Here is a 57,671-nt window from a genome sequence, read left to right on the forward strand (position 1 = left end):
AGGGCTGGAGGCTGTCTACCACCGACTGCAGGAGCTCCGACACATTGAATGACTGAATGTTCGTGGGTTCCTGGCCCGCTTCCAGCCGGGCCAGATCCATCAGTTGGGTAACCATGGTGCGGACAACGGTGAGGTTGCGGTTCAGCATCTCGATCATGTCGTCCCGCATCTGGGTAGAATCTCCTTCCAGTTTCAACAGAAAGGCAGCTCCCTGAATAACTCCGAAACTGGAGCGCAGGTCATGGGCCGACTGGCGCAGCAGATCCCCGCGTTCCTGGGTCAGTTCGTTAATCTGGTCGAGGGTTTTTTGCAGGGTCTCGGCGCGGCTGTTGGCGGCAATGCGCTGCAGGTCGCTGTATTGTGCCACACTGGCATCCATGGTCAGTCCGCTGAACCAGGCCATCTGCTCGTAGGCAGTCGCTGATAGCGATATGCCCTGAGGAGGGTACAGTTCCCAGAACAGACGTAGCTCCGCCAACAGTACCTGGTGCAGCAGTTTCATCTCCCTGAGCAGTTCGTGCAGGGAATAGCCCTTTTGCCAGCGATGCAGGCCATGCTCGGCCGCCAGTTGGCTGATATCTGCCTCTTCGTTCTCCCGACGCAGGTGCTGCTCCAGCACATTGAGCATAAACGGCACTTTGTTGTTAAACTCTTCGCGGCTGAGAGCGGGCGTATGCTGTAAAGCAGGGTCTTTTTCGCAGACAGTGCGCCAATTGTTCAGCAGGGCGTCACGCCGGGCGGCCAGAAAATCCGCTAAACTGGCTAAAGGAGCCAACAGGTCATCGTCCGACAATTGCATAGATAGGTGCTGGTAAGAATGGTCGTGAAGATACCAGCACTACCCTTGGGGTGTGCTGAACATCTTCCGCCAGCAATTGCTGACTGATGCTAAAACCTGACTAAGGGTCTGATAGTTTGCCGGTTTGGTCAGGAATCCTTCCGCGCCTAACTGGTTTGCTTTATCGCGGTCAGCAACATCACTGGACGTAGTAAGCACCACGACCGGGATCTGGCTCCATGCCGGATGTGATTTCAGCACAGCGAGCGTTTCAAACCCGTCCAGCAGCGGCATGTTCAGATCCAGCAGGATTAACGTAGGTGGGGGCACGGTGGGGTGAGCCGTCAGAAAGTCTATCAGCTCCTGACCGTTGTAGAAGATTTTCAGAACGCAGTTGAGGTGTGGGTTAATAGCCTGCTGCGCTAAAAAGCAGTCGTCGTCATCATCATCAACAAGGTAGACAATCTGTTCCATTTATGTACGTGTTACGGTGTTACTGAACAAAGATACTAATTTTATAAATCTATAGGATTGGTGTATTAGTAGAAAGAATTGCATCGCCGGTGTATACGTTAGCTGGATCAGCCTGTTTAAAGCCAATAAAAAAGCCGATAAAAGAGAATACCCATGTGCATCAGGTCTGGTATTCTCCTTTATCGGCTTTAGCGGTTGCGGTACCTTTAATCCCTTACCTGGTAAAATCCGAGAATTTCTCTGGGTACCGAATTGACTCGTTCGGCTTCCCGCTTCCGCCAGTCATAATCGAGGTCATATGCTTTGTCGTTATACAGAATAAAGGCACCGTCGCCAAACGACAGACGTTGTAGCTCCCCACAGGGTTGTGGCGGCCGCTGTTGTCCCGGAGGCAGGCTGGGGAACCATAACCGGCACATACCCGGTGGCGGATAATGCCCTTTGGGTACACTGGCTAACTCGCGGGGCGTATTGCGGGGAAACCGGTTGCCTCGGCCGGGAAAGGTCCGGGCGTTACCACGGCCTCGTCCGGTAGCGTCTTTCCAGTCTTCTTTGGCCTCCTTACGATCGCGTTTCATTTCTTCCTTCGCTTCCTTGCGGTCGCGCTTCCAGTCTTCTTTATCCTCTTTCTTTGCGTTACCTTTCTGGGCCCATACCGCCGGCCCTATGGCGAGCAACATGGCCGTGAATAAGGCGAAAATCCGGTTTTTCATACGTTTGTCATTTACTAATAGCCTGTTAATCTGCCCGATGTTCGATGAGCAGCCACAAAATTTCATAGATAACGAATAAACTATTTCTTTCGTAAATAATCTAAAGAATAGTGTTACCGACCGGAACGGGCGTTGTTTGCCCGGTACCAATTTCGTTTACCCGGTAAGCCAGACGATATGAGAACGAAAAACAATGTACAACCTATCTGCGCAGCCGCATTGGCTGGCCTCCTGCTGACCGTATTCAGCGCTTCATGCACTTTGGCCCAATTAAGACCAAAGCCAAAAGCGAGTGGCAAAACGATTTCGACGGCGAGAGTCGGGGTGGTCAGCAGCCCACTGTTGGGATCGGTGAACCGCATGATGGATAAACTTAATGCCATGCGCTTTAGTGGAGACCCGGATTTTGATTATGTCCTGTTTATCCGGAATCATCACCTGGCCGAAATAGAGCTGTCGCAGGAAGCGGTGAAAACGCTGAAGAGCGATTCGCTGAAGCAGATGGCCACGATGCTGATCAGCCGAAAACAGACGGAGGTGGATAAACTGGAAGACGCTCTGAAGCAAATCCGGCCGAGCCGCGCCAATCAGGCCTTTGTACAGGCGCAAAACCAGAAACTGGCCGCCATGAAGCTGAATTTTCAGGCGGGTACCCTGGAGAAAAAGCTGACGGGTAGGGTCGACGATGATTACGCGATCATCATGCTGGAACACCAGCGCGACGCCGTCGATATGACGCAGGACTACCTGAAATATGGTCAGAACCAAACCCTGCGCGCCCTGGCCCAGCGGATACTGGCAAACGCGCAAACCGATACGGAACAGCTTAAAGCCCTAATGAAGCGGGTATAGCAGGTAGGCGCCTTGGCAAATGGCCCAGTCCCATACGACTCAGCCTATCTGCAAACTTCAAACGTCAAACTTTAAACCAATTCAAAATCTGTGTAACTTGCGGCATCAAATCGTCAGCAACCGAAAGAGCGGATACGCATGAACTTCCCTGAGGAACTCAAATACACACAGGACCACGAGTGGATTCGAATAGAGGCCGATGGTACGGCCGTAGTAGGCATTACCGATTTTGCACAGCACGAACTGGGCGATATTGTTTACCTGGATATTACCTCCGTCGGCCAGACCATTGCCAAAGGTGAGGTGTTTGGGACGGTTGAGGCCGTAAAAACCGTATCTGACCTGTTTATGCCCATCGATGGCGAAGTACTGGAGCTTAACCCGGAGGTAGAGTCGTCACCCCAACTGGTCAACGACGATCCCTATGGTCGTGGCTGGCTGGTGCGCGTTAAACCGGCCGATGGGGTTGACGAAGAAGGTCTGCTGACCGTTGACGCGTATAAAGACCTGGTGGGTCAGTAACCTGGCTTAGCATTACCATAAAGCTCCGACAGGGGCTTTTTTTTTAAGCAGCATCTAAATTCAGGCTTCATGCAGTTTCTTATACGCTCCGCCCGTATTGTTGACCCGCAGTCGTCTTTCAACGGACTGGTATGCGATATTATCGTGGAGAACGGCATCATCCGCCAGATTGGGACAAACCTCGACGCCGAAGAGGGAAAGACGCGGATCATTGAGGAGGCCAACGTACACGTGTCGCCCGGCTGGGTCGACCTGCGGGTGTCGGCCAAAGACCCCGGCTACGAACATAAAGAAGACCTAACCAGCGTATGTCAGGCCGCAGCGGCCGGGGGGTTCACCGATATTGCCGTGCTGCCCAACACCAAACCGGTGGTAGACTCGAAAGACACGCTGGGTTACCTCCGGCGTATGGCCGAAGGACAGCCGGTGGCCGTGCATCCGATTGCGGCCGTGACCAGGCAGACCGAAGGGGAGGACCTGACGGAGATGATCGATCTGCACCATGCCGGAGCCGTGGCCTTTTCAGACGGCGAGCATCCGCTGCAGAATCCCGACCTGCTGCTGAAAACACTTCAGTACCTTCAGCCCTTTGACGGCTTGCTGATGAACCGGCCCGAAGAAGCGATGCTTACCCGCTTCGGGCAAATGCACGAAGGGATCCAGAGTACGCTGCTTGGCCTGAAAGGCCTGCCCGCCCTGGCCGAAGAACTAATGATTGAGCGCGACCTGCGACTGCTCGAATACGTCTACCTCCAGAAAGACCTGCCGGCCACGACAGTCCTGCACTTCTCGACGCTCTCGTCGGCCCGCTCGGTAGAACTGATCCGGCAGGCCAAACAACAGGGTCTGCCCGTGAGCTGCGACGTAGCCGCCCACCAACTGGTCTTCGACGATTCGGCACTGGCCGGCTTTGATACCAACCTGAAAGTTAATCCCCCATTCCGTTCGCGGGCGGATGTGGATGCCCTGTGGCAGGGGCTCGCCGACGGCACCATCGACGCCATCGTGTCGGACCACAACCCGCACGACGAAGAGTGTAAGAACCTGGAGTTCGACGTGGCTGACTTTGGTATTACGGGTCTTGAAACAGTCTTTGCCGTCGTGGTGAGCCATAACCAGGGGTTGTCGCTGGAGCAGCTGGTCGATAAGCTGGCCATCCGGCCCCGGCAAATTCTGCGCCTGCCGCTGGTAAGCATCGCCGAAGGACAGGCTGCCAGCCTCACACTCTTCGACCCCGGCCGGAACTGGACATTTGAGGGCACGTTGTCGAAATCGAAAAATACTCCGTTTCTGGGACAAACATTCACCGGCTGGGTTGCAGGTATCCTGCACCAGGGCCAGTATTATACACATACATGAACCGAGTAACCAACTACTTTAACACCCCGCTGCTGAAGGTACCGCTGCTGGCTGGCCTGACTACCGGCGTGCTGGCGTTTCTGTACTTTCTGGCTCTGTACGCTCTGGGAGTTTATCCGCTGGGTAACCATAAGTCATTGGATTTCGGCATTCACATCATCATGATGATTGCTGCCGTCTGGTATTACCGCAAATACGTCGGCAACGGCTACCTGCACCTCTGGGAAGCTCTGGGAATCTGCTACATTCTGAATACGGTGGCTGCCATGGTAACGGGCTGGCTCATCTATTTTTTTGTGACGCAGGTTGACCCCAGCGTGTTTCAGGAATACCTGGCCAATTCCCGCCAGCTGCTGCTGAACGGGCAGGCTGATATCAGCAAAACGCTCGGTGCTGACCAGTTTGAGAATCTCCTGAAGGACGTCCGCAACACAAAACCGACTGACCTGATCGTCGACGAACTGTGGAAAAAGACAGCGCTGGCTGTATTGCCGGTCCTGATCATTTCGTTGCTGTTCCGGAGACAGGATTATAACGTATTACGGTAAACACTCTATCATTGTTTATAACTACTTTTTCCAAATACCTTATCTGAAAAATGGAAGAGAAACCCTCCACCGCCCGCATTGCCCTCAAATGGGGCCTGATCATCGGGATTGCCTCCATCCTGTTCAGCACCGTGCTGTACATCACCGAGCAGGTTGGTAATACGGCGCTCAGTCTCATTGCTTATGTCATCATCATTGTCGGACTGGTCATGGCCATGCGCGAATACCGGTCGCTGAACAACGACTATATGAGCTACGGCGAAGGCCTGGGCATCGGGGCGCTGACTGCCGGTGTGTCCGGTATCTTGTCCAGCCTGTATGGCGTATTATACACCAATGTGATTGATCCCGAATTCCAAAGCCGGATGGAAGACCAGATGCGCGTTCTGTACGAAGAGCGCGGTATGTCTGACGACCAGATCGACAAAGCAATGGAATTTGCCAATATGTTTCAGAGTCCGGGCCTGCTGTTCGTTTTCGGGGTGCTGGGTACCATTTTTATGGGGTTCATTTTTTCCTTGGTAATTGCCGCTATTCTGCGCCGAAACCGGCCGGTCTTTGAGTAATGGGAGCCATTTTTCGCAAAGAAATCAACCAGTTTTTCAGTTCACCCATTGCCTACATCATCATGGTGGTGTTTCTGACCGCCGTGGGGCTGATGCTCTGGGTCTTTCCGGACACCAGCCTGCCCGACTACGGTTATGCCGATATGGGTACCTTTTTTACCCTGACACCCTACGTCATGCTGTTTCTGGTGCCGGCCATCACCATGCGCTCCATTGCCGAAGAGGTGCGCACCGGCACGTTGGAATGGTTGCTGACCAAGCCCGTCAGCCGCTGGGGCGTGGTAGGGGGCAAGTTTCTCGCCAACTGGCTGCTGGTAGCCCTGACGCTGCTGCCGACGCTGGTCTACTATGTTACGCTGTATCAGTTAGGGAGTCCGCCCGGCAATATCGATTCGGCCTCGGTATTTGGCTCTTATATCGGGCTGCTGCTGCTGAGTGGAGTATTTGTGGCCATTGGACTATGGGCATCATCGGTCAACGACAATCAGGTAGTGGCATTTGTGCTTGGGGTATTCTGCTGTTTTCTGCTGTACGTTGGGCTGAGTTCGCTCACGGGTCTGGTGGGTGATGGCAGCCCGGCCTACTGGCTCTCCTACCTGGCGCTCGATGAACAATACCGCTCGCTTGGCCGCGGCCTCATCGATTCCCGCAACGTGATCTACCTGCTTAGCCTGATGGGCTTCTTTCTCTGGCTAACGACCAGCCGGCTCACCACCCGCTAACGTCCGCCGGTGGCCCCATATTGATTAACAGCTATCAACTTTGTTGCTATTTATGAAAAACGCTTCTTTTCGCTGGTGGGCGGCTGTGATCTGGACGATCATCGTTTTTATAGGGTGCTCTGTTCCCGGCCCCGAGTTACCGCCGATTACGGAGGAGTTTAACGATAAGTGGATGCACGTAGTAATTTTCCTGCCGGTTGGCTTTCTGTGGGTATGGGCCGGGTACAGACCGTTGGCAGTACTCCTCGGTGGGATAGGGTATGGCATTCTGATTGAACTATTTCAGGGCATTGCCCCCATCAACCGTTCCTGCGACTGGCGCGACGCTCTGGCCGACGCGCTTGGGGTAGTGGTTGGTGTTCTGCTGGCCTGGGTACTGATCAGGAATCGCAGGGAAAGTAGCACCGGGCAGTAGAAGGGAATCCAGTGCTGAGAATCAGGCGTCTGGCTGCTCCGACGTATAAGTAGATACGGTAACAATTTATCTGAGCAGTTTATACAGTAAGCGATAAAAACAGCGTAGCTAATCTGGCAATTTTTAGGGTAAATATTGCCAGTAACTGTTTGAGTAAAATTACTTTCTATACAATTTCATATGTATCCGTTTTTTTTTATTTGTAACCTGCTTTTTTCTGGTCCATTCAAAAAGATTAACACCTTTTTATAGACTTTCTTTAAATAGTACAATGAATTTTCGGTTTAAGCTTCTACCTTTGTCCCCGTTCTAATCTCTTTTTAATCTTTCAACCCCGGTAAAACTGGCAAAGAAAGAAAATATCCACCCATCTTCTGTGACTGACAAAGCGTAAGTATGCATTAATTGTACCCTTAAGTAACTATTCAGAAATATTTTAGCCCTTAAAAGAGAAGGTGTTCCTTTTACTATAGAGGGCAGTTGAATTCTGCATCTTCTACTATTGGGAGGCAACACCAGCTATAATTACTATTTGTTCGATATAGCTTAACGTGGTAAAATGATGGATTGTGATGAGATCGGGAAAGATTGTTTTCGGCCCAAAGTTGACGGTAAGTTTATTACAATTGGCAGGGAAAAGTTTTACATCAAAGGGGTTACCTACGGCACATTTCAGCCCGACGAACAAGGTAGCCAGTTCCCCTCGCCAACGGGTGTAGAAAATGATTTTTTGCTGATGGCCCGCCACGGCATCAATGCAGTAAGAACCTACACGGTACCTCCTCGTTACCTACTGGACCTCGCCTACACGTATGGGTTAAAGGTAATGGTTGGGCTTCCCTGGGAGCAACATATAGCGTTCCTGGATGAGGCCCAGCGGGTGAAGGATATCATCCACCGTGTTCAGCAGGGGGTTAACGCCTGCAACGGACACCCAGCTGTATTATGTTACACCATCGGTAACGAGATTCCGGCGCAAATTGTCCGCTGGTATGGTCCCGAACGCATTGAACAGTTTCTACACCAGCTTTACCAGGCCGTCAAAGCCGTTGATCCGGAAGGATTGGTAACGTACGTAAACTACCCTACTACCGAATATCTCGCGCTGCCGTTTCTGGACTTCGACTGCTTCAATGTTTATCTGGAGACGGAGGAAAAATTAAGCGTTTACCTCTCGCGGCTGCACAACCTGACGGGTGACCGGCCCCTGGTGCTGGCTGAAATTGGCCTGGACAGTATGCGCAATGGTGAGGAAAAGCAGGCGGAGGTACTCGACTGGCAGATACGCACCATCTTTGGTAAAGGCTGTGCCGGGACTTTTGTTTTTGCCTGGACCGATGAATGGTGGCGGGGCGGTTTTGAGATTGAGGATTGGGATTTTGGGTTGGTCAACCGACAGCGGCAACCCAAAAAAGCGCTGCATACCGTCACGAAAGCGTTTGCCGATGCGCCTTTTGCCACAAAAACCAAACTGCCGAAGATCTCTGTGGTGGTCTGTAGCTACAACGGAGCCGCTACCATCCGCGACTGCCTGAACGGCCTGATGCAGGTCGACTACCCTGATTTTGAAGTCATAGTCGTCAGTGACGGTTCTACCGACCAGACGGACGAAATTGCAAGTAAATACCCGTTCCGTCTGATTTCCACGCCCAACCGGGGGTTGAGCAATGCCCGCAACACGGGTATGCAGGCTGCTACCGGCGATATTGTGGCCTACCTTGACGATGATGCGTATCCGGACCCGCACTGGCTGCGCTACCTAGCATACAGCTACCTGACTACTAATCATGCCGGCATTGGTGGCCCCAATCTCCTGCCCGAGCATGATGGCCCTATTGCTACGAGTGTGTTTCATGCGCCGGGCGGCCCGGTTCACGTGCTGACAACTGATGAAATAGCCGAGCACATTCCTGGCTGCAATATGTCGTTCCGGCGGGATGTGCTGTTGGAAATTGGTGGGTTTGATCCTGTTTACCGGGCGGCCGGCGACGATGTGGACGTCTGCTGGCGCGTACAGCAGAAGGGGTATACCATTGGCTTTCACCCGTCGGCCACGGTCTGGCACCACCGGCGTAACTCCCTAAAAGCTTACTGGAAGCAACAGAAAGGGTATGGCCGGGCAGAAGCGCTCCTGGAAAAGAAGTGGCCCGAGAAGTATAATACCTTAGGCCACCTGAGTTGGGGCGGACGTATTTACGGTAACGGCGTTACACAACCGCTGGAACTGCGACGGCGAAAGATCTTCCACGGCATTTGGGGCAGTGCGCCGTTCCAATCGGTGTACCAGCCGGCCCCAAGTCTGGTAGCCTGCCTGCCGCTGATGCCGGAATGGTATCTGTTGACGGGCGTTTTAGGATTACTCTCAGTTCTTGGGCTCGTTTGGGCACCCTTATTGTGGGCCCTACCGGGTTTTGTCGCTACCCTGGCGATTGTACTCATCCAGGCAGGTGTGAGTGCGGCTAAAGCGCCGTATAAAGCACCGACCAGTGGTCAGCAGGGGCGTTTCTGGCTTCTGACAACCTGGCTGCACGTAATCCAGCCACTGGCGCGGTTATACGGTCGGTTTGCCTACGGACTGACACCCTGGCGGAAGCGGGGACCGGCCCGCTATCACTGGCGGCACCTGTTTGCGCGTACCTTCCATGCAACACGATGGTCCGAAACCTGGCGGGCTCAGGAGGATTGGCTGGCTGATATAGAACGCCATCTGAGATCGACCGATGTGCGGGTTCGTTCCGGTGGCGAGTTCGACGCCTGGGATCTGCAGGTTAGCGGCAGCTTTTTCTCCTCCGTCAGGGGGCTGCTCACGATTGAAGAACACGGAGCGGGCAAGCAGTTACTAAGGTTCCGATGTCGGGCCAGTTATTCGCTTCTTAGCAGTGTACTCTTCGTCTCAACGCTGGCTTTAACCATGCTCGCAGTCTGGTATCAGGCCTATGGTATTGGTGTCCTGTTTGGCGTGCTGAGTATTATGCTGATGGTCGGCTTCTTTACGGGTACCGCCAGAGCAATGGTGGCGTTTACCGATGCCTTTCAACAACCGGTGGCTGTATCGCCTGTTGTAGCAGAAACTCCGGCTGAAGTGACTGCCGGACCGGAAAAGGAGACAGCCCTGGTTGCGCTGTCGTACCCGGACGAAAACCCGGTTACGGTTCGTCCTCATAAAGTTACTCCGAGTGTCGTTTAGGTCTGTTTTGTGTTTTCTCTTCGCTTAATGAAAATCCTGTTTTGTTTGGTATACGGTCTGCTGATAACAGTAGAAGCAATGGCGCAGACGCCTGCAGGCGGAGTGCCGACTTCTCCTGTGGCTCCGTCTATGCCGCAGACATTCGGGAAAATGGCAGGTAGCGTGGTGGACTCCGTGAATGGTCAGCCGGTGCCGTTCAGTTCGGTTGCGCTGATGAATCCGGCCGGCAAACTGGTTATGGGGGCGGTGGCCGATGAGCAGGGCGCATTCCTACTGGGGCAGATCCCTTATGGTACTTATAAGCTGGTTATCACAAGCGTAGGGTATCAGCCGAAAACGCTATTTAATGTATCGCTAAGCGAGAGAGCTAATGCGCTAGACCTGAAAGGAATCCGGCTACGGCCCGACACCAAAATGCTGAAGGAGGTAACCGTAACCGGTCAGCGGGCTCTGATTGAAGACAAAGGTGACCGGCTGGTGTATAATGCCGAAAAAGACATTTCGAACGTGGGCGGGTCGGCAGCCGATGTGTTGCGGAAAGTGCCCATGCTAAGCGTGGATCTGAACGGCAACGTGCAGCTCCGGGGGAGTGGCAATTTCAGGATTTTTTTAAATGGAAAGCCTTCGGCGATGATGGCCCGTAACCAGGCCGATGCCCTGCGGCAGCTTCCCGGCAGTAATATCAAATCGGTGGAAGTGATTACCAGCCCCGGCGCCAAGTATGATGCCGAGGGTACGGCAGGTATCATCAACATTATTACAATAAAACGGTGGGAAGGATTCAATGGTAGCTCGTATGCATCGGTAGGTAATCTTTCCCGATCGATTGGCGGCAATGTAAATGTACAAGAGAAAAAGCTAGGTATTTCTGCTACTGGAGGGCTTTACCAGTACCGGTCCATCGGGTACAGTGAAGCCAACCGGACTACATTGGTAGATGGACAACCAGCCAATGATCTGTTTCAGCGTAGCAAATACGATAATACTGGTCTTGGCGGCAATATTGGTATAAATCTGGATTATGATCTAGACTCAACTACCCGCATCAATATGTGGCTGAGCGGTTGGGGAGGTAACTCTCCATTTAATAGCAGCCTGTATAGTCGACTCTCAACGAACAACGGGAGCACGCTTCAGGAGTTTAAGCGTGCTATTGACTTTAATGATTTCTACAGAAATGGCGAAGTCAATCTGGGATATACTAAGACATTCAAAAGGAGACAAATTGTATATACTACAATTCCGATACCTAATACGCAAGACCTACAGGCTGTAGGCCATTATGTCCCTCGAAAGGGACCAGATCCGGAGTTTTCTGTTTTGGCGCAGTACAGCCATACGCCGGATCGAAATTACTACACCTCGGATCAATTTACGTTGGATGACATAGCCACCTACCGGGAGCGTAGCACCAATTTAAGCAAATTTAACGAACTGACCTTTCAATCAGACTATACTTATCCGTTCCAGTTCAGGAGCTGGAAGGATACTACACAGGCTACACTGGAAGTAGGAGCTAAAGCTATAATGCGAGACATAGGTAGTGACTATACTTTGGATCAGGCGCTGGATGGATCGCTGAACTATGTATCCGACCCAACCCGCTCCAATAAATTTGACTACGCACAGCAGGTGTTGTCAGGGTATACTTCGCTGCGGTTAATCAGGGCAAATAACTGGGTTCTTATTACCGGAGCCCGTCTGGAACATACCTTTATAGGTGGCAACTTTGTTAGTACCAGCACTTCGGTTAACAGACAATACCAAAATTTTATACCCAATCTTTCGCTATCACGTAAGTTTAAAGACAAACATACCCTTAGGCTTAGCTACACGCAGCGGATAACCAGGCCTCAGGTTGGGTTCCTGAACCCTTATGTAAACTTCAGTAATCCGCAAAACCTGGTAACCGGAAATCCGGAATTAGACCCTGAACTCGCACATTCATCTGAACTGGCCTATAGCACATTTATAGGAAAGGGCATCTTTGTGAATACCGCCGTTTACCTCCGGCAAACGAACAATGCTATCGAGTACGTTAGTACGGTAAATGCTTCGGGTGTTTCTATATCTCGACCCCAGAATATTGCTCGCCGGAGTGTTTCCGGTCTCCAGATTAATACAAATGCTCAACCCGTTAAGAATATGACAGTTGCAGGTGGAGGAACTCTACAGCGGGTTAGTTCTTATAGTCCTGTTCTAAGGCAGGGAAACGAAGGCTGGATTTGGGATCTTTCTGCTACTATTTCTTATCGGTTCTTAAAGACCATAACCGTTCAGGCCAACGGGAATTATAGCTCCGGCCGTATCGCTCTACAGGGACGGTCTTCCGGTTGGTATGGATATGCGTTCTCGGCCCGAAAAGAGATCCTGAACAGGAGAGCAAGCCTGAATTTATCTGTTAATACGCCTTTCAACCGGGTTGTACGCCAGAAAAGCGTTCAGGATGCTCCTACTTTTACTTCATATGCTTATTCAGCGAATGTAACCCGCTCTGCACTGGTTTCATTTTACTGGCAGTTTGGGCAAAATAAGGGAGGTAATGGTAAGGTATCTAAAAAGGTAAATAATGATGATAAAACTGGTAGTACCCCAGCAAGCCAAGGGGGGACAACGGTCAAATGAGCCAGACAGCTCAAACGTAAAAGCATCAATGATATGAAAGTTTTGAAAACCAATTTAAACGTTCTTTTAAGGTTAGTTCAGTTTACATGGGGCTATAAATGGAAAATATTTTTATTGATATTTTTAGGGTTAATTGGTGTGGGTTTAAGTGTTATTAACCCTTTACCAATGAAGTTCATTATTGATAATGTTCTTTCTGGTCAACCTCTTTCAGGAGGTATTCTGCAAATCTTTAATTTTTTTGGTGGTGTTCCAGATAGAGTTGGTTTATTAATCATATTTGTTTCAGCCGCCATTCTGATAGGAGTAGGTAACGCTATATTAGGTTATGCCTCAACTCAGGTTACTACGAAAGTTTGTCAGCGATTAGTGATGGACCTTTCAGTTCAATTATTTGATAAATTACAGAGAATGTCATTATCCTTCTACTCAAAAAGCCACGTAGGAGAATTAATGCAGCGGTTGTCGGGCGATACGTACGTCGTTTCAGGCGTTATTGCCGGAATTTTACTGCCAACGTTGTTTTCGATAGTTTCCCTTTTCGCTATGTTTTACATAATGCTAAGCATAAATGTAACCTTGGCATTACTTGCTATTTCGATCGTTCCCTTCTTTGCTGTTTTATTAAAAGTATTCAAAAAGCCTATTATCACTTCAGGGGAACGACAATATGAGGAATCTGCAAAACTTTGGTCCTTTATTCAACAAAGTTTAACATCGATAAAAATTGTTCAGGCTTATTCTAGAGAAAACTTTACCAGGGATAAATACAGAACTTTATTTTCCAACCAGAATGATGCCTCTATCCAATCTACAAAAATATCAACTATCTATAATACGCTTACAGGTTTACTTTCCGGAACAGCTACTGCGCTGATAATAGGTATTGGGGCTTATAAGGGGTTAGGAGGTGAAATTTCTATTGGTGAGTTGTATGTTTTTATTGGATATATAGGAGCTTTATTTGGGCCTGTAAATTCATTGGCAAGTATTGTACAACAATCTATGGGGATAAATGTAAGAGGAAAGCGGGTTTTTGAAATTTTAGACTCAGAGGAAATTATTTACGAGAAGCCAAACGCAGTTAAACTGACAGATGTACAAGGGCATATAAAGTTTAAAGATGTAAGTTTTGGCTATAATAACAATGGATTAGTAGTTCTTGAAAATTTTAATCTGGAAATTGACCCTGGCCAAATTGTGGCAATAGTAGGCCCTACCGGAGCAGGTAAAACATCGATGATTTCGATGCTGCTTCGCTTTTATGATCCCTGGCAAGGAGAGGTATCGCTGGATGGAGTTAATCTGAAAGATTTAACGCTGGAATCTTTACGAAGTAATATAACGCTGGTACTTCAGGACTCCTTTATTTTTCCAATGTCCCTTGCTGATAATATTGCCTTTGCGAATCCGAATGCATCAAGGGAGGAAATAATAAAGGCGGCAAAAGCCGCGCAGGCTCATGATTTTATAAGCCGGTTACCCGAAGGGTACGATACTATTGCTAGTGAGGGTGGCGTTTCCTTATCAGGAGGAGAGAAACAACGAATTTCATTAGCCAGGGCTTTTCTGAGAAATACATCAATTCTAATTCTTGATGAGCCTACGTCAGCATTGGATGCGCAGACAGAGGCTCGGATCTTCCAATCGTTATCATCTTATTCGAAGGGACGAACCATCTTCATCATTTCACACCGGTTATCAACTATTCGCCATGCTGATTTAATCGTCACCATTAAAGATGGTATGATTGCCGAAAAAGGTACGCACGAAGTCCTGGTAAATGAAGGAAAGGTATACGCTGAATTGTATAAGTATCAGGAAGTAGATTAATAAATGTATGGAAACACAGGTAACACCCCGACAGTTATTTCATCAGTTGCTTCCTGGTAAGGCCATCGAAGGAGATTGGTGTAACTTCCCAATACCAGTTAATATACAGGTAGGTGAAAATACAGTGATCGATTCATCCGCCAGTTTCAAGAAGTATTTCTCAAAACTGCCCGTTGGCTTGAAGATAGGCAGCCATGTTACGCTGCAAAGTCCGGCTCTGGCTACCGAAGAGAACGGGTATATTGAGATCGGCGACTACAGCTATATCTCCAGTGCCTGTCTGGCAGCTTCCCGGCAGATTAGCATTGGCAAGTACGTATTTATTGCTGGTGGCGTAACCATTGTTGATACGGATTTTCACCCGCTCGACCCGGCCGCCCGCATAGCTGATACCTTGGCTATTTCGACGGTTGGCAACAAAGCCTTACGACCGGTGTTTGACTCGGCTCCTGTAATTGTTGAGGATGAAGTCTGGATTGGTTTCAATGCGACCATTCTGAAAGGCGTAACCATTGGTAAAGGTGCCGTTATCCAGCCCGGTGCGGTAGTGCTGAAAGACGTTCCGGCCGGAGCGATTGCTTCTGGCAACCCTGCCCAGATAGAGATTCCCAACTATGCATAAGAACCTGGCGCAACCTGTTGTGGAAAGTAGCACCGGTGAGGTATTCATCGAAGGCGATTGGTTTCCAAACCCGCTCCCGCCTAACATTGTCTTAGAAGAAATGGCGTATCCAGATACGTCGTATTCATTCACGACCTTCTTTTCCGAAAAGCCGGTTGGCTTTTCGCTAGGCTACGCCAGCGGCAACTACGGTCACGGCATTTTCACGACGGGGAAAAACGGTGAAATCCGAGTGGGCCGGTTTGTGGTGCTTCAGTGTACCCGCATCATCAGCAACAGGTTGGTCACGATACACGACCATTGTATGTTTTCGTGGGGTTCTGTCATTACTGATAGCTGGGTGACAGAACGGACTCAATCACCAGCTATTCGGCGGCAAATGCTCGAAGCAGCCGCCCACTCGCCAAACCGCCATCTGGAGTCCATTGACCCACAGCCGGTTGTCATTGAGGAGAATGTCTGGGTCGGCTTTGAAGCGGTAATTTTACCCGGTGTTACCATTGGCAGGGGAGCTATCATCGGTTGCAAGACTATTGTGACGGAAGATGTGCCGCCTTATGCTGTAGTGGTGGGGAATCCCGGCCGGATTATCCGATTTCTTGAACCAACCGATACACCGGAAAACCGGCAGAAAGCCTTTGCCATGCTGAATTAGGTGACAGATAAACTCCCATAGGATTGACCAAAAACAACTTAACGATATGGAGAAGATGAGAATAGTAGTAGGCGGCTTTATCGGTTTATTTCCAACGGGTGGTGCCACCTGGGATTACCTGCAGTATCCGCTGGGATTGAAGTTACTGGGGCATGATGTGTATTACATCGAAGATACCCAACTCTATCCGGTTTATCAGGCGTCGGGTGATAGCTGGGACGATTGCACCTTTGGCGTAGAGTACCTGAAGAAGGCGATGGCTGAAATTGGCATGGAGGATCGTTGGGCCTACCGGGATGTGGCCACTGGTAAAACATTCGGCCTGTCGGACAGCAAACTAAAAGAGGTATGCGAAACCGCCGATGTGTACATCAATGTCTCATCATCAACCGTATGGCGGGATGAATACCGGAAAATTCCGGTGAAGATCCTGATTGACACCGACCCGATGTTTACTCAGTATCAGTACCACCTGAAGATGGAAGCTGGCGGGACGGAAGCAGAGTACTCACGCGATTACATGCACGGACATGACCTCTTCTTCACCTTCGGTCTGAACATCGGCAAACCCGACTGTCGAATTCCCCAGTTTGAGTATAACTGGCTGACTACCAAAAAGCCCATTTGCACCGACTTCTGGGACCAGCCGTTTACCAACCAAAGTAAGTTTGGCTTTACATCCATCATGAACTGGACGGAGCGGCCCGACTTCATTTACGAGGGCGAAACTTGGGGGCAAAAGAACAAAGAGTTCAGAAAATTCTTTGACCTGCCGACGGTTTCTAAACAGAAATTTGAGATTATCATCAACCGTCCGAAGGATGCTGCAACCGCGCAGTCGATAAATAATCTGATGGACCGCGGCTGGGATATTCTAAGTCCAAACCACCTGATTTCGGATAAGGAAAATTACAAAAACTTTGTCCAGTCGTCATTTGCGGAGTTCTCGGTCACCAAAGAGACCTATATCAAGTCCAACAGCGGCTGGTTCTCCGGACGGTCGGCGGTATACCTGGCATCGGGCCGGCCGGTACTGACGCAGGATACCCAATGGTCAAAATATATTCCGGCGGGTGAAGGCGTATTGGCCATCAGCGACCTGGATACAGCCGCACAGGCGGTAGAGGAGGTTACGGGTAATTATGAAAAACATTCCAGAGCTGCCCGTGAAATTGCCCGCGAGTACTTCGATAGCGGGAAAATTCTGTCGGATATACTTGCGCATGTGGATTCGAAAAAAGAGCTGGCTTTAGATTCCTCACAGGCCAGACAAGTACCTGTTTGACATAGTATAGTAAAGAATGGCGACGATTGTTATCGGCTCCTACATGGTGCGTTACCCGTTAGGCGGTAATCTTTCCTGGGCATTGCAGTATCTGGTCGGCTTCAAAGAACTCGGACATGAGGTATACATGGTTGAGAAATATGCCTATCCAAATTCCTGTTACAACCCGGTTGAAGGAGTGCTCAGTGACGATTGCACCTATGGCGTAAAAATAGTTTCAGACCTGCTGGCCCGGTATGGGTTAGTGAAAAACTGGTGTTTTGTCGAAAATGGCGACATCTACCATGGTCTATCCAGAGAGCAGGTGAACGACATATTCCGTCGTGCCGATGTCTATATTGAATCCGGAGCGCATGGTAGCTGGGAAGAAGAATCTGCTTTGGCTGGTTTACGGGTATACATCGACGTAGATCCAGCGTATTCACATATTCGCCTGGATTATGCGTTGAAGCACGCAATGCGTATACCGGTTTACGACCGGTATTTTACGAACGGGATGAACGTCGGAAAAACCGGCAACATAATACCGACGGGCGGTATTAATTGGGGTTATATTTTTAATCCAGTCAGCACCAGTTTGTTCAACCGGCAATTACCGCCAGTAAAGGCTCCATATTCTACCATCATGAACTGGAAGTCGTATGATTGTGTGGAGTATAATGGGGTGGTATACGGGCATAAGGATATTGAGTTTACCAAGTTTGTGTCCCTACCCCAGTTGGTTGACTCGCCTTTGGAAGTAGCCGTGTCCGGAATTAACGGAGATACCGAGCAGTCCTTGAAAAAGGTCGGCTGGCAAATCAACAATGCTCAGGCAGTAACCTTCACGTTTGATACCTTCCAGCAGTATTTGTCGAGTTGCCGGGGAGAGTTCAGTGTTTGTAAGAATATGTATACGGCAACGCAGTCCGGATGGTTCAGTGACAAAAGCGCGGCTTACATGGCAAGTGGGCGCCCAGTTGTAGTGCAGGATACTGGTTTTAGTGATTATTTGCCAGTTGGCGAAGGGCTGTTTGCTGTAAATGACGTTACTGAAGCCCAGTTAGCGATAGAAACCATTGAAAGTAACTACCAATGGCATTGCCAAAAGGCCTACGAAATAGCCTGTGAGTACCTGGAGTCCAAAAAGGTATTAAGTAAGTTTTTAAGCGAGTTAGGTGTTTAGCTTTCTGTTATGAATCATCGTCCTTTAGTCAGCATAATCATTGATAACTACAATTATGGCCGTTTTCTGAGGGAGGCTATTGACAGTGCGCTTCATCAGACGTACGACTATACCGAAATCATTGTGGTAGATGATGGCTCAACGGATGATTCTCCGGCTATCATTCAGGAATATGGAAATACTATTATAGCCATTATAAAGCAAAATGGTGGTCAGGCATCTGCTTTCAACGAGGGGTTTAAAGCAAGCCGGGGACAGATAATTGTTTTCCTTGATTCTGATGATATGCTGTTACCAACAGCTATTGAACAGGTGGTGCTAAGTTTTAATAATCCTGATGTATCTAAAGTACATTGGCCGATGTGGCGTATTGACGGCTCAGGAGGGAAAAACGGAGAAATTGTTCCTGTGCATCCGTTAGCTCAGGGAGACCTACTTAAACAACTTATCCAGCATGGACCAGCTTATTTCTGCGGTACTGCCGTTGGGTCGCCTACCAGCGGAAATGCCTGGTCCCGGTCTTTCCTTGATCAGGTCTTTCCTTTACCTGAATCCGATTTTAAAACAGGCGGTGTCGATTTCTACCTATTCGTATTAGCCCCGGTATATGGCCAGGTGCGTACTATTTCTAAGCCTCAGGGCTTATATCGGGTACATGGTAGTAATGATACGCTCAAATCTGCTGATGCTTATTTACAGACATTTTTTGGCTGGTTTGACCAATCATGGGAAGCACTGTATCATCATCTGTTAGCCCAGGACATTCCTGTTGACGCAAACACCTGGAAACGTAATTCCTGGTACCATCAGATCCATGCATCTATGCAGGAAATTGTTGCATTGGTTCCTCCAACACATCGTTTTATTCTGGTTGATGAGAACTATTGGGCAACTGGCGATACGCTGGCAAATCGGCATCGGGTTCCATTTATAGAGCAAAATGGTCAATACTGGGGCCCACCCGCTAATGATTCAATGGCTATAGAGGAAATAGAAAGGCAGCGTACCAAGGGTTCAGCATTTATATTTTTTGCCTGGCCTGCCTTCTGGTGGCTGGACTATTACACAGGTATGCGTGACTACTTAAAAGCAAATTATCTCTGCGTTATTAACAATGAACGGCTAATTGGCTTTGGTTTACAATCCAATACAGCAGTGCATGAGCATATTGAGCAGAGTAGCGCAGTACTGTAGCTATTAAGAATTGTCCTACTGTAGGATTTAACGTTATGAGAAAAGATCCATTAGTCAGTATAATTATAAGCAGCTATAACTATGGCCACTTTCTCAGAGATGCCATTGACAGCGCTATAGCCCAAACTTACCCTACTGTTGAAGTAATTGTCGTCGACGATGGCTCAGTAGATGACTCACCGGCCGTTATAAGGGAATATAGAGATAGAATAACTCCCATTCTTAAAGAGAATGGCGGTCAGGCTTCTGCCTTTAATGCCGGTTTTGCGATAAGCAGTGGAGAGGTAATCATTTTTCTGGATTCAGATGATATGTTGCTGCCGACAGCGGTTGAAAAGGCAGTAGCGTGCTTCACAAATGATAAGATGGCCAAAGTACACTGGCCGTTATGGAAAATAGATGCCAGTGGAAATAAGACAGGGGATGTGGACCCTAAATATCCGCTTGCTGAAGGCGATTTATTTGATGAAGTAGTTCAGTATGGCCCAAATCATTGCGGTGGCCCCCCCTATAGTCCAAACACTAGTGGTATTGCCTGGTCACGAAAGTTTCTGGAGCAAGTCTTTCCAATTCCTGAAGCCGGGTTTAAAACGTGTACAGACCAGTACTTATTTGTACTTGCGCCTATATACGGGCACTTAAGGAGTGTTGCAGAACCACAAGGATATTACAGGGTTCACGGAAGTAATTACAGTTTAAATCCTCTGGATGAGTACCTGAAGGAGTCGCTTCTCAGATTTGAACAATCCTGTGAAATAGTAAGCAACCACCTAAAGAAAAAAGGTATTATCGTTAATCCGGCTACCTGGGCACGAGATACCTGGTACCACCAGATTCACACTACAATACAAGAGATAACCGATGTTGTTCCATCGCAGGCCAGTTTTATTCTGGCTGATGAAGGGCAGTTGGGGACAAGCCATATACACGCGGGCCGGTACCGCATTCCGTTTATAGAGCAAAATGGCCAATACTGGGGACCACCTGCTAATGATACCCAAGCCATAGAGGAAATAGAAAGGCAACGTACAAAAGGTTCAGCCTATATATTTTTTGCCTGGCCTACCTTCTGGTGGCTGGAGCATTACTCAGGTATGTATAACTACTTGATGTCTAACTATACTTGTCTGATAAACAACGAACGCTTAGTCGGTTTTAAACTTGAGAAGGTGTAAAACCGGACAGTCAAGCTAAAATTACGGAATCCAGGAAATGAACAGGGAAGAACGTAAATATGCCATTAAGGGAACAGACACCTTGGTTAGCATCATAGTTAACAATTACAACTATGGCAGATTTTTGGAAGATGCGATTAACAGTGCGCTTAATCAGACTTATCAGAATGTTGAAGTAATAGTTGTTGATGACGGCTCAACCGATGAGTCTAGACAAATGATACAAAGGTTTGGGGACAGTATTGTTCCAATTCTTAAGGAAAATGGGGGACAAGCTTCAGCATTTAACGCCGGATTTAATGTAAGCCGTGGGGAGTTTGTCATTTTTTTAGATTCGGATGATTTACTTTTTCCAACTACAGTAGAAGAAGTAGTAAGATTGGTGAGTGAGCCAGATGTAGTAAAAGTACATTACGCGTTAGCAATAATCGGTTCGGATGGAAAAGAAACCGGTAGGATTGAACCTGAGCTTTCCCTAGCTGAAGGTAATATTCTGGAATCGATAATTAAAAATGGTCCCGGTAGTATGGAGAACATACAACCACCAACAAGCGGGAATGCCTGGTCGAGGAACTTTTTAAACAAAGTTTTTCCAATACCAGAGGAGGAGTATAAAGGCTGCGCTGATTATTATTTGATTTTGTTAGTGCCAATATTTGGGAAGATTAAAAGAATATTGGAGCCCCAAGGCTATTACCGTGTTCATGGAGGTAATATGACATCAAAGCCATTAGATAAGCTTGCTAATGAGATAGTATTACGGTATGAGTATACCTGTGGCTTGCTTAATAACCATCTAAAGGAAATGGGAATCAACGTTGACACGACGCAATGGCCGGAAACCTGGTATCATCAGCTTGGTCGTTCTCTAAAGGAAATATCCGAGGTAATTCCAGTAAAGGCCTCGTTTGTTCTAGCCAATGAGAATCATTGGAAAGCTAATGTAGTGCTATCTGATAGGTATCATCTTCCTTTTATGGAGTTCAATGGAATGTATAATGGACAGCCACCCAGTGACGAAGCTGCAATAAAAGAAATCGAGCGACAAAAAAGCAATGGAGTAAAAGCAATAATATTTGTTTGGACTTCATTTTGGTTGTTGGAGTATTATGCAGGTATGTACGAATACCTAAGAACAACTTACAGGTGTATTCTGAATAACGAGCGTTTGTTAGGCTTTAGCTTAGAAGAGACTGTTTGTTAAATATTTTGTTTCGTATTTGTCCATAATTCGTGCAAACTGTTTAAAATTAGAACGTGCAAAAGTCGGAAAGTTATGTATGAGGGAAAGCTTTGTTATTCACAGGAAGGAGAGGACGTATTAATAGAAAGGATACTGCATAATATTAACTATTCAGGGTCTTATATAGATGTTGGGGCGCATCATCCTATAAAGCTGTCCAATACATACAAATTTTACTGTGCTGGATGGAGAGGTATTAATATAGAGGCTACACCTGGAAGTAGTAGTTTATTCAATAAAGTTAGGCCTCATGATATCAACATTGAAGCTCCAGTCTTTGACAAGGAGGAGGAATTGATATTTTATATGTTTAATCAACCTGAATTAAATACTTTTTCTAAAGAACATGCAAAGCAGTGGGACGGAAAAGGAGATATCCGAATAATTGAAAAAAGAAAGTTGAGAACTTCAATTCTTAATAAAATCATTGAAAGCACATATCCTAATAGTAAGGTCTTTGATATGTTGTCTATAGACGTTGAAGGCCTTGACTTAAGAATTTTAAAAACGGTTAATTTTGAGAAGTACAATTTTAACTTTGTTATAATAGAAGATGACGTGACGATGGATGGTATTTCATCAAGTCAAATATTTGAGTTTTTATATAGTAAGGGATATAAGCTGCAATCGAAGCTGTTTTTATCAAGTATATACTATTTTGATTATTCAAGTGCTCCGGGCCAGAAGTATCTTGAAAGACTTGGTATAGACGTTGCACCGGAGCTACTTACGATGAGTACATCAGCAAGTCGCATTATCGATTCTGTTGTTGAAATAAATGATGTTCTTAATAAAGACAAACCAATTATCTTGGTGGATCAAGGAGAGTGGGCAATAGGTAATAAACTTGGAACTAGAAAAGTTTTGCCCTTCCTCGAGAAAGAAGGGCAGTATTGGGGCCCACCAAGTACTGATGATGAGGCAATTACTGAGCTAGAGCGGCAGAGGAAGTCTGGTGTTGCTTCTATAGTTTTTGCCTGGCCTTCTTTCTGGTGGCTTGGGTATTTTAAAGGAATGACTGAATATTTGAATCAAAGTTGTAAAAAGATACTTCAGAACGACCGTATTATAGTCTATAAGTTTTAAGAGCAAAATAGTTATTTAAAACTTTTAAATTTTTTTACAAGCATTTTTAATGCTTGTTATTAGGTTCAAGTGGAAATCGAGCGAATGAAGGTTTTTTCCATAGCACAAATTTTTTTTAAGGATTTACAGTCCATTCTAAAGAAGCGCCCTAAAGGTAGAACTCTTGCTGACGGCAAGTTCATCCTTTATAAGAATGCAGTTGCAGAGATTCACGAGACAGCAAAAATAACTTTTGAGAACGGACGTTTGTATTTTAATAAACCCTGGATTAAGGGAGATCCGTTCCCTTCTCTTATAGGTGTTAGTGAGGGTGCTACACTTCAGGTGAAGGAAGATTTTGTAATCTACTCAGGTGCGCAAATTTATGTTTGCCCTAACGCAACCCTGATTTTAGGAAGTGGCTATATTAGTAATAACTTACATCTTAGCTGTTTTTCCAGAATTGAAATTGGGTACAATGTTGCTATTTCTACAAATGTTACCATTCGAGATTCAGATAACCATTTTATAAATACTCCAGGTCATATAATAAATCAGCCTATAAAAATTGGAAATAAAGTGTGGATAGGCATGAATGTGACTATTTTGAAGGGTGTCGAAATTGGTGACGGTGCTGTTATTGCAGCAGGTGCTGTTGTAAACAAGAGCATTCCAGCTGGATGTTTGGCTGGAGGTGTTCCGGCTAAAGTAATAAAAGAGAATGTTGAATGGTATTGATTTGCCAATTCTTTATAGCTTATGAAGGGTTTAATGAAGTATGGGCTGCTTTTAATAATATCGATAGCTTGTATAAAATGCTATTTTCTTTCTAAAGAATGGGAAGAGAAAAGAATTGTTAAGAAGGAGATTACTTATACTTCTAATATTGCCTCAGAGGTATTTATGGTATGGGGTATAAATTATTCGCAATTGCCACCTGAAGAGTTCCGGCCTCAGGGTTCTTATGTTAAGGCTGGTTTGGTATATACAAAGTTAAATATTGTTGATGGTCAGTTTAAAACCGCAATCAGTTTACCAAACAAAACGATACTAAATTATTGGATGGTATCACGTAAGGATAAAAAAGGAAACTCGATTGACATTTGGGATACAGGTGGAGCGGGTAAAGAATCCTTTTTTGTTACCTTCTCTGATGAAGTATTTTTTAAACCCGGTTATTTTATTTTTCTAGCGGGTTTCCTGCCGTTACTGCTGTTGTACTTATTTAATCAGCAAAGGAGTGATAGTATTATTGATGATAAGCGTTACAAAGTAAGCGAGTACATTCCCGAGCTTGATAGCATCAGAGCGATTGCTGTTTTGTTAGTCATTTTTCATCATTGGCTGCCTAAGGATTCGTTACTGAATATTTTGCCAAATGGTTCTCTTGGCGTCAACATCTTTTTCGTTATAAGTGGTTATCTTATTACAGCCATACTTTTGAGGTCAAAAAAGCAGGTAGAAAGTAGCGTACTTGACATTTCAACAGTTTTCAAAAACTTTTATGTCAGAAGAACTCTTAGGATTTTTCCTATTTACTACCTTGTTCTAATTATTTTATTATTAGCAGAAAATCCTACTGTTAAAGAAGATGGGATATACTATTTTACATACACTGCTAATTTCTTGTTTTATTCGAAACAATTTTTTTCTAACCTTTCTCACTTTTGGTCATTAGCTGTTGAAGAACAATTCTATTTGCTTTGGCCTTGGCTTATTATTCTGGTTAATAGAAAACTCCTTCCTTACCTTATTGCTTTATTTTTAATTATTGGAATTTCTTCTAATTATATTTTTACTGGTAGCGGTTATTGGGTATTTGTACTAACCCCCGCTTGTTTCGATTCTTTTGCTATTGGTGCATTCTTGTCTTATTTAGTAGTTTACCGTCAAGACATTATTTCCAAGATTCGTCCTTTGTATAGCATTATACTATTTTTTGTTTTAGTTATTTTTATCTTAAGCTTATATAATTATACCTTTTTGCCAATTAGGACTATTCACTCTTTATTAGCTGTAACTATTATATATTATTGCTTATTTGTTAATAATAGTCTAGTTGCTAATTATGTCCTAAAAAATAAATGGCTTATAAGAATTGGTAGAATAAGTTATGGTATGTACCTATACCACTTCTTTACGCCGGTGATATTGTTATGGATTGTTAAAAACCTGGCTTCTGTAGGCCTTGATCTTTCTTTTGACGCTTACATTCCTAGTAGCCTTAAATCGACAGTTGGCTTTCTCAAAGAGCTATTGTTCCTTATTTTTGTTTGCACCGTTTCCTGGTTGCTTATTGAGAAGCCATTGAATAATCTTAAAAAGAAGTTTGAATATAAACCTATTCTGAAAAGTACTTCTTATGGAATAGACACATTTGTGCCTACTGAGATTGAGCCGGTAAAGAAGGTTTGATTATATATAAGCATGATTTGTATAAAGTTTAATAATGTGATTTTGCTCTTGTGTAGAGTTCTTTGTTGAATAGATTCATTTCATTAATATCATGAGTTTAACAGTTTGTTTGACAGTAACTACTCTTTATTATCCCGAGGGTGGAGGTAATCTCTGGTTGTATTTAAACTGGGCTCTTAGCTTTAAATCTTTAGGTTGTCGGGTTATTTGGTTGGAAGCTGTGTATAAAGATACACCTGTCGACAAGCTTAATGAATTAGTGGTTAATCTTAAGAATCGGTTATCGCCTTATGGCTTGTCAAATGATGTGGCTCTTTGGCTGCCAGTTGAAGGTCCTATACCTGCTGAGAAGCTTTGTGGTTGCTTGGATATTGACTTTGCTAGTGTTGAGTCAGATATTTTAGTAAACCAATATTACGAAATGTCTGATGAGGTTCTTCGAAAATTTAAACGAACGGCCTTATTGGATATCGATCCTGGTCAGGTGCAGGTTTGGGTAAAAAATGGCGTTTTAAACATAAGGAAGCACGATTACTACTTTACAATTGGTGAGAATATTAAACCTTCTTACTTAAAGTCGATTAATGCTACTGTTTCCTGGATTCATATCCCCCCTTGTGTTTCGCTGGAAGCTTGGCCGGTGATCAAAGCTGCTGCTGATGCCCCTTTTACAACTGTTTCCCACTGGTATTCGTCATGGGATGAACTAGACGGAGAGTTGTACGCAAATGGTAAAAAAGATGGTTTTCTTCCTTTTCTGGATTTGCCAAACCATACCACCAAAGAGCTAGAGCTCTGTATCTATCTTGGAGAAAACAGTCAAAATGAACGTAACATGCTTGAAAATCTTGGTTGGCGTGTTTCTGAGAGTAACATTGTAACATCCTCAGCAGCAAAATATCAGGACTATATTCAAAAATCGTTCGGGGAATTTAGTTGTGCGAAGCCAGCGTATGTCAAGATGCAGAATGCCTGGGTAAGCGATCGGACCATTTGTTACCTGGCTAGTGGAAAGCCTGTTGTACTTGAAGATACTGGTCCAAGTGCCTTTCTTCCACACGATGAAGGATATCTGCGTTTTACTGATTTGGCCGGTGCAATCAAGTGTGTAGAAAAGGTAGCTTTAGATTATGATAAACATTGCTCCGCTGCCCGAGCCTTGGCCGAGGAGTATTTCAATGGACGCAAAGTCACCCAAAAGTTACTGGATCGGGTGATGAATTGAGGCACAATTCAGCTTCTTGCTTGGGTTTTATTAACCTTTCACTTTTTAGAGTGGGTTTGGTTTATTCTTTGTAATTATCAACTAAACCGTGAGCCTGCTTTTATTGCCTGCTACCTTTAAATTTAAACATGATGAGTAGTGATAGCATTCTCCTCATTGAGTCGCATGTCTCATATGCGCAGCGAAAGGCTGCTATGATGCAGGAGCCGAGACTGATTTGGCTAACTGGTTTATCGGGCTCCGGTAAAAGCACACTGGCTTTGCGGCTGGAACATTATCTGTTTTGCCGGGGCTATAAAGTCTGTATCTTAGATGGTGATAACATCAGAAATGGCTTATGTAATGACTTGGGGTTCAGTGAAGAAGATCGTGAGGAAAATTTAAGACGCGTTGGTGAAACAGCTAAGTTAATGCTGGATGCTGGATTGATTGTTATTGCTGCATTTATCTCTCCATACGAAGCGGGGCGAAATGCCATTCGGAATAAGGCTGGTCTGGACAGATTTATTGAGGTTTATGTAAATTGTACTATCGAAGCTTGTGTAAATCGGGATGTGAAGGGGCTCTACGCTAGGGCGAGAAATGGCATTATTCCTGATTTTACTGGTATTAGCGCTCCATATGAGCCCCCTACGGCTCCTGATGTTGTGGTCGATACCGTTGAGGAGTCTATAGACGAATCGTTGCTGAAAATCATTCAATTTTTAGAGTCGAAGGTTGAGTTAGTGGATAGAGTACCTGTTATGCTTCCACAGTGAAGGTTAGATTATTCTGAACAATTACCTTTAGCAAAAGCAAATCAGGCAGCTTGTAATTTTATTGTCAGGTAGCTGACCTTTATAGGATTGACGCTTTTCTCGGAATAAGGTGGCTAGAAACTCTACAGTTATGAGTGCATTGGCGAATGAATCAAGCCAGTAGGCACTAACCATCACTCTGAACGATCATATTGCCTGATTGATGAGCGTAGTTAAAAGTTTCGGCTAAACTGAAGAACATGTTCTGCATTCCTTCAGGGCCGGTGAGGTTGCACTGGAAAATCAGTATATTGCTCTGTACTCAGGTAATAGCTGGATTATTCCTCATTCAAGGATTGTATGTTCTTCAAAATTAAATACCCTGAACTGGTAGCCCTTCTACTGCTCCCGTTATCTATTGCAGCGCAGACGCATAAGTCATATGTGCCAACCCCTTATCCGGATCGGATTATTTTGGGTTGGCAGGACAACCCGGCCACATCGCAGTCTGTTAACTGGCGAACCGATTCGACGATAACCAAAGCTGTTGGGGCTATCATTGAGGCAGATCCATCGCCTGAATTCGTGGCCAAAGCCGCTATCATTCCGGCTTCGACCGAAAGCATCGTCATAGAAGGCAAGCAGGTTTTGTACCACTCGGTGCATTTCAGGAATTTGAAACCGGCTACTCAGTACAGCTATCGGGTGGGCAATGGCACATATTGGAGCGAGTGGTTTCATTTTAAAACGGCTGAAGATCGGCCGTCTCCTTTTTCGTTTTACTATTTCGGCGATGCTCAGAACGATATTCGGTCGCTCTGGTCGCGGGCTATACGTGGCGCTTATTCGACGCTACCCAAAGCTCAGCTTATGATTCATGCCGGAGATCTGATTACCACATCGAATGCCGACTGGCAATGGGGCGAATGGTTTGAGGCCGGTGGCTGGATCAACGGCATGGTGCCAACGCTGGCTACGCCAGGTAACCACGAATATTTCCTGGATTCTTCCGGCAAACGCCGGGTCTCGTACCATTGGCGACCGTCGTTTGTATTGCCCGAAAACGGCCCGGAGCGGTTAAAAGAGACAGCCTACTTCTTCGATTATCAGGGCGTTCGCTTTATTTCGCTGGACTCGCAGGCGGCTCTGCTCGATTCGACTGTGCTGGACCTGCAGGCTGGTTGGGTAACGGACGTTCTGACCAAAAACCCGAATCGATGGACAGTTGTGGTTCATCATCATCCTATTTATTCGACCAAGAGTGGGCGTGATAATGACGAGTGGCGCAACCGGATGGAGCCGATTTACCGAAAGTATGGGGTTGATCTGGTTTTACAGGGCCATGACCATACCTATGGCCGGGGGCTCAATATGCCGCTGGGAACCAGTCGTAAGCACCCTAATGGACCTATATATGTGGTGTCGGTGAGTGGGCCAAAAATGTACGACATTGGTCTGCAGGACTGGATGGACCGGGCAGCTTCGAATACGCAGTTGTTTCAGATAATTTCGGTCGATAAAGATAAATTGGCTTATCGGTCATATACCGTTACGGGGCAACTCTATGACTCGTTTGACTTACTGAAAAGTAACAAGGGTAAGAATACGCTCGTCGATCAGGCGCCAACTCTCTTGCCCGAGCGACTCGAATTGCCGGCCGAATATCAGAAACGATACAATCCAGATCAGTTGGAGGAGTACAACCGCCGGTTTAAGGAGTACAAAGCGCGAAAACAGGCAGGGAAATTATAGACGTAGAAATTGTTCTGGTATAGCAAGAGGGAGGACGTAATACAGAAAAGAAGAATTCCTAAAAGTTAATAATGAAGCAACCCAGCTCATTTGACGTGAAGTCAGATTAACTGGCTATATAGTTACATATAATCGTTTTAAGTTTAATATGATATCTAGGCATTAACGTATATATACTTAGGCAAACTAATAGTAACTGTAATCTTGTTCTTTAGGAAAATTCATGAGCAATATTCAACTAAAAAATAAAATAGCTCATAATCAGTGTTTTAATTAAGATTTCATCTGGACACCTCTTTATTCATCTACTTTTACGCTTCGTAAGCGTACCTACGTTTTTCTTAGGTATATAATGCAGGATCAGTTTTAATATTTCATGCCTGCTTTATGATACGCGTTCACTAATCTCTTCTTATTACTGGCCGCTGGGATCGATTGCGTACTGATTGACGTCTGCGCTTGCTGAAAGCTCTTTGTATTCTGATCCAGAATATTCTATAAAATCTGTAAACTAACCAGTTTTTGCTTCATATGAAGGAAAGCTTTACACCTGTTGCACCAGCAGGTACAATTATCCGGCCCCGAGTTGAAGGTAAATTCATCACAATAGGCGGGGAGAAGTTTTACATCAAAGGTGTTACATACGGGACATTTCAGCCCGACGAACAAGGTAGCCAGTTTCCCTCCCCTATAGGCATAGAAAATGACTTTGCCTTAATGGCTCGCCACGGTATCAATGCAGTGCGAACCTATACCGTTCCTCCTCGCTATCTGTTGGATTCAGCGCATCGAAATAATCTTAAGGTGATGGTTGGGCTTCCCTGGGAACAGCATATTACCTTTCTGGATGAGACTTCCCGCGTACAGGACATTATTCATCGCGTTCAGGAAGGTGTTCGGGCCTGTGCTCATCACCCGGCAGTGCTGTGTTATACTATTGGCAATGAAATTCCGGCACAAATTGTCCGCTGGTACGGCCCCAAACCAATAGAAGACTTCCTCCACCAGCTTTACCAGGCCGTTAAAGCGATAGATTCGGAAGGCCTGGTAACGTATGTCAACTACCCCACTACCGAATATCTCTCGTTACCTTTTCTTGACTTCGACTGCTTCAATGTGTATCTGGAAACGGAAGAAAAATTAAGCATCTACCTTTCCCGACTGCACAACCTAAGCGGTGACCGACCCCTGGTGCTGGCCGAGATTGGTCTGGACAGCATGCGCAACGGTGAGGAGAAGCAGGCCGAAGTGTTGGATTGGCAGATTCGCACCATCTTCGGCAAGGGATGCGCCGGTACGTTTGTTTTTGCCTGGACAGATGAGTGGTGGCGGGGTGGCTTTGAAATTGAAGATTGGGATTTTGGTATAGTCGATCGGCAGCGGGCGTCTAAACTGGCCTTGCAAGCCGTTCAGCAGGCTTTCTCGGATGCTCCTTTTGCCTCTAAGTCAATTCTGCCCAGAATATCGGTTATTGTTTGCTCCTACAACGGTTCTGCTACTATCCGTGATACGCTGGATGGGCTGCTAAACCTGGACTACCCTGATTTTGAAGTGATCGTTGTCAACGACGGCTCAACGGATCAGTTGGTCCAGATTGCCGGCGAATACCCGTTTCGGCTCATTTCAACACCTAATCAGGGGCTTAGCACCGCCCGGAATACCGGCTTGTATGCGGCTAGCGGTGAGATTGTCGCGTATATTGATGATGATGCGTATCCGGACCCGCACTGGCTGCAGTACCTGGCTTATAGTTACCAGACTACCAGTCATGCCGGCATTGGCGGTCCTAACCTGTTACCGGAAAACGATGGCTCCATTGCTACCTGCGTTTTTCACGCACCTGGCGGCCCGGTGCATGTACTAACCACTGATGACGTTGCTGAACATATTCCTGGCTGCAACATGTCGTTCCGCCGGGAGGTGCTGCTGGAGATTGGCGGGTTTGACCCCATCTACCGGGCCGCCGGCGATGATGTGGACATCTGCTGGCGCGTGCAGCATACAGGACGGACCATTGGGTTTCATCCGTCGGCTACGGTATGGCATCACCGGCGTAATTCACTAAAGGCTTACTGGAAGCAGCAAAAAGGCTACGGTCGGGCCGAAGCCCTGCTGGAGCAAAAGTGGCCCGAAAAGTATAATGGAATGGGCCATGTAAGCTGGGGTGGCCGGATCTACGGGAATGGCGTTACGCAACCACTTTCTCTTCGGCGCAGTCGGATATTTCATGGTATCTGGGGTTCGGCTCCGTTTCAATCTGTGTACCAACCGGCCTCCGGGTTTATTTCCTACCTGCCACTGATGCCGGAGTGGTATCTGTTGACTGGCTTTTTGGGTTTCCTGTCAATTTTGGGGTTAGGATGGTCACCTCTACTGTGGGCATTACCTGCCTTCATGGCTGCGCTGGTTATTATTCTGATACAGTCTGGAGTCAGTGCGGCTAAAGCACGTCTGACTGTGCCTAAAGACCAACAGATTAAATACTGGGCTCTTATAACCTCACTTCATTCGGTTCAGCCCTTAGCCCGATTATACGGTCGGTTAGCTTACGGACTTACGCCCTGGCGCAAGCGAGGCCCGGTCAGCTACAATCCGACTCACTTGTTTAGCCGGAAGTCTGTCTTGACAAAATGGTCGGAAAGCTGGCGATCGGCGGAGGACTGGTTGGGTGAAATGGAGAGCCAACTAAAGGCCCTTGATATTCGGGTGCGCCCCGGTGGGGAGTATGATGCCTGGGATCTGCAGGTGAGTGGTAGTTTATTTTCGTCTGTACGGGGGCTGCTGACTATTGAGGAGCATGGGGCGGGTAAACAACTAGTCCGGTTTAAATGCTGGCCAAAGTATTCGGCCGCAACAGGTATTTTGCTGGCTGTCATGCTTGGCCTAAGTGGTTTGGCAGTTGCTAGCCAGGCCTATATAGTAGGTGCAGTTTTCGGACTTTTTTCTGTTGTTCTGCTGGTGAGTTTCTTCACCGGTACAGCCCGATCTCTTGCTGCGTTAAGCGAAGCGTTTCAGCAATCACCTAAGGAAGCTGCCCTGAAGGAGGTGTTGCATATAGAAGTTGAACCTGAGTTAATCACTGTTCCGTAACAGGAGTAAAGCAGAACAGGATTATGAATGGGGTATTCCCCTGTATTCTATGAAAAAAGTTTCGCTTCTCTTCCGGTTATTGCGCTATGTTTCCAACTACAAACTGAAGCTACTGGGGCTCATCCTGATTGCTCTGACTGGTGTTGGATTTGAGGTGCTAAAGCCGCTGCCGATAAAAGTAATTATTGATTCGGTTTTAAGTACAAAACCGTTACCCAACTCAGTACTGAATCTAGCTGGCAATTCAGCCTGGATGGCCGACAAAGGCGTTCTCTTGGTTTGTTGCCTGGCTATTATGGCCATCAGTGCTGCCGGAAGTGCTCTTTTCTCCTTCTGGGTAACGAGTTATATGGCGGGCTTCTGCCAGCGATTAGTCAATGATCTATCCATCGAATTATACAATAAGCTGCAGCGGCTTTCTCTGACATTTTATCACCACAATAAGATAGGAGACCTGCTCCAGCGGCTAAGCAGTGATGTATTTGTCATTTACTATCTGGTGGCTCAGATTATTGTCCCCGCTACGAGTTCAGTGATTTCTCTGGGTGCTATGTTTTACATCATGGCCTCTATAAATCTTGAACTGGCACTGGTAGCTTTGTCTATAGTGCCGCTGCTGGTGATTGCACTGTTGGTATTTACGAAGCCAATGGAGAAAACTACCGAGCGGCAATACCAGAATTTTGGGAGTTTGTCGGCCTTCGTGCAGCAGAGTCTGGCTTCCATGCGCGTTATTCAGGCGTTTGCCCGGGAGAACTTAATGCGCAGGAAAATGGAGACGCATGTTCTCGATTATAACCAATCCTTTCTGAAGGCTACGCAGGTATCGGCCGGGTATAATCAGCTTTCCTCCCTTATTACCGGGTTGGTGGCTGTGATCGTAGTTGGCCTTGGAGCCGTGCAGGGAATGAACGGAACGATCTCGGCGGGTGATCTTTTCGTCTTTTTGGGGTATATCACCGCGCTTTATGGTCCTGTCAACTCGCTATCCATTGCTATTGGGACGAGCGTTGTTATCAGTTCGCGCAGTAAACGGTTATTTGAAATTCTGGACTCACAGGAATTTGTAACCGATAACCCGTCGGCTATCGCGCCGTCTGGAATATTCGGACAAGTACAGTTCGAAAACGTTGACTTTGGCTACGGACTGCAGAACGAAGGAAAGCGGACACTGCGCAACATTAACCTGACCGTGCCGGCCGGTCAGACAGTTGCCATTGTGGGGCCTACCGGTGCCGGCAAGAGTTCGCTGATCTCGCTGTTGTCCCGCTTTTATGATCCCTGGAAAGGCAGAATAACCCTTGACGGGCAGGATTTGCGGGACCTGCCGCTTCCCTTTTTACGCGAAAATGTAGCTCTGGTTTTACAGGAGCCTTTTCTGTTTCCGATGACCATTGCCGAAAACATTGGGTTCGGCAATCCGGATGCCACACCGGACGAGATCCGGGCGGCTGCACAGGCCGCTCAGGCGCACGACTTCATCGTAAGATTGCCCCAGGGTTATGATACTGTCATTACGGAAACAGGTACTTCACTGTCAGGGGGGGAAAGACAACGCATCTCGCTGGCCCGTGCTTTTCTGAAACAAGCGCCGATTTTGATTCTGGACGAACCCACATCGGCATTGGATGCCCTGACGGAAGCCAAAGTTTTTGCCGCGCTAAACAGTATGACCTTTGGGAAAACCGTGTTTATCATCACCCATCGGTTATCGGCGATCAAACATGCCGACCTGATTATCACCCTAAAGGATGGTGCCATCGTTGAAAGTGGTACCCACCAGAATCTGTTGGCGACGGGCAATACATACGCGCAGATGTATAATCATCAGCAGATCGCCTGAGTAGCTTAGTGTACAGACCCAACCGTAATTAGCTTGAAGAACATTTATGATTTCATCTCCTGAGCCGCTACTCTACCCACTTAAACCGGGTGAATACGTTCCCAACGATTGGTATGCCAAACCGATCCCCGAAAATATTGAAGTAGGCGACGAAACCGTGATCGATTCGTCGGTAACGTTTAAGAACTTCCGTTCAACGCTGTTACCCGCCCTGAAAGTGGGTAACTACGTAACGCTGTGCCGTGCTTCATTGGCTACGGAGGGAAACGCTGTCATCGAAATTGGCGATTACTGTTATATATCGAACGCAGTACTAGTGTGTGCCGAACGCATAAAATTAGGATCGCATGTATTTTTAGCCGCGGGCGTTACCATTGCTGATTCCGACTTTCATCCAATCCAGCCAGCCGCTCGGATGGCTGATACCGTGGCAATCTCCCCTTTGGGCAATCACCGGCAAAGACCACCCATTAAAAGCAGCCCGGTAGAAATTGAAAGTGGCGTGTGGATTGGGTTTGGTGCCACTATACTAAAAGGCGTTCACATCGGGGCGGATGCCGTTGTGGCACCAGGTTCCGTGGTTATTAGTGATGTACCGGCCGGTTGTACGGTCGCGGGTAATCCGGCAAAAATTGTTTCGGTCGCATGAGAGAGAACCTTAGCAATACCGGACAGGTTGGCAACGACGGCCGGCGCTTTCTGGTAAATGACTGGTACGGACGCAGTATACCGGCTAATGTAACGCTGGCGGACTCCGTTTACCTGGATGGGACGTATACTTTTGGTGAGTTTTTTTCGGAAGGAATGCCCGGCTTGTCCATAGGTACTGCCAGTGGTATTTACGACAACGCCAGAATTATAGCTGGTCGCCAGGCCCGAATCGAAATTGGTGATTACACGGTGATCAATGGATCGTTGCTGTATTGTAATGAGCACCTGGTTATAGGGAGCCACTGCATGATTTCCTGGAACACGGTTATAACGGATACGTGGCCCGATTTCCGGTTTATGCAACCTGAGCAACGCCGGCTTTGTCTGGAGGCTTTGTCCGGCGATCCGGACCGCCGTTTTGTGCCGGGTACTGCTCCTAAACCCGTTGTTCTGGAAGATAATTGCTGGGTTGGTTTCGGGGCGGTAGTAATGCCCGGAGTAAGGCTGGGACGCGGATGCATTGTGGCCAGCAAAGCCGTTGTCACCGAAGATGTGCCTCCCTACACGATTGTTGCCGGCAATCCCTCCCGTATAGTCCGGCACCTGAATCCGGACGACACCGACGATGCACGTAAATTTGCTTTTGAGTACCAGTAACACTAAGTTAGCTTCCGTCGCTGTTTAATAACCGCTGGAGCTGACTTACTATATAGATTAACGTTATGAAAAAACATATACTTAGCGCAGCGATCAGCCTTTTTGGTCGTTATCCGTTGAAGAGCAGTTCTATCTGCTCTGGCCGTGGGTGATTCTGCTATCGAGCCGAGAGCAGCTCCCCTATGTTATTGCCTTGTTTCTGATAATCGGCATTTCTTCCAATTATCTATTTGCCAGCTACGGCTGGTGGATAACCATTTTTACCTCATCTTGCTTCGACGCTTTTGCCATAGGCGCTGCCTTGTCGTATGTAGTCGTTTACCGGCAGGATATTATTGAAAAAATACAGCCAAAATATCCTGTTATTCTGGCTGGAGTGGTTCTGGTATTTCTCTTGAACGCGAATGGCTATGCTTTTCTGCCGACCCGTACCATCCATTCCTTACTGACTGCTCTGGGTCTGTATTATTGCTTATTCAAAAACAACAGTAAAGTTGCTAACGCCATCCTGACCAATAGCTGGTTGATGCGCATAGGTATTGTTTCCTATATAGTTTACGAGAAGCCAATCAATAACCTCAAGAACAGATTGGCAAGGAAACCGGCACCCGGAAATCCGTATCGGGTACAGGAAAAGCAATTGGATGTTGCGCTGGTCAGAAATAATCAACCTGCCGATTTGTAGTGAATAGCGCTTGGCAGTAGCGCATCAACGTAATGGGGTCTCGTATGAACTAACCACAAAAGAGAAAAATGACAAAGTTAATGAGAGCGTAACCGGGTGGCGGCCAAAATGCCCGACCTTTGCGGTAGATTCAAAACCTCTTCCCCATGAAAACATTTGTAACCTGCACGGTTGTGCTGTGTATGGCTTTCAGCTATGCCACCTGCACCCGAGACCATCAGATCCCCGGCGCATCAACGGTCAGTGCTCTCCGCTTCATCGGCGAACAGATTGTGCCCAACCGGGCGCAGTACAACAATACGACGCTGGGCGGTTTCTCCAGTATCTCGTACCGGCCCGACAATAACCAGTTCTACATCATGAGCGATGATGCGGCATCGCTTAACCCGTTTGTCCGCTTTTACACGGCTACGCTGAACTATAACCAGACTGCTTTTGCTGGGGTGAACTTTACGGGCGTAACTCCGCTGAAAAATAGCAATGGAACTGATTTTGCCACGTCGCAGGTTGATCCGGAGGGCTTGCAGTTTGACGCGGCAACGCAGCGCATTATCTGGTCGAGTGAGGGCATACGGAATGTGGCGGCTAACCCGCCGGTATTGATTCAGCCGTTTATCCGGGAGGCCAATCTGGATGGCTCTTACGTGGCTGATTTTACGGTACCTGATCTGTTCCGAATCCAGTCTACCGAAAACGGCACCCGCTCGAACGGTTCATTCGAAGGATTGGCAATGACGCCAAATCATCAGTTTCTCTTTGCAGCCAGCGAAGAGCCTTTGTACGAGGATGGCCCCCGCGCCGATGTGGGCGTAGCCGGCTCACCCATCCGCATTATTAAATACAACCGGCAAACCCGGCAACCCGTAGCGCAGTACGCCTACCGGCTCGATGCCGTGCATCAGAATACCACACCCGCCGGTCAGTTCCGGCTGAATGGGGTGGTTGATATGATTGCCTTGTCGGAAACACAGTTGCTGGTAATGGAACGCTCGTTCGCTGTGGGTGCTACGCCGGACTATGTGGTAAAGATTTATAAAGTAGACCTGACCAACGCGACCAATGTAGCTGGTGTAAATGCATTGCAGGGGGCTTCATTCATGGCTGCTACGAAAACCTTATTGCTGGATGTGGGCACGACCGGTATCCAGCGGGTTGATAACCTGGAGGGCATGACCTTTGGTCCGATGCTGGCAAACGGTAACCGATCGCTGGTAATGGTTTCCGACGATAATTTCGGCGCTGCCCAGATCTCGCAGTTTCTGGTGTTTGAAGTTATTCCCTGACAAACACCAGCCTGGGAAGTTTGCGTAGATTCCCTCAGTCGTTGAAGTATTTATACGGTTGTTACCGTTTCGACTAAAGGCTACCTTCGGTACATGAAAATTTATCTATTACCGTTGCTGCTGGTATGCAGTGGTCTGGCAAAGGGCCAAACCACTCCGGTGATTACTGAGCAGGCCGATTCGCTTGCGGACAACAGTTTTGCACTATTGAAGCACCGGCACAATATAGTAAAGATAAACCCCCTTAGTTTAGCATTAGTACAAGTCTCGGTTTTCTACGAACGAGCCTTATCTCCGCGCTTATCAGTCGTAGTAGGCTATGGACAGGGAAGCAATACACGGGATTTCGGCCGTCAGACAGAGTTGGGGGGCGGCACATATCGGCGGGGTACCCTGGAGCTACGCCGGTATTTTTCTAACCAAGGTTTGAAGGGATTCTACATAGGCCCTTATATGCGTTTTCTTCGCATAACCGAGTTTGATTATGTTTACGATCAACAGCGGCAAGTCGTTAAAAACAGCAACGGCACAGTTCAAACAGTTTACCGACACGCCAATGTATGGGTGACGGGTGTGCTAGGAGGGTATCAGGTCCATGCCGGGCGATTTACTGTAGATACCTTTCTTGGACTTCAGCATCAATCGTTGGTGGGTACACTTAGGCGAGGAAACCAATTTGTGGAAGCCTTAACGGCAGAAGGTATTGTAGCCCGGTTCGGTCTAACGTGCGGCTTCAACTTTTAACGGAGGGTGGCCGCCAAGCAAAAAAGAAGGGGAAGCTGATTAGCCTCCCCTTCTTTTTTAGAATCCAAAATAGCCCTTTGCGTTGTTGTAGCAGATATCCTGCACCAGCTTGCCAATCCACTCGACATCGTTTGGCAGTTCACCGTTCTCGACATCGTTGCCGTAGAGGTTGCACAGAATACGGCGGAAGTACTCGTGGCGCGGGTACGACAGAAAACTGCGCGAGTCGGTAAGCATGCCCACAAAGCGGCTCAGCAGCCCCATGTTCGACAGCGCGTTCATCTGCTTCTCCATGCCATCCTTCTGATCCATGAACCACCAGCCCGAGCCGAACTGAATCTTACCCGGGACGGAGCCATCGTTGAAGTTACCCGCCATCGTCGCTATTACTTCGTTGTCGGCGGGGTTCAGGTTGTAAATGATGGTTTTGGCGAGTTTGTCCTGATCATCCAGACCACCCAGGAAGCGGGATAAAGAGCGGGCCTGGGCAAAATCGCCGATAGAATCCCAACCGGTATCGGGCCCCAACTCGCGCAGCAATCGGCGGTTATTGTTGCGTAGCGCACCGAGGTGAAACTGCTGCGTCCAGCCTTTTTCCCAATCCCATTCGGCAAACTGAACCAGCATAAACGATCTGAACTGCTCGGCCTCCTCCGGGGTAATCGTCGTCTGGTTCAGCAGGTTCCGGAAAATGCGCTGAATGTCACTGTCCGTGTAGGGGACCGACGAAACGGTTTCCAGGCCGTGATCCGACAGGCGGCATCCCATCTCAGCAAAGTAATCGTGGCGCTGCTTCAGGCAGTCGAGGTAGTCGTTCAGTGTCCGGATTTCCTGATTGCAGACTTCGCCTACCCGCTGCACATAACTCCGTAAAACCTCCGGATCATCGACGTTCATGGCTTTGTCGGGGCGGAATGTTGGCAGCACCTGGGTGGCAAAGCCGCTGTCGGCGATCTGGCGGTGGTATTCGAGCGAGTCGATCGGATCGTCGGTGGTACACACGACCCGCACATTGAAGTGCTGCAACAGGGAGCGTGTCGTCCATCGCTCGCGCAGTTGCTGGGTGCAGGTATCGTACACCTCGCGGGCCGTATCCGGGCTCAGCACTGTCTCCACGCCGAAGGGGTTTTTCAACTCCATATGCGTCCAGTGATACAGCGGATTCCGCATGGTATACGGCACGGTCTCGGCCCATTTTTCAAACTTCTCGTAATCGCTGGCGTCACCGGTACAGTAGTGTTCAGACACCCCGTTGGTGCGCATGGCCCGCCATTTATAGTGGTCGCCGTACAACCAGATCTGCGTCAGATTGTCGAACCGCTTGTCGGCCGCAATCTGGTCGGGCGGCAGGTGACAGTGGTAGTCGATAATCGGCATGTCTTTGGCGTACTCGTGGTAAAGTCGCCGGGCCGTTTCGGTCTGGAGCAGGAAATCGTCGTCGAGGAACGACCTGACAGAGTTGAGGGTATCTACATTCATATCGCAGCAGTCGGTTGGTTACTCATTCGGTCAATGCCCAGCATCAGACCACGCAGTTCGGCCAGGCCACGTAAGCGGCCGATGGCTGTATAGCCGGGGTTGGTCCGTTTGCCGGAGTTCAGGTCATCGAGCATCCGGTGGCCGTGGTCGGGGCGGAACGGCATCCGGAGGTCGGTGCGGCCTTCGTCGGCCCGGCGTTTCTGCTCCTGCAACAGCGCCCGCATCACGCCAAACATATCCACGTCGCCTTCGAGGTGATTGGCTTCGTGGAAATTACCGTCGGCATCGCGCTGAGTGCTGCGCAGGTGGATAAAATGCACCCACGGGCCCAGCCGCTCGACCATGCCGACCAGATCGTTATCCGGCCTGACCCCATACGAACCGGTGCAGAAACAGATACCGTTGGCAGGCGACTCCGCAGCGGCCAGCAACTGCCGGGCATCCGCTTCGGTGCTTACCACGCGGGGCAGCCCCAGAATCGGGTACGGAGGATCATCCGGGTGAATGGATAACCGCACACCGGCCGACTCGGCTACTGGAACAATCTCCCGCAGGAAGGCATACAGACTGGTTCGAAGTTCGGTATCGCCGATGTGCTGATACGTGTTCAGCGTCTCCTGGAACTGCTCCACGGTATAGCTCTCCTCCGAACCAGGCAGACCCGCAATGATGTTGCGCATCAGCCGTCGGGCCTGCGTTTCATCGAGGGCTTCGTAGCAGGCTTTCGCTTTGCGTACCTGCTCTTCCGAATAATGCTTATCTGCACCGGGACGCTTCAGGATGTATAATTCAAAAGCCGCAAACTCGGCCGCATCAAACCGGAGGGCCGTCGAGCCATCGGGCATGGGGAAGTCCAGATCGGTGCGGGTCCAGTCGAGTACGGGCATGAAGTTGTAGCAGACCGTATCGATGTCGCATTCGGCCAGGTTGGCGATGGATTCCTTGTAGTTTTCGATGTACTGCCGGTACTCGCCCGAACGGGTTTTAATCGCTTCGTGAACCGGAATACTTTCGACGACCGACCAGGTTAGACCCATTTTTTCGATGTCGGCTTTCCGCTTCCGGACTTCTTCAACCGTCCAGACTTGTCCGTTGGGAATGTGGTGAAGCGCGGTAACGATGCCGGTTGCGCCGGCCTGGCATATATCCGACAGGGTTACGGGGTCATTGGGACCGTACCACCGCCAGGTTTGTTCTAACATAGTGGGAGCTTTTGGGTAAAAAAGCAGTGACATCTGCTTTTCTAACAAATAGAGTTGAGATTTCATGAATATTACCGCTCCGTCACCCGGAAACTACCGCTGGCGCATGGTCGCGCTGCTGTTTCTGGCGACTACGATCAACTACGTAGACCGGCAGGTACTTTCCTTTACCATGACGGATGAGTTGTTCCGGAAGGAGATGATGGGCGTTGGTCCGGATCAGATTCTTACGCAGGAGGCTTTGGATCGGTTCAAAATTCAATATGGTGATGTCGATGCCGCGTTTAAGTTTGCCTATGCCATCGGGTTTCTGGTGGTTGGCTGGCTTATCGACCGCATCGGCACCCGCCGGGGCTTTGCCCTGGGTATCTACGTCTGGAGTATTGCGGCCGTCGCTACCACGTTTGTAAGCTCGATGCGGGGGCTGGCGCTGGCCCGTACCAGCCTAGGTATTGGTGAAGCGGCCAACTTTCCGGCAGCGGTCAAAACCGTATCCGAATGGTTTCCCAAGCGGGAGCGCTCGTTTGCCAGTGGCCTCTTCAATGCCGGCGCAAACGTGGGAATTATTCTGACCGCGCTGGTAGTACCCTGGCTAATCCTGAAATTTGGCTGGCGTAGTTCGTTCTTTGTGACGGGTATTCTGGGTTTTATCCTGCTTGCGGTCTGGTGGTTTACCTACACCAAGCCGCACCGGAACCCCCGTTTGTCGAAAGCGGAACTGGCCTATATTCACAGCGATAATGACCAGGAACAGCAGCCGCTGAAGGTATCCTGGGGTAAGCTGCTTTCGTACAAGCAGACCTGGGCGTTTGCCATCGGTAAATTCATGGCCGACCCCATCTGGTGGTTCTACATGACCTGGCTGCCTGATTTTTTCAACTCCAACGACGCGCTGGAGCAGCGCCTGGACCTGAAAAGCTTTGGAATTCCCTTCCTGATTATTTATATCGTTTCAGATGCCGGTAGCGTCTTTTTTGGCTGGCTCAGTACCCAGTTTATGAACCTGGGCTGGACGGCCAACCGCGCCCGTAAAACAACCATGCTGATCTGCGCCCTGTGCGTAGTGCCCATTTTCTTCGCGGCTCAGACCAGCAGCCTGTACGTAGCCATCGCTTTAATTTCAATGGCTACGGCTGCGCATCAGGGTTGGGCCGCCAATATGTATACCTTTGCGTCTGATCTGTTCCCGAAAAGTGTCGTAGCCTCCGTAACGGGTATTGGCGGTATGTTTGGCGCGGTGGGTGGTATCCTGCTGGCCTTGCTGGCTGGTCGGATCATCACCGCATTCGGGTATTTGCCTATGTTCATTATCGCCGGCTGCGCGTACCTGATCGCGCTGACCATCATCCACCTTGTTTTGCCGAAGCTGGAGCCGGTGAGTGTGGAGGAACTGGAGAGTGTGGTGGTATAGCAGGAGGCAGCAGGAGGGTTAATCCGGCCGCAGGGCGGAATATTGCAACTTACTAGCCGCATAGCGGCTAAAGCCGCCGGAAACGGCTTCGTACAGGCAGCCCGGAGGCTGCTTCTGACAGCGCATGAAGAAAATTGTAACGTTTGGCGAAGTCATGATGCGGTTGAGTCCGCCGGGCTTCGAGCGATTTACGCAGACTACTACACTAGACATTGCCTTTGGCGGGACTGAAGCGAACGTAGCCGTTTCGCTGGCTCATTTCGGGTATGAGGCCGCCCATGTCACCCGTTTTCCCGATCATCCGCTGGGGCATTCAGCCGTCAGCTACCTTCGCCAGTTTGGGGTTGATACCCGTCATATCCGCTACGGCGATGGCCGTTTAGGATTGTATTTCCTGGAAACGGGAGCCGCCAGCCGCGCCAGCCAGATCGTATACGACCGGATCGATTCGGCCTTTATGCGCATCCAGGCCGATGAGTTTGACTGGGAAACCATTCTGCAGGGAGCCGACTGGTTTCACTGGACCGGCATTACACCCGCCCTTTCTCAGGGCGCTGCGGATTGTTTATTGACCGCTATTCAAACGGCCAACCGGCTGGGCGTACCCGTATCGGGCGATCCGGTTTACCGCAGCAACCTGTGGCAGTACGGCAAGCGGCCGCAGGAGGTTATCCCGGCCCTGACAGAAGGGTGTACACTGGTGCTGGGCAATGCCGGCCTGTTTGCGCATCTGTACGACATCCAGGAAAAGGACAATGAAGCGGCCGCTCAGGCCCTTCGGCATCAGTTTCCGAAAGTGCGGTACGTGACCGACACCAACCGGGAGCAGCTCAGTGCGTCGCATAACCGGCTGTCGGCCTGGCTTTACGATAAGGAGCGGGCGTACCAGTCGCGCACGTACGATATTCAGCCGATCGTCGACCGGATCGGCACCGGCGATGCCTATATGGCCGGTCTGATTTACGGCTTACTGACCTATGCCGACCCACAGCAGGCGCTGGAGTTCGGCGTAGCCGCATCCGTACTGAAGCACACGATCCTCGGCGATGCCAACATTGCCTCCGTCTCCGAAGTCAACACCCTGGTGCAGGGAGATACGTCGGGGAAGTTGAAAAGATGATTTTTTAATGTTCCAAGTTCCATGTTGGTTTCGACAGCTATTAATCTGAAACCTGGAACCTAGAACCTGAAACAAACTTAACATGCGTTTCGACCGACTTACCGTTTACCAAACCATCCGACAGGTGCCGCTGGTGCCGGTCTTTTACCATGCTGACCCGGAGATCTGTGCCGGGGTCTTAGCGGCCAGCTACCGCGCCGGTATCCGCGCGTTTGAGTTTACCAACCGGGGCGATTTTGCGCACGAGGTCTTTGCCGACATCAACCGCCAGGCAGCCCGCGAGTGGCCCGATATGATCCTGGGCGTTGGTACTATCTTTGATGCGCCGACGGCTGCTTTGTACATCCAGGCGGGGGCTAACTTTGTGGTGGCGCCGACGTTTAACCCGGAAGTGGCTCGTCTCTGCAATCGCCGGAAAGTGGCGTATATGCCGGGTTGCGCTACCATGACCGAGATCAGTAATGCTGAGGAATGGGGAGTGGAGGTCGTAAAGATATTCCCCGGTGATACACTCAGCCCCAAATTTGTGAAGGCGCTGCGCGGCCCGATGCCGTGGACAAAGGTGATGGTAACCGGTGGAGTAGAACCCACCCAGGAAAGTCTGGAGAGCTGGTTCGGGGCGGGCGTGACGGCCGTGGGTATTGGCTCCCAACTTTTTCCGAAACACCTGCTGGAGAACCGAAACTTCGACAAAATTGAGCAAACTGTCCGGCAGGCGGTACAAATTGTAAACACTTTGGTTACTCAATAACTTTTTTAGACGCGGCTGCGACAATCATTCAAGACACCAACCGTTAGCTTACTTTACCATGAATAGCAGTACCGTTATCCCGACAAGTACGATGGACAACCTGTCAAAAGCCTTGATCCCGGCTGATACGCCCCCCGAACGCGTGCTGCAATTCGGCACCGGCGTGCTGCTCCGTGGCCTGCCGGATTATTACATCAATAAAGCCAACCAGCAAGGGAAGTTCAACGGCTCTATCGTGGTGGTGAAGTCGACGGAGGGTTCTACCGATGAATTTGCCCGGCAGGACAATCTGTATACCGTGGTGGTGCGGGGTATTCAACAGGGTCAGCCCATTGCCGAGAACACCGTGGTAACGGCCATCAGCCGGGTACTGGCGGCCCAGACCGACTGGAAAGAAATTTTGCGGCTGGCGCAGAACCCCGACCTGCAGATCATCATTTCTAACACCACGGAGGTAGGCATTCAGTACGTAGAGGAAAGCATATTCCAGCACCCGCCCCAGTCGTTTCCGGCTAAGCTGACGGCCTTTCTCTACGAAGTGTTTAAGAACTCCGGCGGCTCCAAAAAGCGGGGCATGGTCGTTATTCCAACCGAACTGATCACCGACAACGGGCTGAAATTACGCGATATAGTAGAGAAACTGGCGAAGTACAACGAACTGGGCCGCCTGTTTATGAAATGGCTGAAGTATCATGTCCGCTTCTGCAACTCGCTCGTCGACCGCATTGTGACCGGTCGTCCTGACGCTGAGCGGTATCAGCAACTCCAGCAGGAACTCGGCTACCAGGATAACCTGCTGACGATGACCGAGCCCTACCGGCTCTGGGCAATTGAGGGTGACGATCGGGTGAAGGAAATGCTCAGCTTTGCCCAGGCAGACAGCAGCATTATCATTGAGGAAGACATCACCTTCTACCGGGAGCGCAAACTGCGCGTCCTGAACGGTTCCCACACCCTGAGTGTGCCGCTGGGTTACCTGATGGGTATGGAAACCGTGTACCAGAACAACCAGCACCCGGTGATGGCGCGGTTTATTCAGCAGTTGATGCTGGAGGAAATTGTGCCGACGGTGCCGACCGACACCATGCCCGAAGCAGGCCCTACCGCCATCGAGCAGTTTGCGCGGGATGTGCTGGATCGCTTCCGTAATCCGCATATCGTACACCTGTTGCCGAATATCCTGACCCAGCAAACCTCCAAGATGCAGGCCCGCAACGTGGCCACCATCCAGCGGTATTATGATAAATTCGGTACCGTGCCGCAGCATATGGCCTTAGGTTTTGCTGCCTATTTGCTGTACATGAAAGCCATACGGGTGGAAGGCAATACGTATTATGGGGAGCTAAGCGCTTCTGGTCAGACGACTACATACCCGATCCGCGACGAGAAGGCCGATTACTTCTACCAGTTGTGGCATACCGTGGATGTGCATGATTCGGCCTCGGTCCGGCAGTTCGTACACAGTGTCTGCGCCGATACCGTGCTGTGGGGAGCCGACCTATCGGCATTACCTGATTTTGCGGATACTGTTGCCCGGAACCTCTCCGACATGGTAACGCTGGGCGTAGAAGCTACGGCAGCGAAGCGGTTGTCAGCATCGGTATAGGGCAGATACATCATATAATCTCTTAAATCCCTAAATCCCCTAAAGGGGACTTGTTCGCGGTTAAATACTGGGTCCAAGTCCCCTTTAGGGGATTTAGAGGTTTTGCGCCGTCGCTGTTAAGTAACGGTGCTACTTCAACTCTTTAATAGCAATGTTGCGGAATCGGTGAGCACCCCCTGGTTTCCAGGAGCCGGCCATGCTGAAGGCCTTAGCCGCCGGGGAGTATACGGCTGACCAGTGCAGCTGCAGGCCAATCATGCCCTCGGTGGCACCGGCAGTGAAGTCGTTTTTGGGCTGCGTTACGTCCCACATCTGTTCACCATTCACCCAGAGCGTGAGGTGAGGTACCTCGCCTTCCATTCGGATGCGGAAGGAATTCCAGTCGCCGGCTTTCCAAACCTTATCGATGTTGGTCGCCTGAGCGCCCTGACTAATGGGCAGCATTTCACCCAATAGATTACCCAGTCCGCCGGGTAGCATCAGTTCTACCTGATACGCCTGAGCGCTTTCCGTAGAGCGCAGAAAGATGCCGCCATTGCAGAAGGAGTCTACCTTCGCTTCCAGGTACAGCTCGAAGTTTTTGTACTTCTTATCGGTCAGCAAAACACCTCCCTGCCCGTAGGGGTGCTGTTTCAGGGTAATGACGCCGTCTTCCACGAAAAAATTGCCGGTGGCACCCTGATGGGTCGTCCGGCTCATGTGCCAGCCGCTCAGGTCTTTCCCGTTGAAGATAGGTTTAAACCCAGCCGGTATACCTCCAACCTGCGCCCGCGCCAACCCGACCACACACAACAGCAGCATCAGTAAGATAGCTGGTTTCCAAAGTCTACGTTTATCATTCATCATTCAATCACTCAATCATTCAACACTCACCTGGCCTCCATCACTACCCGAAAACCCACATCCCAGCCGTTGCCCGGCCCGGCTGCGTGGGTCGTATACGTAGCGTTCTTTACGTCGCCGACAAAAGAAGCGCCTTTCAGTACATGCTGTTTGCCCGAGCGGGGCGGTTTAGGATCAGCGAACATCTTTTCGTTGTAGTAATCCTGCACCCACTCCCAGACATTGCCCAGCGTATCATACAGCCCCCAGGCGTTTGGCTTCTTCTGACCTACTTTGTTGGTTGTACGGGTGCCCATCTGGGCTACCTGCCGGATCTCCGACCAGGCAATCTCATCGTCCGCACCGGCGCGGGCGGCATATTCCCACTCAAACTCGGTTGGCAGCCGGTACGTTTTACCTTTTTCGAGTTGGTTCAGTTTCTTCAGGAACGCCTGAGCATCCTGCCAGCTTACATTCTCAACCGGATGCTGACCGGCATCTCCACTGACTTTACTACCCTGAAAAACGGACGGATTGCTGCCCATGACCTGCTGCCACTGCGCCTGCGTTACCTCGAATTTGCCGATATAATACGGTCGACTGATGGTGACCGGAAAACCTGGCGAAGCGTCCTGCGTAGCGAGTTTCTCCGCCAGTTTATAGTCTTCCGCTGTCCAGTTGAGGCCCCGGCCCTGCGTTGCCTCACCCGGTTTTGGATAGGTGGGCTGGAAGCGGCCAACAATCATCTTTCCCGGCTTGATCAGCACGAACTCCATACCAAGGCTGTTGGTGTATGTTGGTGCCTGCGCAAAAAGCTGCGTCAGCGGCAGCAGCCAGAACAAGCTACTTAATCGTGTCATACAGGTTTATAGTTGCCAGTGGAAACAAGGCATCTTTCGCCGAAGCGTTGGCATTCTTAAAGACAAAGTACAGATCGTGCTTTCCCTGCACTTCTCTGATGGTGACGCGGGTCGGTGTGGTCTTGGCGTTTTTGTCGTTGCGCGGTTCCCGGCCCCAGAAACTATTCATACCACCCGGCATCTTTTTAATGTTGAAGTATTCTTCCTTAACCTCCGCCGTGCCCAGCAGTTCACCGGTCGGGGAGCCCAGACGGATTTCTACGTCACCGCCCATATAAATGTCGTACAGGTGCCAGTTGGGCCGGAACTCGATCTGCCGGATACCGGTCAGATCAATCTGCCGGAAGCCGATATGGGAGTTGGGTTTGGTGGTCAGGAAGGTAAACTCATCGAGCTGGTCCCGCACCGCACCGCCCTGAATCACATCGGCTTCCGTTGGGATCAGTTGCGGCCGGCGCAGCACCACGATGCTTTCTGAGGTGTGTGAAGGCACTTTTGTGGGTTTATCGGTATAGGCGGCCCGCAGGATGTAGAAGCCATTGCCGCTCTCGCCTTCTGGGATTATGGGCGTGTAAGAACCCTCCACCGGTAGCGTACTGATGGCTTTGTTGGTAACGTTTAGAATGTAGTTTGTTATAGTTCGGGCTTCATGCACTGAAATTGTTGGGTGGGCGGGCATGGCGGCTTCGCCCCAGACGCCGGCACCCCCTTCGCGGATCTTCTTTATCAGCCGGTCCATCGCCTGCGGATCCGCTTTGTACTTGTTGGCGATGTCGGTAAAGGAGGGACCCACGGCTTTGGCGTTGATGGCGTGGCAGGTGTTGCAGTCGCTCTTCCCCATCATCGCTCTGGCTACTGCAAACTGAGTGGAGGCATCAACCTGCTGGTGCCCCAACTGCACATCTACCAGATCAAATCCCTCCGAAACATAGTCGATACTCATCGCCACCTGCGCCGGGTTAATCTGGCCTGAGGTTGCATTCGAGCCGACCAGTGTTCCGTCTTCCCGATCGGACACCGCTACCTGGTATTGTATGGGTTTGTTGGGAAAGAAAAAGCTGCTGTTACCGGTCAGCGACAACGTAACCACCGGTGGTTCATTGCCGGCAATAATACGGACCGTCTGACTGTTCTTTGCGCCTTTGGCATCGGTCACCGTCAGTGTGGCCGCATACACGCCGGCCTTGTCGAAGGGTACAGTTGGATTAGCTGTGGTAAATACCCTCGCGGTGCCGCCGGCCGGGGCTACTTTCCACTCGTATTTCAGCGCATCACCGTCGTAGTCTTTGGTGCCGGCGGAGGATAAGGTAACCGTAAGCGGCAGCGCTCCACCTTTCTTACTGGCCGATGCCTGTACCACGGGCTTTCGATTACCGGCATTGTACTCGATTCGTACCAGCCGGGACTCTACACCTGAGCGGGCGGTATTGCCACCGTATTCCAGCACGTACAGATCACCGTCCGGACCAAATTTCAGGTCGATGGGCTGGCGGGGGTGGTAATCCGGCGCAAACCGCTCCATCGACTGGTAGTTGCCGTTGGCGTCCATCGTAATCGCCATGATCCAGAAACGCGACAGGTCGGCCGCCAGCCATTTGCCTTCGTAGTAAGCCGGGTAGGGTCGTTTAGGGTTCTGAAAATCCGAGCGGTGGTATATGGGGCCGCCAATAGCCGCCCGCGAACTGGACCCGACCAACGGAAACTTCTCCGAAACCGCGTAGGGATAATAGATGAAAGCGGGCTGCGCCGGTGGTAGTTCGGTGAGTCCGGTGTTATTGGGGGAACGGTTAATGGGTTTGTTCGGGTCCTGCTTCGCACCGGCTTTGTTGGCGGCAAAGTCGAACATGGGGTAGGCATAATTATCACCGATGAAGTATGGCCAGCCGAAGAAGCCGGGCTTCCGGGCCTGATTGAACTCATCGTAGCCACGGGGGGCGTTCTCGGTATCCTTGTCGGCATCAGGGCCTATTTCACCCCAGTACAGCCAGCCGGTTTTGCTGTCCAGCGACGGCCGCCAGGCATTGCGGGTGCCCATGACGTAAATCTCGGGCCGCGTTTTGGCACGGTCGGTACCTTTTGGAAACAAATTTCCGTTGGGTATCGTATAGGGGGCCGCCCCTGCGGTCCCATTCGGCTCTGGATGGATACGCAGAATCTTGCCGCGCAGGTCGTTGGTGTTAGCGGCTCCGCGCTGATCGTCCCATTTACTGCGGCCGGGCCGCTCGTCGGTTTGCGCTACGTAAGAGTTGCCGGAGTTGTTGCCGACGGTCAGGTACAGATTGCCCTTGGGATCCCAGACCATACCACCCCCGGTATGGCTGGTACCGTCGCGGTCGACAGGAATCTCCAGCAAGACCTTCCTCGAACGTTCGACTAGCTGATCATTGACCAGTTCCCAGCGGGCGAGAATCATTTTACTCTCGGTGGGCGGGGCATAATAGAGGTAAATCCAGTGATTTTTGGCGAAGTTCGGATCGAGGGAAAGACCCACCAGTCCCTGCTCATTGTGGGTAAAAACAGGTATGGTCGCAATGAGACTGACCGTTTGCGTAACCGGGTCATATTTTTTCAACTTCCCATGCCGCTCAATGATGTAGGCAGTTCCGTCCTTCAGCACCTCAAACACCATTGGCTCATTGAGCGAGCCCTCCGGCGTCAGAACCACCGGCGTAAACCGGTTAGCTTCCGGCTTCTTTGGGTCCTGGTTTATAAAAGACAAAAGCAGACTGCCCGCTGTCAGCAGCAGAAGGCTTATTGAACGAAATGTCGATTGGTACCTCACCTGTACAAAATAGAAGTTTTACCAGAAAACAACCACCAAGGTAAGAATTTGTTGCTTGTCCGACGTACAACGTAAAAAGATTACGCTTATGGTGAATTTACTTTGACTCAACGAACAGTAAACAACACCATGAACGCGCCACACCACCCATATACGCGGCCAGCAACGGCCGCAGTTCCTGCCCGATGGCAACTGCCGGAGCCGGCCAACTGGTCGGCCCGGCAGTTGTTTGATGCCGAATTGGGCTTGTTGCACGTAGCTGACCTGCTGTCGGTAACGGTACCGGGTGCTTCGCCCGATCTGCTCAACGCCCGAAACAGGCTTCTTTCCGTGCGATCACCGCACCAGCGGAACGGTATCAGACGGCGACAGGCTTTGCTGAATTTCCATTGCCGGGTGCCAGGGTGGTCGTACCTATCCGTGTTCATTCTGGCTGCGCAGCTGCTTGGCCTTCCGGTTACCGGTTACTCGTCCGGCTACCCGCTTTATCGTCGTTCGTAATCTGTTTCCGCTGCCGGCCGGTACCGGTGTTGCTTTGTCCAAACTGCCAGTAGAAAAAGATCCGGGCCGACCGCGTAACGGTGGCATTGCGACTGAACGAGGTAAACGCCGGGGTATCCAGGTACGTGTCCTGGCGGATTTCATGGTGAAACGGCGTATTGGCCGTGACTACGACACTAGCCCGCTTGTTCCAGAGTTCTTTTTTCGCTGATACCGTGTAGGAGTACCAGGCCAGTGATTTCCCCTGTAACAGAATGGCCCCGGCATTGTAGTTACCATCGGCCTGCACCGTAAATCCCTTGCCGATCCGGTACGACAGATTAGCCGTTGCGCTCCATACCCAGCCCTGATTGCGCTGGCTGAGGGCTGCGCTGGTCAGATCGGCCCATTGCAGGTTGCCTCCGCCAGATAGGTTCATATTTTTGACCGGCTGGCCGTTCGCACTGACCTGGAGCCCGTAAAATGTACGCTGAGCTATATTCTGGGGCTTCCACAACGAAATGCCGTTGACGTCCATGGAAAGCAGGTAGTCAATGGCGTTGTCGGTCCGCTGGTAGTACAACGCCGAGTTGATGAAAAGCCCTTTTTTGGTGAACAGGCTGTAGGAGAACTCCGGGGAGTGCGTCAGCTCCGGATTTAGCTCGGGGTTACCGGTAATCAGGTATTTAGGGTTACTGGAATTGATGAACGGGTTCAAGTACCAAACCACGGGTCGGGCAATACGCTGGGTGTAGCTCAGGCGGAACGTGTGCTTGTCGTTGAACGTCCGCGAAAACGTAAAACTGGGAATCAGGTTCTGGTACTGCCGGTTCAGGGCTGAATTCGGACCAAAAAAGTTGCCGTCCAGGTAAGTACGTTCGAGCCGCCCACCCGCGTTGATGCTCCATTTTCCGGCTTTAGCCATCCGCAGTGACGTGTAGGCGGCATACACCTGCTGGAGGTAATCAAAGACATCGGACCGATTCGGATTGGGTTGGTAATTAGTGGAGCCATTGGTAGCCTGCTCCAGGGAAAAATCGCTGCCGATGTCGCGCAGAATGGCTTTTGCCCCAATCTCCGCGCTCGCCAGGGTAGTGTCCCGCCGGTTGCGGACCCGGAAGGGATACGTAAAATCACTTTGAACGGTAAACTCATTATTCCGGCTTAGATTCAGGCTCCGCTCCCGATAGGTGACCACTTCAGACATGGTCGATTGCTCCGCAGTATAGATGTATTTGTCCGGGATATTGCTCCTCTGCATCATCACCGATAATTCCGGCTTCAGGCTCTTGTCGACTGGAGATCGAATAGCTGGCCCGGCGGCAGAGGGGCCGATAACCGGCTTTGACTGGGTTCGCTGAAAAGTTTTGGTGTACGCCAGATTGACCTCTCCGTTCCGGTAGGTGTCCAGATACCGGATATCCTGCTGAAACTCCTGCATGGTCCGGCCCCGGGTATCGGTCAGCAGGCTGTGTACGCGGCTGTTGTTGGGCCAGTTGCCACCCCAGCCGTATAGCCATAGGCTCAGCCGGGCGGTTGAGTCGATGTCGTAGTCCAGGCTGACTTCGGCATTTCCGCCAGTCCCGGTATTATCCTGATCAATGCGCTGGTACAGGGTGTTTATTGGCTGTCCGTTCTGGAGCGACGTCCGGTACACATCAGCGTACGCAATCGTCCGGTATTCATAATACCCGCCCGTCAGGTAAAGGCCCAGCTTCCGTCCCTGGATACTGCCATACCCGCCTGCTGACCGGACCAAGTTGCCCAGTGAGCCGTTGAGACCGCCGTTGATGCCCTGCCGGGGCCTGCGGGTTATGATGTTAATGACCCCTGCCGTACCTTCAGCATCGTACCGGGCTCCCGGACTGGTAATTACTTCAACCGATTTGATCTGGCTACCCGGAATCTGGCGCAGCGCTTCGGCCAGGTTACGGGCCAGCAGACCGGAAGGCTTGCCGTTCAGCAATACCTTAATTTTTGGATTGCCGCGCAGCTTCACATTCCCGTTCATATCCACGCTGAGCATGGGGATGCGCCGGAGGACATCGGCCGCCGTACCTCCCCCGGCCGCAATGTCTTTTTCGGCATTGTACACCAGCCGGTCACCTTTATCTTCCAGCAGGGCCCGCTGTGCCGTTACAACAACCTCCTTCAGGGTTTTTCGGTCGGGCCGCAGCCGGATACGGCCAATGTCGACCGTTGGCCGGTTGTCGGTAATCAGCAGGTTGTTCAGCATTTTAGCCTCGTACCCAATGCAGGAAATTGATAACCGGTAGCGGCCGTTGGGCAGCTTTACAAAGGACAGCTCACCAAGATCGTCGGTGATAACGCCGATGACCAGCCGGTTATCGGCGTTCAGCAAGGCCAGGGACGCGTACGGCACCGGTTTACCGTCGACCGAGTCGACAACCGAGCCGACCACTTCACCAATGGCAAACGCGGAGGAACCGGCTCGGGGGGCCGGGACCGGGGTGGGCGCGCCCGGCCGGATCTGGGCTATAGCAGCTGAGGTCAGGAGAGTTACGCCAAGCCAGAGAAGCAATCGTTTCATGCGTTACGGTATCACTTGGGTGGGTTTAGGCAATTTGCTGGTGGTTATACATCTGCGCGTACGTTTTTCCCGTCGACAGCAAACTCTGGTGCGTGCCGCTTTCGACCACGGCACCATCTTGGAGCGTGACGATCAGATCGGCATGTTTTATGGTCGACAACCGGTGGGTAATAATGAATACGGTCTTTCCGGCTGCCAGCCGGCTGAGGGCCGCAAATATTTTGGCTTCGGTCAGGGCGTCCAGGGCCGAGGTGGGTTCATCCAGAATCAAAATGGGAGCCTGTTTCAGAAAAGCGCGGGCCAGGGCAATGCGTTGCTTTTCACCGCCCGACAGGGAAGCTCCCGTCTCCACGATCAGCGTGTCATAGCCCTGGGGTAACCTCATAATGAAATCGTGGGCCTGAGCCGCCTGCGCAGCCGCCCGGACCTCCTCCGGTGTAGCCTGCGGGTTGCCGAAGGCAATGTTTTCGGCGACCGTCATCGGGAACAGGAACGGGTCCTGCAGCACCAGGGCAATGTTCTCCCGCAGGTAGTGCAGCGGCAAGTCCCGCAGATCGCGCCCGTCGATGGTGATTTTTCCTCTCCAGGGATCATAAAAGCGAGATAGCAGCGAAATAAGCGAGCTTTTGCCGGCTCCGGTGGGCCCGACAATGGCAATGGTCTGCCCGGTCGGCACAGTCAGCGTGATGTTATGGAGCGTTGGCTGATGCTGGCCCGGCTGGCCATAGCCGAAGTCGACATGGTCAAATCGGATCGCCCCCCCCAGGCTGGCGGGGGCAACCGCACCCGGATTATCAGCGACGGTTTCTTTGGAATCCAGAATGTCAAACAGCCGTTTGCTACGCGAGGTAATAACCACGCTGGTGCCGATGGCGATCGACAAGGAATTGACGGGACCGTACAGCGCCGTGATGTAGCCCAGAAAGACGAACAGGTCACCGGCCGAAATGGTACCGCTCATCCCCTGACTGGCACCTATGCCGACCACGACGGCACCGACCAGCCCGGTAATGAGTGTTGATAACTGATTATACCCCGCCGACACCTGCGTTGCCCGCTGAAAGGCCTGGCTGTATTTTGACGTAAAAAGCTCCATCTGCTTCCGCATATAGCCTTCTCTGACAAACGCCTGGATAATGCGCATGGAGGCCAGACTCTGCTGCACAAAAGCCGATAGATCCCCCAGTTTCTGGTACTGAATTTCGGTCGTTTTTTCCATCGGTTTCGAGAAAACCGCTAACGAAATGACCAGCAGCGGCACCACCGACAAGGCTACCAGCGCCAGGGTCAAGTTGATAGAAGCCATGATGTAGAACATAGCCCCCAGCGAAACCAGGGAGGTAATGGCCGGCAGGGTGATCTGCGCCACCAGAAAGTAAATGACAAAGACGTCACCACTCATCCGCTGCAGCAGATCACCTACTTTGTTTCGGGTGTAAAAAGAAACGGATAATCGCTGTAGCTGAGCGTACAGGTCAAGGGACAGGTCGTTCACCAATCGCTGACACAGGCGGGCGGTATAGCCCGTTACCAGAAAGGAAATCAGCGCGCTTCCCATGGCGCTGAGTATCAGAAACGCCAGACAAACCAGCAGTAGAGTGCTCTTGCCGGTCAGCCAGGCGGAGTCACCAATCCAGCTAAGAAGCAGCGCAGGTGGTGGTTGGCTGTTCAGCACAGAGTCAATAATGATTTTCAGCGGCAGGGGCTTCAGCACCTCAAAACCGACGCCAAGTAATGCCAGCAGAATGAGCCCGGACAGTTTTAGCTGGTACCGGGCTACATAGCGGAACATGCGAACGAGAAGCAGCGATTTTTTCATGTGTAGCCGGGGTCGGGGCAGGTACGTTTGGTCAGCCAAACGAAACGGTGTTTACGTCAGATGCCACAGTGGGTTCAGGTTCAGACAGCAGTATGGCCTGCGGCTGCCCAAATGCGTGTGCCAGCGCGGCCATTGCCCGTGCCCTGCCGGTAAAGAAGCCCACCAGCAACATACCCGCCAGCAGGCCCGGCAGCAGACTCACCAGATACGCCTGGTTCATGGCCGACAGAGCGCTTACTGCCCCCAGGGAAAGCAGCAGCACTCCGGCTGTGACAGAATACCGGGACGAACACCGGAAGCGCAGCACCTGTCCCCCGCCGTATTGTTCCACCGCCAGTATCGCCCGAACCGACGCGCAGAAACCACCGCTCACCGCTAAGTCCCAGGTATCGAATTCCCCCCCCGTACGCACTCGCAGATTCATGGCCTTTAGCTGCTGCTCCATAGTGACCAGCCATTCGGCCGGCGATCGCCGGCCGGTGGCCCACCGGGTAAACACCCGGCTGTGGTAAAACAGGTAGGCTGATCGGTAATGCGTTGGTCCCCGCTTTCGCCAGGGCGTCAGTCCGTAGGTAAGCCGGCCATACAGTCGTGCCAGCGGCTGAATCACGTGCAGCCAACTGGTCAGTAACCAGAACCAGCCCTGCTGTCCTGTAGTGGAAGCCCTGTAAGGCGCTTTCACGGCACTGATTCCGGCCTGCATCAGCACAATCGCCAGCGCAGCCACGAAACCCGGCAGCGCCCAAAGCAACGGTGACCACGCCAATCCAAGTACCGATAGCAGCCCTAACAGACCGGTCAGCAGGTACCACTCCGGCATCAGCGGCAGGGAGGCTACCAGGCTGGAGGCCGGTTGGTAGACCGATTGAAAAGGCGCACTGCCCCAGATGCCGTGGAAGATCTTCCGTCGGCGCAACTCCAGTGGTTGAGTAAGGCCATTGCCGTAGAGACGACCGCCCCAAGTCAGGTGGCCCAGGGTATTGTATTTCCCGGGCCACTTCCGCTCCAGCAGGGCTTCGGCCCGGCCGTAGCCCTGCTGCTGCTTCCAGTACGCTTTCAGGGAGCTACGCCGGTGGTGCCAGACCGTGGCCGACGGGTGAAAGCCAATGGTATAGCCCTGCTGCTGCACCCGCCAGCAGATATCGACATCATCACCGGCCGTGAGGTAGACAGGGTCAAAGCCGCCGATCTCCAGCAGCACCTCCCGCCGGAACGACATATTGCAGCCGGGAATGTGCTCCGCAATTTCATCGGTAGTCAGCACGTGAACTGGTCCTCCGGGCGCATGAAACACACAAGTCGCCAGCAATCCCGCGCTTTCGGGCAGTAAATTAGGTCCGCCGACTCCCGCATGACCCGTAGTCTGGTAGCTGTAGGCCAGGTAACGCAGCCAGTGCGGGTCCGGATACGCATCATCATCAAGGTAGGCGATGATTTCTCCGGTGGCGGCTGCCAAACCCGTGTTGCGGGCGCAGCTTAAGCCCCGGTTGGGTGTGGTAATGAGCCTGAACGGGTATTGACGGACAATGTCAGCGGTCTGGTCGGTAGAGCCGTCGCTGACGACAATGACTTCAAAGTCGGGGTAATCCAGGTGCAGCAGGCTGTCCAGGCAGTCGCGGATGGTAGCTGCTCCGTTGTAACTGCAAACGACCACCGAGATCCTGGGCAGTGTCGCCTGCGGAGAAAAGGGGGCATCGGCAAATGCTTTCGCCACCGTTTGTAACGCTCGTTTGGGGCACCGTTGCCGGTCGACCAACCCGAAGTCCCAGTCTTCAATAGGGTGGCCATCGCACCACCATTCGTCCGTCCAGCCGAAAACGAACGTTCCGGCACAGCCTTTGCCGAAGAGGGTGCGTATCTGCCAGTCGAGCACCTCCGCCTGTTTTGCCTCCCCATTGCGCTGGCTGTCGAAGCCGATCTCGGTCAGCACCAGGGGCCGGTCGCCCGTCAGGTTGTGCAGCCGCGAGAGGTATGCACGCAGTTTGTCCTCCGTCTCCAGATAAACATTGAAACAGTCGAAATCCAGGAACGGCAGCGACAGGTACTCAGTAGTGGGATAATTGACGTAGGTAACCAGGCCGTCCGGATCAGCGGATTTAACGGCCTCATAAAGCCGGTGGAGGAACTGTTCAATGCGCTTCGGCCCGTACCAGCGGACAATCTGCGCCGGTATTTCATTGCCGATGGTGTAGCACAGGATGGCCGGATGATGGAAGCAGGCCCGAACAGCGTCCTGCATCTGATGGATAATGGCCTGTACCCGGTTGGCATCATCCAGAAAGGTGGTTTGCTGCTCCCAGGGCAGCCCTACCATGACCTTCAGGCCATACTGCAGAGCCAGGTTCAACAGGTAGGGTGGGGGGAGCGTATAGGTTCGCACCGCATTGATACCGTGGCGGGCCATGAGCGAAAAATCAAATTCGACCTGCGAGGGTAAAGGAAACTGATTCCCCCCGGCATCCGGCTGAAATGTACCGTAGGTTATCCCTTTGATGTAGAACCTGGTGCCGTTGACGGAAAGAAACTTTCCGTTGACGCGCGGTCTGTCATTCGAAGCAGTAGGTCTGACCGGCATAATCCTATTCCGCATATAGAATGAGTCAACATGTGGGCTTGCCGGGTAATATTAATTAAATAAGTGGTTCTTATATATTTTCTTATGAATAATATTAGCAAAACGTCCTGCTGGTTTGTCGCTAAGTCTCCTG

46 protein-coding genes (1 of these 46 only partly in view) are annotated in these 57,671 nt (G+C 50.2%); 35 read left to right on the forward strand and 11 right to left on the reverse strand.

What is annotated here, in order from left to right; genetic code table 11:
• The 3 genes from ABD949_RS08230 to ABD949_RS08240 form a co-directional block, all read right to left on the reverse strand.
• Positions 1-799 carry the 5' portion of an ATP-binding protein gene (locus ABD949_RS08230; protein WP_345242412.1) on the reverse strand. 473 nt of this gene lie to the left of the window's left edge, so 799 of the gene's 1,272 nt are visible here — the first part of the coding sequence; it begins with the start codon at positions 797-799; the stop codon falls past the left edge of the window.
• Between the two features lie 39 nt (positions 800-838).
• Positions 839-1,252 (reverse strand): response regulator, encoded by a 414-nt coding sequence (locus ABD949_RS08235; protein ID WP_345242414.1) that lies wholly within the window; start codon positions 1,250-1,252, stop codon positions 839-841.
• Positions 1,253-1,458: 206 nt separating this feature from the next.
• Positions 1,459-1,965, reverse strand: a complete 507-nt coding sequence (locus tag ABD949_RS08240) for a hypothetical protein (RefSeq protein WP_345242416.1) — start codon at positions 1,963-1,965, stop codon at positions 1,459-1,461.
• Positions 1,966-2,142: 177 nt separating this feature from the next.
• Here ABD949_RS08240 and ABD949_RS08245 point away from each other — a divergent pair, with 177 nt between their 5' ends.
• The 30 genes from ABD949_RS08245 (at position 2,143) to ABD949_RS08390 (ending at position 38,080) form a co-directional block, all read left to right on the forward strand.
• Positions 2,143-2,817 (forward strand): DUF305 domain-containing protein, encoded by a 675-nt coding sequence (locus ABD949_RS08245; RefSeq protein ID WP_345242418.1) that lies wholly within the window; start codon positions 2,143-2,145, stop codon positions 2,815-2,817.
• Positions 2,818-2,955: 138 nt separating this feature from the next.
• Complete coding sequence (gcvH, locus tag ABD949_RS08250) at positions 2,956-3,339, forward strand: glycine cleavage system protein GcvH (RefSeq protein WP_345242420.1); 384 nt, start codon at positions 2,956-2,958, stop codon at positions 3,337-3,339.
• A 69-nt stretch (positions 3,340-3,408) separates the two neighbouring features.
• The gene (locus ABD949_RS08255; RefSeq protein ID WP_345242422.1) at positions 3,409-4,698 is read left to right on the forward strand and encodes a dihydroorotase; all 1,290 of its coding nucleotides are present in this window, start codon (positions 3,409-3,411) and stop codon (positions 4,696-4,698) included.
• Positions 4,695-5,246 carry a DUF4199 domain-containing protein gene (locus ABD949_RS08260; protein WP_345242423.1) on the forward strand — a complete coding sequence of 184 codons (552 nt, stop codon included), beginning with the start codon at positions 4,695-4,697 and terminating at the stop codon, positions 5,244-5,246. The genes ABD949_RS08255 and ABD949_RS08260 overlap by 4 nt, the downstream gene beginning before the upstream one ends.
• Before the next feature lie 50 nt (positions 5,247-5,296).
• On the forward strand, positions 5,297-5,812 hold the full coding sequence (locus ABD949_RS08265) for a DUF4199 domain-containing protein (RefSeq protein WP_345242425.1): 516 nt from the start codon (positions 5,297-5,299) through the stop codon (positions 5,810-5,812).
• A complete protein-coding gene (gldF, locus tag ABD949_RS08270; protein WP_345242427.1) occupies positions 5,812-6,534 on the forward strand; it encodes a gliding motility-associated ABC transporter permease subunit GldF in 723 nt (240 codons plus the stop codon). The genes ABD949_RS08265 and gldF overlap by 1 nt, the downstream gene beginning before the upstream one ends.
• A gap of 52 nt (positions 6,535-6,586) precedes the next feature.
• Complete coding sequence (locus tag ABD949_RS08275) at positions 6,587-6,949, forward strand: VanZ family protein (RefSeq protein ID WP_345242429.1); 363 nt, start codon at positions 6,587-6,589, stop codon at positions 6,947-6,949.
• Between the two features lie 559 nt (positions 6,950-7,508).
• On the forward strand, positions 7,509-10,136 hold the full coding sequence (locus ABD949_RS08280; RefSeq protein ID WP_345242431.1) for a glycosyltransferase: 2,628 nt from the start codon (positions 7,509-7,511) through the stop codon (positions 10,134-10,136).
• Positions 10,137-10,214: 78 nt separating this feature from the next.
• Positions 10,215-12,761, forward strand: coding sequence for a TonB-dependent receptor domain-containing protein (locus ABD949_RS08285; RefSeq protein WP_345242433.1), 2,547 nt, complete (start codon positions 10,215-10,217; stop codon positions 12,759-12,761).
• Between the two features lie 33 nt (positions 12,762-12,794).
• On the forward strand, positions 12,795-14,594 hold the full coding sequence (locus tag ABD949_RS08290) for an ABC transporter ATP-binding protein (RefSeq protein ID WP_345242435.1): 1,800 nt from the start codon (positions 12,795-12,797) through the stop codon (positions 14,592-14,594).
• Between the two features lie 7 nt (positions 14,595-14,601).
• Positions 14,602-15,216, forward strand: a complete 615-nt coding sequence (locus ABD949_RS08295) for an acyltransferase (protein ID WP_345242437.1) — start codon at positions 14,602-14,604, stop codon at positions 15,214-15,216.
• A complete protein-coding gene (locus tag ABD949_RS08300) occupies positions 15,209-15,871 on the forward strand; it encodes an acyltransferase (RefSeq protein ID WP_345242439.1) in 663 nt (220 codons plus the stop codon). The genes ABD949_RS08295 and ABD949_RS08300 overlap by 8 nt, the downstream gene beginning before the upstream one ends.
• A 55-nt stretch (positions 15,872-15,926) precedes the next feature.
• Positions 15,927-17,156: a glycosyltransferase gene (locus tag ABD949_RS08305; RefSeq protein WP_345242440.1), complete on the forward strand. Its 1,230-nt coding sequence runs from the start codon at positions 15,927-15,929 to the stop codon at positions 17,154-17,156.
• Positions 17,157-17,172: 16 nt separating this feature from the next.
• A complete protein-coding gene (locus tag ABD949_RS08310; protein WP_345242441.1) occupies positions 17,173-18,321 on the forward strand; it encodes a hypothetical protein in 1,149 nt (382 codons plus the stop codon).
• A 9-nt stretch (positions 18,322-18,330) separates the two neighbouring features.
• Positions 18,331-19,515 (forward strand): glycosyltransferase family 2 protein, encoded by a 1,185-nt coding sequence (locus tag ABD949_RS08315; RefSeq protein ID WP_345242443.1) that lies wholly within the window; start codon positions 18,331-18,333, stop codon positions 19,513-19,515.
• 35 nt (positions 19,516-19,550) lie between these two features.
• On the forward strand, positions 19,551-20,690 hold the full coding sequence (locus ABD949_RS08320; RefSeq protein WP_345242444.1) for a glycosyltransferase family 2 protein: 1,140 nt from the start codon (positions 19,551-19,553) through the stop codon (positions 20,688-20,690).
• Positions 20,691-20,727: 37 nt separating this feature from the next.
• The gene (locus tag ABD949_RS08325) at positions 20,728-21,894 is read left to right on the forward strand and encodes a glycosyltransferase family 2 protein (protein ID WP_345242446.1); all 1,167 of its coding nucleotides are present in this window, start codon (positions 20,728-20,730) and stop codon (positions 21,892-21,894) included.
• 72 nt (positions 21,895-21,966) lie between these two features.
• The gene (locus ABD949_RS08330) at positions 21,967-23,019 is read left to right on the forward strand and encodes an FkbM family methyltransferase (protein WP_345242448.1); all 1,053 of its coding nucleotides are present in this window, start codon (positions 21,967-21,969) and stop codon (positions 23,017-23,019) included.
• A gap of 84 nt (positions 23,020-23,103) precedes the next feature.
• Positions 23,104-23,736, forward strand: coding sequence for an acyltransferase (locus tag ABD949_RS08335; protein WP_345242450.1), 633 nt, complete (start codon positions 23,104-23,106; stop codon positions 23,734-23,736).
• 21 nt (positions 23,737-23,757) lie between these two features.
• Positions 23,758-25,413: an acyltransferase family protein gene (locus ABD949_RS08340; protein ID WP_345242452.1), complete on the forward strand. Its 1,656-nt coding sequence runs from the start codon at positions 23,758-23,760 to the stop codon at positions 25,411-25,413.
• A gap of 91 nt (positions 25,414-25,504) precedes the next feature.
• On the forward strand, positions 25,505-26,638 hold the full coding sequence (locus tag ABD949_RS08345) for a hypothetical protein (protein WP_345242453.1): 1,134 nt from the start codon (positions 25,505-25,507) through the stop codon (positions 26,636-26,638).
• A gap of 128 nt (positions 26,639-26,766) precedes the next feature.
• Complete coding sequence (cysC, locus tag ABD949_RS08350; protein WP_345242454.1) at positions 26,767-27,396, forward strand: adenylyl-sulfate kinase; 630 nt, start codon at positions 26,767-26,769, stop codon at positions 27,394-27,396.
• Between the two features lie 339 nt (positions 27,397-27,735).
• Positions 27,736-29,127, forward strand: coding sequence for a purple acid phosphatase family protein (locus tag ABD949_RS08355; protein WP_345242456.1), 1,392 nt, complete (start codon positions 27,736-27,738; stop codon positions 29,125-29,127).
• Positions 29,128-29,658: 531 nt separating this feature from the next.
• Positions 29,659-32,217: a glycosyltransferase gene (locus ABD949_RS08360; protein WP_345242458.1), complete on the forward strand. Its 2,559-nt coding sequence runs from the start codon at positions 29,659-29,661 to the stop codon at positions 32,215-32,217.
• A 49-nt stretch (positions 32,218-32,266) separates the two neighbouring features.
• On the forward strand, positions 32,267-34,060 hold the full coding sequence (locus tag ABD949_RS08365; RefSeq protein ID WP_345242460.1) for an ABC transporter ATP-binding protein: 1,794 nt from the start codon (positions 32,267-32,269) through the stop codon (positions 34,058-34,060).
• A gap of 46 nt (positions 34,061-34,106) precedes the next feature.
• Complete coding sequence (locus ABD949_RS08370) at positions 34,107-34,709, forward strand: acyltransferase (RefSeq protein WP_345242461.1); 603 nt, start codon at positions 34,107-34,109, stop codon at positions 34,707-34,709.
• Positions 34,706-35,368: an acyltransferase gene (locus ABD949_RS08375; RefSeq protein ID WP_345242463.1), complete on the forward strand. Its 663-nt coding sequence runs from the start codon at positions 34,706-34,708 to the stop codon at positions 35,366-35,368. Before ABD949_RS08370 ends, ABD949_RS08375 begins: the two co-directional genes overlap by 4 nt.
• A 148-nt stretch (positions 35,369-35,516) precedes the next feature.
• The gene (locus tag ABD949_RS08380; RefSeq protein WP_345242466.1) at positions 35,517-36,053 is read left to right on the forward strand and encodes a hypothetical protein; all 537 of its coding nucleotides are present in this window, start codon (positions 35,517-35,519) and stop codon (positions 36,051-36,053) included.
• A 146-nt stretch (positions 36,054-36,199) separates the two neighbouring features.
• Positions 36,200-37,336, forward strand: a complete 1,137-nt coding sequence (locus ABD949_RS08385; protein ID WP_345242468.1) for an esterase-like activity of phytase family protein — start codon at positions 36,200-36,202, stop codon at positions 37,334-37,336.
• A gap of 93 nt (positions 37,337-37,429) precedes the next feature.
• On the forward strand, positions 37,430-38,080 hold the full coding sequence (locus ABD949_RS08390; RefSeq protein WP_345242470.1) for a hypothetical protein: 651 nt from the start codon (positions 37,430-37,432) through the stop codon (positions 38,078-38,080).
• Positions 38,081-38,137: 57 nt separating this feature from the next.
• On the opposite strand, the gene uxaC is transcribed toward ABD949_RS08390, so the two are convergent.
• Together uxaC and uxuA are read right to left on the reverse strand one after the other, a co-directional pair.
• On the reverse strand, positions 38,138-39,559 hold the full coding sequence (gene uxaC / locus ABD949_RS08395) for a glucuronate isomerase (protein WP_345242472.1): 1,422 nt from the start codon (positions 39,557-39,559) through the stop codon (positions 38,138-38,140).
• Complete coding sequence (gene uxuA, locus ABD949_RS08400) at positions 39,556-40,761, reverse strand: mannonate dehydratase (protein ID WP_345242474.1); 1,206 nt, start codon at positions 40,759-40,761, stop codon at positions 39,556-39,558. The genes uxaC and uxuA overlap by 4 nt, the downstream gene beginning before the upstream one ends.
• Before the next feature lie 64 nt (positions 40,762-40,825).
• Here uxuA and ABD949_RS08405 point away from each other — a divergent pair, with 64 nt between their 5' ends.
• The 4 genes from ABD949_RS08405 to ABD949_RS08420 all read left to right on the forward strand — a co-directional run bounded on the left by ABD949_RS08405 (position 40,826) and on the right by ABD949_RS08420 (position 45,649).
• Positions 40,826-42,172 (forward strand): MFS transporter, encoded by a 1,347-nt coding sequence (locus tag ABD949_RS08405; RefSeq protein WP_345242476.1) that lies wholly within the window; start codon positions 40,826-40,828, stop codon positions 42,170-42,172.
• A 124-nt stretch (positions 42,173-42,296) separates the two neighbouring features.
• Positions 42,297-43,292: a PfkB family carbohydrate kinase gene (locus ABD949_RS08410; protein WP_345242478.1), complete on the forward strand. Its 996-nt coding sequence runs from the start codon at positions 42,297-42,299 to the stop codon at positions 43,290-43,292.
• An 82-nt stretch (positions 43,293-43,374) separates the two neighbouring features.
• Positions 43,375-44,043, forward strand: a complete 669-nt coding sequence (locus ABD949_RS08415; RefSeq protein ID WP_345242480.1) for a bifunctional 4-hydroxy-2-oxoglutarate aldolase/2-dehydro-3-deoxy-phosphogluconate aldolase — start codon at positions 43,375-43,377, stop codon at positions 44,041-44,043.
• A gap of 58 nt (positions 44,044-44,101) precedes the next feature.
• Positions 44,102-45,649, forward strand: a complete 1,548-nt coding sequence (locus tag ABD949_RS08420; protein WP_425576738.1) for a tagaturonate reductase — start codon at positions 44,102-44,104, stop codon at positions 45,647-45,649.
• A 129-nt stretch (positions 45,650-45,778) separates the two neighbouring features.
• Here the strand turns inward: ABD949_RS08420 and ABD949_RS08425 are convergent, their stop codons facing one another.
• The 3 genes from ABD949_RS08425 to ABD949_RS08435 all read right to left on the reverse strand — a co-directional run bounded on the left by ABD949_RS08425 (position 45,779) and on the right by ABD949_RS08435 (position 50,050).
• Positions 45,779-46,450 (reverse strand): 3-keto-disaccharide hydrolase, encoded by a 672-nt coding sequence (locus ABD949_RS08425; protein WP_345242482.1) that lies wholly within the window; start codon positions 46,448-46,450, stop codon positions 45,779-45,781.
• Positions 46,451-46,518: 68 nt separating this feature from the next.
• A complete protein-coding gene (locus ABD949_RS08430) occupies positions 46,519-47,331 on the reverse strand; it encodes a formylglycine-generating enzyme family protein (protein WP_345242484.1) in 813 nt (270 codons plus the stop codon).
• Entirely contained in the window at positions 47,315-50,050 is a 2,736-nt protein-coding gene (locus tag ABD949_RS08435; RefSeq protein ID WP_345242486.1) for a PQQ-dependent sugar dehydrogenase, read from the reverse strand. Before ABD949_RS08435 ends, ABD949_RS08430 begins: the two co-directional genes overlap by 17 nt.
• Positions 50,051-50,242: 192 nt before the next feature.
• Between ABD949_RS08435 and ABD949_RS08440 the strand changes: the two genes are divergently transcribed.
• Positions 50,243-50,614, forward strand: a complete 372-nt coding sequence (locus tag ABD949_RS08440) for a hypothetical protein (RefSeq protein ID WP_345242488.1) — start codon at positions 50,243-50,245, stop codon at positions 50,612-50,614.
• Here the strand turns inward: ABD949_RS08440 and ABD949_RS08445 are convergent.
• Genes ABD949_RS08445 through ABD949_RS08455 form a run of 3 tightly spaced genes read right to left on the reverse strand, consistent with a single transcriptional unit; the run spans position 50,571 to position 57,553 of the window.
• Positions 50,571-53,144, reverse strand: coding sequence for a TonB-dependent receptor domain-containing protein (locus ABD949_RS08445; protein WP_345242490.1), 2,574 nt, complete (start codon positions 53,142-53,144; stop codon positions 50,571-50,573). The genes ABD949_RS08440 and ABD949_RS08445 overlap by 44 nt on opposite strands.
• A gap of 25 nt (positions 53,145-53,169) precedes the next feature.
• A complete protein-coding gene (locus ABD949_RS08450) occupies positions 53,170-54,963 on the reverse strand; it encodes an ABC transporter ATP-binding protein (protein ID WP_345242492.1) in 1,794 nt (597 codons plus the stop codon).
• A 31-nt stretch (positions 54,964-54,994) separates the two neighbouring features.
• Positions 54,995-57,553 (reverse strand): glycosyltransferase, encoded by a 2,559-nt coding sequence (locus tag ABD949_RS08455; protein WP_345242494.1) that lies wholly within the window; start codon positions 57,551-57,553, stop codon positions 54,995-54,997.
• Positions 57,554-57,671 lie beyond the last annotated feature (118 nt).

Origin of the sequence: Nibrella saemangeumensis (genome assembly GCF_039541915.1) — a bacterium.
Taxonomy (GTDB): Bacteria; Bacteroidota; Bacteroidia; order Cytophagales; family Spirosomataceae; genus Nibrella; species Nibrella saemangeumensis.

Excerpts from the sequence above, each read along its gene's own strand:
- ABD949_RS08235 (WP_345242414.1), bottom strand. The coding sequence starts at position 1,252 with ATGGAACAGATTGTCTACCTTGTTGATGATGATGACGACGACTGCTTT.
- ABD949_RS08240 (WP_345242416.1), bottom strand. The coding sequence starts at position 1,965 with ATGAAAAACCGGATTTTCGCCTTATTCACGGCCATGTTGCTCGCCATA.
- ABD949_RS08245 (WP_345242418.1), top strand. The coding sequence starts at position 2,143 with ATGAGAACGAAAAACAATGTACAACCTATCTGCGCAGCCGCATTGGCT.
- gcvH (WP_345242420.1), top strand. The coding sequence starts at position 2,956 with ATGAACTTCCCTGAGGAACTCAAATACACACAGGACCACGAGTGGATT.
- ABD949_RS08255 (WP_345242422.1), top strand. The coding sequence starts at position 3,409 with ATGCAGTTTCTTATACGCTCCGCCCGTATTGTTGACCCGCAGTCGTCT.
- ABD949_RS08260 (WP_345242423.1), top strand. The coding sequence starts at position 4,695 with ATGAACCGAGTAACCAACTACTTTAACACCCCGCTGCTGAAGGTACCG.
- ABD949_RS08265 (WP_345242425.1), top strand. The coding sequence starts at position 5,297 with ATGGAAGAGAAACCCTCCACCGCCCGCATTGCCCTCAAATGGGGCCTG.
- gldF (WP_345242427.1), top strand. The coding sequence starts at position 5,812 with ATGGGAGCCATTTTTCGCAAAGAAATCAACCAGTTTTTCAGTTCACCC.
- ABD949_RS08275 (WP_345242429.1), top strand. The coding sequence starts at position 6,587 with ATGAAAAACGCTTCTTTTCGCTGGTGGGCGGCTGTGATCTGGACGATC.
- ABD949_RS08280 (WP_345242431.1), top strand. The coding sequence starts at position 7,509 with ATGATGGATTGTGATGAGATCGGGAAAGATTGTTTTCGGCCCAAAGTT.
- ABD949_RS08285 (WP_345242433.1), top strand. The coding sequence starts at position 10,215 with ATGGCGCAGACGCCTGCAGGCGGAGTGCCGACTTCTCCTGTGGCTCCG.
- ABD949_RS08290 (WP_345242435.1), top strand. The coding sequence starts at position 12,795 with ATGAAAGTTTTGAAAACCAATTTAAACGTTCTTTTAAGGTTAGTTCAG.
- ABD949_RS08295 (WP_345242437.1), top strand. The coding sequence starts at position 14,602 with ATGGAAACACAGGTAACACCCCGACAGTTATTTCATCAGTTGCTTCCT.
- ABD949_RS08300 (WP_345242439.1), top strand. The coding sequence starts at position 15,209 with ATGCATAAGAACCTGGCGCAACCTGTTGTGGAAAGTAGCACCGGTGAG.
- ABD949_RS08305 (WP_345242440.1), top strand. The coding sequence starts at position 15,927 with ATGAGAATAGTAGTAGGCGGCTTTATCGGTTTATTTCCAACGGGTGGT.
- ABD949_RS08310 (WP_345242441.1), top strand. The coding sequence starts at position 17,173 with ATGGCGACGATTGTTATCGGCTCCTACATGGTGCGTTACCCGTTAGGC.
- ABD949_RS08315 (WP_345242443.1), top strand. The coding sequence starts at position 18,331 with ATGAATCATCGTCCTTTAGTCAGCATAATCATTGATAACTACAATTAT.
- ABD949_RS08320 (WP_345242444.1), top strand. The coding sequence starts at position 19,551 with ATGAGAAAAGATCCATTAGTCAGTATAATTATAAGCAGCTATAACTAT.
- ABD949_RS08325 (WP_345242446.1), top strand. The coding sequence starts at position 20,728 with ATGAACAGGGAAGAACGTAAATATGCCATTAAGGGAACAGACACCTTG.
- ABD949_RS08330 (WP_345242448.1), top strand. The coding sequence starts at position 21,967 with ATGTATGAGGGAAAGCTTTGTTATTCACAGGAAGGAGAGGACGTATTA.
- ABD949_RS08335 (WP_345242450.1), top strand. The coding sequence starts at position 23,104 with ATGAAGGTTTTTTCCATAGCACAAATTTTTTTTAAGGATTTACAGTCC.
- ABD949_RS08340 (WP_345242452.1), top strand. The coding sequence starts at position 23,758 with ATGAAGGGTTTAATGAAGTATGGGCTGCTTTTAATAATATCGATAGCT.
- ABD949_RS08345 (WP_345242453.1), top strand. The coding sequence starts at position 25,505 with ATGAGTTTAACAGTTTGTTTGACAGTAACTACTCTTTATTATCCCGAG.
- cysC (WP_345242454.1), top strand. The coding sequence starts at position 26,767 with ATGATGAGTAGTGATAGCATTCTCCTCATTGAGTCGCATGTCTCATAT.
- ABD949_RS08355 (WP_345242456.1), top strand. The coding sequence starts at position 27,736 with ATGTTCTTCAAAATTAAATACCCTGAACTGGTAGCCCTTCTACTGCTC.
- ABD949_RS08360 (WP_345242458.1), top strand. The coding sequence starts at position 29,659 with ATGAAGGAAAGCTTTACACCTGTTGCACCAGCAGGTACAATTATCCGG.
- ABD949_RS08365 (WP_345242460.1), top strand. The coding sequence starts at position 32,267 with ATGAAAAAAGTTTCGCTTCTCTTCCGGTTATTGCGCTATGTTTCCAAC.
- ABD949_RS08370 (WP_345242461.1), top strand. The coding sequence starts at position 34,107 with ATGATTTCATCTCCTGAGCCGCTACTCTACCCACTTAAACCGGGTGAA.
- ABD949_RS08375 (WP_345242463.1), top strand. The coding sequence starts at position 34,706 with ATGAGAGAGAACCTTAGCAATACCGGACAGGTTGGCAACGACGGCCGG.
- ABD949_RS08385 (WP_345242468.1), top strand. The coding sequence starts at position 36,200 with ATGAAAACATTTGTAACCTGCACGGTTGTGCTGTGTATGGCTTTCAGC.
- ABD949_RS08390 (WP_345242470.1), top strand. The coding sequence starts at position 37,430 with ATGAAAATTTATCTATTACCGTTGCTGCTGGTATGCAGTGGTCTGGCA.
- uxaC (WP_345242472.1), bottom strand. The coding sequence starts at position 39,559 with ATGAATGTAGATACCCTCAACTCTGTCAGGTCGTTCCTCGACGACGAT.
- uxuA (WP_345242474.1), bottom strand. The coding sequence starts at position 40,761 with ATGTTAGAACAAACCTGGCGGTGGTACGGTCCCAATGACCCCGTAACC.
- ABD949_RS08405 (WP_345242476.1), top strand. The coding sequence starts at position 40,826 with ATGAATATTACCGCTCCGTCACCCGGAAACTACCGCTGGCGCATGGTC.
- ABD949_RS08410 (WP_345242478.1), top strand. The coding sequence starts at position 42,297 with ATGAAGAAAATTGTAACGTTTGGCGAAGTCATGATGCGGTTGAGTCCG.
- ABD949_RS08415 (WP_345242480.1), top strand. The coding sequence starts at position 43,375 with ATGCGTTTCGACCGACTTACCGTTTACCAAACCATCCGACAGGTGCCG.
- ABD949_RS08420 (WP_425576738.1), top strand. The coding sequence starts at position 44,102 with ATGAATAGCAGTACCGTTATCCCGACAAGTACGATGGACAACCTGTCA.
- ABD949_RS08425 (WP_345242482.1), bottom strand. The coding sequence starts at position 46,450 with ATGCTGCTGTTGTGTGTGGTCGGGTTGGCGCGGGCGCAGGTTGGAGGT.
- ABD949_RS08430 (WP_345242484.1), bottom strand. The coding sequence starts at position 47,331 with ATGACACGATTAAGTAGCTTGTTCTGGCTGCTGCCGCTGACGCAGCTT.
- ABD949_RS08440 (WP_345242488.1), top strand. The coding sequence starts at position 50,243 with ATGAACGCGCCACACCACCCATATACGCGGCCAGCAACGGCCGCAGTT.
- ABD949_RS08445 (WP_345242490.1), bottom strand. The coding sequence starts at position 53,144 with ATGAAACGATTGCTTCTCTGGCTTGGCGTAACTCTCCTGACCTCAGCT.
- ABD949_RS08450 (WP_345242492.1), bottom strand. The coding sequence starts at position 54,963 with ATGAAAAAATCGCTGCTTCTCGTTCGCATGTTCCGCTATGTAGCCCGG.
- ABD949_RS08455 (WP_345242494.1), bottom strand. The coding sequence starts at position 57,553 with ATGCGGAATAGGATTATGCCGGTCAGACCTACTGCTTCGAATGACAGA.